The 56321-nt window shown below is 63.6% G+C and carries 53 protein-coding genes and 1 tRNA gene (1 of these 54 running past the window's edge); 19 read left to right on the plus strand and 35 right to left on the minus strand.

Going from position 1 to position 56321, the window contains the following annotated elements; genetic code table 11:
- From gltA to ABWO90_RS04150, 7 genes are all read right to left on the minus strand, one after another.
- Positions 1 to 1048 (minus strand): citrate synthase (gene gltA / locus ABWO90_RS04120; protein WP_353189940.1); only part of this gene is annotated, 1048 nt, incomplete at its 3' end.
- A gap of 30 nt (positions 1049 to 1078) precedes the next feature.
- Complete coding sequence (locus ABWO90_RS04125) at positions 1079 to 1351, minus strand: FAD assembly factor SdhE (RefSeq protein ID WP_039368507.1); 273 nt, start codon at positions 1349 to 1351, stop codon at positions 1079 to 1081.
- 10 nt (positions 1352 to 1361) lie between these two features.
- Complete coding sequence (locus tag ABWO90_RS04130; protein WP_023873897.1) at positions 1362 to 2066, minus strand: succinate dehydrogenase iron-sulfur subunit; 705 nt, start codon at positions 2064 to 2066, stop codon at positions 1362 to 1364.
- A 12-nt stretch (positions 2067 to 2078) separates the two neighbouring features.
- Positions 2079 to 3854 carry a succinate dehydrogenase flavoprotein subunit gene (sdhA, locus tag ABWO90_RS04135; RefSeq protein ID WP_353189941.1) on the minus strand — a complete coding sequence of 592 codons (1776 nt, stop codon included), beginning with the start codon at positions 3852 to 3854 and terminating at the stop codon, positions 2079 to 2081.
- A gap of 3 nt (positions 3855 to 3857) precedes the next feature.
- On the minus strand, positions 3858 to 4223 hold the full coding sequence (gene sdhD / locus ABWO90_RS04140; RefSeq protein ID WP_039368519.1) for a succinate dehydrogenase, hydrophobic membrane anchor protein: 366 nt from the start codon (positions 4221 to 4223) through the stop codon (positions 3858 to 3860).
- A gap of 1 nt (position 4224) precedes the next feature.
- The gene (gene sdhC / locus ABWO90_RS04145) at positions 4225 to 4638 is read right to left on the minus strand and encodes a succinate dehydrogenase, cytochrome b556 subunit (protein ID WP_353189942.1); all 414 of its coding nucleotides are present in this window, start codon (positions 4636 to 4638) and stop codon (positions 4225 to 4227) included.
- 193 nt (positions 4639 to 4831) lie between these two features.
- Entirely contained in the window at positions 4832 to 5674 is an 843-nt protein-coding gene (locus ABWO90_RS04150) for a GntR family transcriptional regulator (protein WP_353189943.1), read from the minus strand.
- A gap of 341 nt (positions 5675 to 6015) precedes the next feature.
- On the opposite strand from ABWO90_RS04150, the gene ABWO90_RS04155 reads away from it, so the two are divergent.
- The 6 genes from ABWO90_RS04155 (at position 6016) to ABWO90_RS04180 (ending at position 14695) form a co-directional block, all read left to right on the plus strand.
- Complete coding sequence (locus tag ABWO90_RS04155; protein WP_353189944.1) at positions 6016 to 6999, plus strand: malate dehydrogenase; 984 nt, start codon at positions 6016 to 6018, stop codon at positions 6997 to 6999.
- A gap of 600 nt (positions 7000 to 7599) precedes the next feature.
- On the plus strand, positions 7600 to 8085 hold the full coding sequence (locus ABWO90_RS04160) for a hypothetical protein (RefSeq protein ID WP_353189945.1): 486 nt from the start codon (positions 7600 to 7602) through the stop codon (positions 8083 to 8085).
- A 215-nt stretch (positions 8086 to 8300) separates the two neighbouring features.
- Positions 8301 to 11009: an aconitate hydratase AcnA gene (acnA, locus tag ABWO90_RS04165; protein ID WP_353189946.1), complete on the plus strand. Its 2709-nt coding sequence runs from the start codon at positions 8301 to 8303 to the stop codon at positions 11007 to 11009.
- A 346-nt stretch (positions 11010 to 11355) separates the two neighbouring features.
- Positions 11356 to 12843 carry an AlkA N-terminal domain-containing protein gene (locus tag ABWO90_RS04170; RefSeq protein ID WP_353189947.1) on the plus strand — a complete coding sequence of 496 codons (1488 nt, stop codon included), beginning with the start codon at positions 11356 to 11358 and terminating at the stop codon, positions 12841 to 12843.
- Positions 12840 to 13403 (plus strand): methylated-DNA--[protein]-cysteine S-methyltransferase, encoded by a 564-nt coding sequence (locus ABWO90_RS04175; RefSeq protein ID WP_353189948.1) that lies wholly within the window; start codon positions 12840 to 12842, stop codon positions 13401 to 13403. The genes ABWO90_RS04170 and ABWO90_RS04175 overlap by 4 nt, the downstream gene beginning before the upstream one ends.
- 113 nt (positions 13404 to 13516) lie before the next feature.
- Complete coding sequence (locus tag ABWO90_RS04180; protein ID WP_353189949.1) at positions 13517 to 14695, plus strand: DUF2863 family protein; 1179 nt, start codon at positions 13517 to 13519, stop codon at positions 14693 to 14695.
- A gap of 146 nt (positions 14696 to 14841) precedes the next feature.
- On the opposite strand, the gene trmB is transcribed toward ABWO90_RS04180, so the two are convergent.
- Complete coding sequence (gene trmB, locus ABWO90_RS04185) at positions 14842 to 15531, minus strand: tRNA (guanine(46)-N(7))-methyltransferase TrmB (protein WP_353189950.1); 690 nt, start codon at positions 15529 to 15531, stop codon at positions 14842 to 14844.
- A 355-nt stretch (positions 15532 to 15886) separates the two neighbouring features.
- Between trmB and ABWO90_RS04190 the strand changes: the two genes are divergently transcribed.
- Positions 15887 to 16501, plus strand: coding sequence for a BspC domain-containing protein (locus ABWO90_RS04190; protein ID WP_353189951.1), 615 nt, complete (start codon positions 15887 to 15889; stop codon positions 16499 to 16501).
- A 117-nt stretch (positions 16502 to 16618) separates the two neighbouring features.
- Here ABWO90_RS04190 and ABWO90_RS04195 read toward each other — a convergent pair whose 3' ends face one another.
- Together ABWO90_RS04195 and yaaA are read right to left on the minus strand one after the other, a co-directional pair.
- Positions 16619 to 17767: a M14 family metallopeptidase gene (locus tag ABWO90_RS04195; protein WP_353189952.1), complete on the minus strand. Its 1149-nt coding sequence runs from the start codon at positions 17765 to 17767 to the stop codon at positions 16619 to 16621.
- A 67-nt stretch (positions 17768 to 17834) separates the two neighbouring features.
- Positions 17835 to 18614 (minus strand): peroxide stress protein YaaA, encoded by a 780-nt coding sequence (yaaA, locus tag ABWO90_RS04200; protein ID WP_353189953.1) that lies wholly within the window; start codon positions 18612 to 18614, stop codon positions 17835 to 17837.
- Positions 18615 to 18661: 47 nt separating this feature from the next.
- Here yaaA and ABWO90_RS04205 point away from each other — a divergent pair, with 47 nt between their 5' ends.
- Entirely contained in the window at positions 18662 to 19168 is a 507-nt protein-coding gene (locus tag ABWO90_RS04205; protein WP_353189954.1) for a putative toxin-antitoxin system toxin component, PIN family, read from the plus strand.
- Between the two features lie 70 nt (positions 19169 to 19238).
- On the plus strand, positions 19239 to 20438 hold the full coding sequence (locus ABWO90_RS04210; RefSeq protein WP_353189955.1) for a pyridoxal phosphate-dependent aminotransferase: 1200 nt from the start codon (positions 19239 to 19241) through the stop codon (positions 20436 to 20438).
- Positions 20439 to 20568: 130 nt separating this feature from the next.
- Here ABWO90_RS04210 and ABWO90_RS04215 read toward each other — a convergent pair whose 3' ends face one another.
- Positions 20569 to 21225 (minus strand): glutathione S-transferase family protein, encoded by a 657-nt coding sequence (locus ABWO90_RS04215; RefSeq protein WP_353189956.1) that lies wholly within the window; start codon positions 21223 to 21225, stop codon positions 20569 to 20571.
- A 539-nt stretch (positions 21226 to 21764) separates the two neighbouring features.
- Here ABWO90_RS04215 and ABWO90_RS04220 point away from each other — a divergent pair.
- From ABWO90_RS04220 to ABWO90_RS04250, 7 genes are all read left to right on the plus strand, one after another.
- Positions 21765 to 23303 carry a 3-hydroxyacyl-CoA dehydrogenase gene (locus ABWO90_RS04220; RefSeq protein ID WP_353189957.1) on the plus strand — a complete coding sequence of 513 codons (1539 nt, stop codon included), beginning with the start codon at positions 21765 to 21767 and terminating at the stop codon, positions 23301 to 23303.
- A gap of 16 nt (positions 23304 to 23319) precedes the next feature.
- On the plus strand, positions 23320 to 24099 hold the full coding sequence (locus tag ABWO90_RS04225) for an oxepin-CoA hydrolase, alternative type (RefSeq protein WP_353189958.1): 780 nt from the start codon (positions 23320 to 23322) through the stop codon (positions 24097 to 24099).
- A 143-nt stretch (positions 24100 to 24242) separates the two neighbouring features.
- Entirely contained in the window at positions 24243 to 24998 is a 756-nt protein-coding gene (locus tag ABWO90_RS04230) for a histidine phosphatase family protein (protein ID WP_502922538.1), read from the plus strand.
- 108 nt (positions 24999 to 25106) lie between these two features.
- Entirely contained in the window at positions 25107 to 26204 is a 1098-nt protein-coding gene (locus tag ABWO90_RS04235; RefSeq protein WP_353189959.1) for a phosphotransferase, read from the plus strand.
- 77 nt (positions 26205 to 26281) lie between these two features.
- A complete protein-coding gene (locus ABWO90_RS04240) occupies positions 26282 to 27523 on the plus strand; it encodes an acyl-CoA dehydrogenase family protein (RefSeq protein ID WP_353189960.1) in 1242 nt (413 codons plus the stop codon).
- Positions 27524 to 27749: 226 nt separating this feature from the next.
- A complete protein-coding gene (locus ABWO90_RS04245) occupies positions 27750 to 28442 on the plus strand; it encodes a glutathione binding-like protein (protein ID WP_353189961.1) in 693 nt (230 codons plus the stop codon).
- A gap of 316 nt (positions 28443 to 28758) precedes the next feature.
- On the plus strand, positions 28759 to 29094 hold the full coding sequence (locus ABWO90_RS04250) for a YegP family protein (RefSeq protein ID WP_353189962.1): 336 nt from the start codon (positions 28759 to 28761) through the stop codon (positions 29092 to 29094).
- Positions 29095 to 29149: 55 nt separating this feature from the next.
- Here the strand turns inward: ABWO90_RS04250 and ABWO90_RS04255 are convergent, their stop codons facing one another.
- The 22 genes from ABWO90_RS04255 to ABWO90_RS04360 form a co-directional block, all read right to left on the minus strand.
- Entirely contained in the window at positions 29150 to 29605 is a 456-nt protein-coding gene (locus tag ABWO90_RS04255; protein ID WP_353189963.1) for a MaoC family dehydratase, read from the minus strand.
- A gap of 33 nt (positions 29606 to 29638) precedes the next feature.
- Positions 29639 to 30112 carry a DUF1178 family protein gene (locus tag ABWO90_RS04260; RefSeq protein WP_353189964.1) on the minus strand — a complete coding sequence of 158 codons (474 nt, stop codon included), beginning with the start codon at positions 30110 to 30112 and terminating at the stop codon, positions 29639 to 29641.
- A 39-nt stretch (positions 30113 to 30151) separates the two neighbouring features.
- Entirely contained in the window at positions 30152 to 30745 is a 594-nt protein-coding gene (locus ABWO90_RS04265) for an NUDIX domain-containing protein (protein WP_353189965.1), read from the minus strand.
- A gap of 95 nt (positions 30746 to 30840) precedes the next feature.
- Entirely contained in the window at positions 30841 to 31158 is a 318-nt protein-coding gene (locus ABWO90_RS04270) for a DUF2818 family protein (protein ID WP_502922539.1), read from the minus strand.
- A gap of 87 nt (positions 31159 to 31245) precedes the next feature.
- Complete coding sequence (gene nuoN, locus ABWO90_RS04275) at positions 31246 to 32715, minus strand: NADH-quinone oxidoreductase subunit NuoN (RefSeq protein ID WP_353189966.1); 1470 nt, start codon at positions 32713 to 32715, stop codon at positions 31246 to 31248.
- Between the two features lie 20 nt (positions 32716 to 32735).
- Complete coding sequence (locus tag ABWO90_RS04280) at positions 32736 to 34217, minus strand: NADH-quinone oxidoreductase subunit M (protein WP_353189967.1); 1482 nt, start codon at positions 34215 to 34217, stop codon at positions 32736 to 32738.
- An 18-nt stretch (positions 34218 to 34235) separates the two neighbouring features.
- Entirely contained in the window at positions 34236 to 36287 is a 2052-nt protein-coding gene (gene nuoL / locus ABWO90_RS04285) for an NADH-quinone oxidoreductase subunit L (protein ID WP_353189968.1), read from the minus strand.
- A 17-nt stretch (positions 36288 to 36304) separates the two neighbouring features.
- A complete protein-coding gene (gene nuoK / locus ABWO90_RS04290) occupies positions 36305 to 36616 on the minus strand; it encodes an NADH-quinone oxidoreductase subunit NuoK (protein WP_023596640.1) in 312 nt (103 codons plus the stop codon).
- Between the two features lie 9 nt (positions 36617 to 36625).
- Positions 36626 to 37261: an NADH-quinone oxidoreductase subunit J gene (locus tag ABWO90_RS04295; protein WP_353189969.1), complete on the minus strand. Its 636-nt coding sequence runs from the start codon at positions 37259 to 37261 to the stop codon at positions 36626 to 36628.
- An 80-nt stretch (positions 37262 to 37341) separates the two neighbouring features.
- Positions 37342 to 37833 (minus strand): NADH-quinone oxidoreductase subunit NuoI, encoded by a 492-nt coding sequence (nuoI, locus tag ABWO90_RS04300; protein ID WP_353189970.1) that lies wholly within the window; start codon positions 37831 to 37833, stop codon positions 37342 to 37344.
- Between the two features lie 23 nt (positions 37834 to 37856).
- On the minus strand, positions 37857 to 38921 hold the full coding sequence (gene nuoH / locus ABWO90_RS04305) for an NADH-quinone oxidoreductase subunit NuoH (protein WP_353189971.1): 1065 nt from the start codon (positions 38919 to 38921) through the stop codon (positions 37857 to 37859).
- Complete coding sequence (nuoG, locus tag ABWO90_RS04310) at positions 38922 to 41234, minus strand: NADH-quinone oxidoreductase subunit NuoG (RefSeq protein ID WP_353189972.1); 2313 nt, start codon at positions 41232 to 41234, stop codon at positions 38922 to 38924.
- A gap of 29 nt (positions 41235 to 41263) precedes the next feature.
- The gene (gene nuoF, locus ABWO90_RS04315; RefSeq protein WP_353189973.1) at positions 41264 to 42556 is read right to left on the minus strand and encodes an NADH-quinone oxidoreductase subunit NuoF; all 1293 of its coding nucleotides are present in this window, start codon (positions 42554 to 42556) and stop codon (positions 41264 to 41266) included.
- Positions 42553 to 43053, minus strand: coding sequence for an NADH-quinone oxidoreductase subunit NuoE (gene nuoE / locus ABWO90_RS04320; RefSeq protein WP_023596646.1), 501 nt, complete (start codon positions 43051 to 43053; stop codon positions 42553 to 42555). The genes nuoF and nuoE overlap by 4 nt, the downstream gene beginning before the upstream one ends.
- A gap of 170 nt (positions 43054 to 43223) precedes the next feature.
- On the minus strand, positions 43224 to 44477 hold the full coding sequence (locus tag ABWO90_RS04325) for an NADH-quinone oxidoreductase subunit D (RefSeq protein WP_353189974.1): 1254 nt from the start codon (positions 44475 to 44477) through the stop codon (positions 43224 to 43226).
- Positions 44478 to 44486: 9 nt separating this feature from the next.
- Positions 44487 to 45086: an NADH-quinone oxidoreductase subunit C gene (locus ABWO90_RS04330; RefSeq protein ID WP_353189975.1), complete on the minus strand. Its 600-nt coding sequence runs from the start codon at positions 45084 to 45086 to the stop codon at positions 44487 to 44489.
- A 12-nt stretch (positions 45087 to 45098) separates the two neighbouring features.
- Entirely contained in the window at positions 45099 to 45578 is a 480-nt protein-coding gene (locus ABWO90_RS04335) for a NuoB/complex I 20 kDa subunit family protein (protein ID WP_010807413.1), read from the minus strand.
- Positions 45579 to 45626: 48 nt separating this feature from the next.
- Positions 45627 to 45986 (minus strand): NADH-quinone oxidoreductase subunit A, encoded by a 360-nt coding sequence (locus ABWO90_RS04340; RefSeq protein ID WP_010807414.1) that lies wholly within the window; start codon positions 45984 to 45986, stop codon positions 45627 to 45629.
- A gap of 130 nt (positions 45987 to 46116) precedes the next feature.
- Positions 46117 to 46201 (minus strand) — tRNA-Leu (locus tag ABWO90_RS04345).
- Between the two features lie 142 nt (positions 46202 to 46343).
- Positions 46344 to 46712: a preprotein translocase subunit SecG gene (secG, locus tag ABWO90_RS04350; RefSeq protein ID WP_353190235.1), complete on the minus strand. Its 369-nt coding sequence runs from the start codon at positions 46710 to 46712 to the stop codon at positions 46344 to 46346.
- Positions 46713 to 46805: 93 nt separating this feature from the next.
- On the minus strand, positions 46806 to 47573 hold the full coding sequence (tpiA, locus tag ABWO90_RS04355) for a triose-phosphate isomerase (RefSeq protein ID WP_353190236.1): 768 nt from the start codon (positions 47571 to 47573) through the stop codon (positions 46806 to 46808).
- Positions 47574 to 47754: 181 nt separating this feature from the next.
- Positions 47755 to 48759: an NAD(P)H-quinone oxidoreductase gene (locus ABWO90_RS04360; RefSeq protein ID WP_353189976.1), complete on the minus strand. Its 1005-nt coding sequence runs from the start codon at positions 48757 to 48759 to the stop codon at positions 47755 to 47757.
- Between the two features lie 27 nt (positions 48760 to 48786).
- Between ABWO90_RS04360 and ABWO90_RS04365 the strand changes: the two genes are divergently transcribed.
- Complete coding sequence (locus tag ABWO90_RS04365; RefSeq protein ID WP_353189977.1) at positions 48787 to 49047, plus strand: hypothetical protein; 261 nt, start codon at positions 48787 to 48789, stop codon at positions 49045 to 49047.
- 65 nt (positions 49048 to 49112) lie between these two features.
- Here the strand turns inward: ABWO90_RS04365 and ABWO90_RS04370 are convergent, their stop codons facing one another.
- Positions 49113 to 49484 carry a response regulator transcription factor gene (locus tag ABWO90_RS04370; RefSeq protein ID WP_353189978.1) on the minus strand — a complete coding sequence of 124 codons (372 nt, stop codon included), beginning with the start codon at positions 49482 to 49484 and terminating at the stop codon, positions 49113 to 49115.
- A 502-nt stretch (positions 49485 to 49986) separates the two neighbouring features.
- A complete protein-coding gene (locus tag ABWO90_RS04375; RefSeq protein WP_353189979.1) occupies positions 49987 to 51960 on the minus strand; it encodes a sensor domain-containing diguanylate cyclase in 1974 nt (657 codons plus the stop codon).
- Between the two features lie 323 nt (positions 51961 to 52283).
- On the opposite strand from ABWO90_RS04375, the gene mutS reads away from it, so the two are divergent.
- Positions 52284 to 55001, plus strand: coding sequence for a DNA mismatch repair protein MutS (mutS, locus tag ABWO90_RS04380; RefSeq protein WP_502922540.1), 2718 nt, complete (start codon positions 52284 to 52286; stop codon positions 54999 to 55001).
- A gap of 7 nt (positions 55002 to 55008) precedes the next feature.
- Positions 55009 to 56321, plus strand: partial view of a hypothetical protein gene (locus ABWO90_RS04385; protein WP_353189981.1) — the 5' portion only. It continues 49 nt past the right edge of the window; the window shows 1313 of its 1362 coding nt (coding positions 1–1313); its start codon is at positions 55009 to 55011; the stop codon falls past the right edge of the window.

Genomic DNA, 56321 nt, shown 5'->3' on the forward strand with positions numbered 1-56321 from the left:
TCTCGAGCTGCATGGCCAGCTTGAACAGCGGGTCGTCGTGCAGGCCCAGTTCGTTGAGCACTTCGTAGCACGTCTCGCGCATCAGCTTGGCACGCGGGTCGTAGTTCTTGTACACGCGGTGACCGAAGCCCATGAGCTTCACGCCCGAATTCTTGTCCTTCACTTGCTTGATGAATTCGGGAATGTTGTCCGGCGAACCGATCTGCTCGAGCATGTTCAGCGCGGCTTCGTTCGCACCGCCGTGCGCCGGGCCCCACAGACAGGCGATACCGGCAGCGATACACGCGAACGGGTTCGCACCCGACGAACCGGCCAGACGGACCGTCGACGTCGAAGCGTTCTGCTCGTGATCGGCGTGCAGGATCAGAATACGGTCGAGCGCGCGCACCAGCACGTCGTTGACCTTGTACTCTTCGCACGGGTTGGCGAACATCATGCGCATGAAGTTCGCGCTGTACGACAGGTCGTTGCGCGGGTACACGAACGGCTGGCCGATGCTGTACTTGTACGCCATGGCGACCAGCGTCGGCAGCTTGGCGATCAGGCGGATTGCCGAGACTTCGCGGTGCGTCGGGTTATTGATGTCGAGCGAGTCGTGATAGAACGCCGACAGTGCACCGACCGAACCGGTCAGCACGGCCATCGGGTGTGCGTCACGACGGAAACCGCGGAAGAAGAAGTTCATTTGCTCGTGAACCATCGTGTGATTGGTCACGGTATTGACGAACTTTTCCTTCTGCTCGGCGTTCGGCAGTTCGCCCTTGAGCAGCAGATACGAGGTCTCGAGGAAGTCGCAGTTAGTAGCCAACTGCTCGATCGGGTAGCCGCGATACAGCAGCTCGCCCTTGTCGCCATCGATGTAGGTGATGGCCGAATTGCACGACGCCGTCGACATGAAGCCGGGGTCATACGTGAACTTGCCGGTCTGGCCGTACAGCTTGCGGATGTCGATCACATCCGGGCCCATCGTTCCCTTATAGATCGGCAGCTCTACGCTGGGCGAATCGTCGGAGAAAGATAGGGTGGCTTTAACATCAGACGGAGTCATATCGCTTCCTCAAAAAAATACTTTAAACCCCTACACGGCGCGCAGAAGCGCCAGCAGGCGCTGCACGTCCGGCCCGTCCAGATCCGCCTCGGGCTCTTTACGCGCTAGCAGCAGATCCATCAAATCGTTGTCGCTCAAATCGAGCAGTTTTGTGAGGGCGCCTACATCCTCGTCGGTCATCGACGCTTCGTACTTTGCGAAGAACCGTTCGAGAATGAGGTCGTTTTCCAGCAAACCGCGGCGTGCCCGCCAGCGCAGGCGGGCACGTTTGACCGGATCGGACTGGTGATTGGTATCCGGCATGATCTTTGGGTCAGACGGCGCGACGCACCATCAGCTCCTTGATCTTACCGATGGCCTTCGTCGGGTTCAGACCCTTCGGGCACACGTCCACACAGTTCATGATCGTGTGGCAGCGGAACAGGCGATACGGATCTTCCAGGTTATCCAGACGCTCGCTGGTCGCCGTGTCACGGCTGTCCGCGATGAAGCGGTAAGCCTGGAGCAGACCGGCCGGGCCAACGAACTTGTCCGGGTTCCACCAGAAGCTCGGGCACGACGTCGAGCACGATGCGCACAGAATACACTCGTACAGGCCATCGAGCTCATCACGCTGTTCGGGCGACTGCAGACGCTCCTTCTCCGGTGCCGGCTCGGGGTTGATCAGGTACGGCTTGATCGAGTGGTACTGGTTGAAGAAGTGCGTCATGTCGACGATCAGATCGCGAATGACAGGCAGACCCGGCAACGGCTTGAGCACGATCTTGTTCGGCAGATCGTTCATGTTGGTCAGGCAGGCCAGACCGTTCTTGCCGTTGATGTTCATCGCGTCCGAGCCGCACACGCCTTCACGGCACGAGCGACGGAATGCGATGCCTTCGTCGAGCTTCTTGAGCTTGACCAGGGCGTCGAGCAGCATGCGCTCATGACCGTCGAGTTCGACCTCGTAGGTCTGCATGTACGGTGCGGCGTCCTTGTCCGGATCGTAGCGGTAGACTTCAAAAATGCGTTTCATGATCTTGCGAATCCCTTAGAACGTCCGCGCCTTGGGCGGAACCGAGTCGACGGTCAGCGGCTTCAACTGCACCGGCTTGTAATCCAGACGGTTGCCTTCGCTGAAGAACAGCGAATGGCGCATCCAGTTGGCGTCGTCGCGCTCCGGATAATCGCTGTGTGCGTGGGCGCCGCGGCTTTCCTTGCGGGCTTCGGCTGCAATCATCGTGGCCTTGGCCACTTCGATCAGGTTGTCGACTTCCAGCGCTTCCATACGCGCCGTGTTGAACACCTTCGACTTGTCCTTCAGGTGGACGTGCGACACGCGCTCGGCCACTTGCTTGATCTCGTCCACGCCTTCCTTGAGCAGGTCCGACGTACGGAACACGCCAGCGTGCTTCTGCATCGTCGCGCGAATGTCGTTGGCGATGTCCTGGGCGTATTCACCCGAGCTCGAGGCTTCCAGACGACCCAGACGCGCCAGTGCGTTCTCGCCGGCATCGGCGGGCAGCGGCTTGTGGTCACCGTGGTTCTTGACGAAGTCGACGATGTGGTTACCGGCGGCACGGCCGAACACCACGAGGTCGAGCAGCGAGTTCGTACCCAGGCGGTTGGCACCGTGGACCGACACGCACGAGCACTCGCCCACGGCGTAGAAGCCGTTGACAGGCACCGACGAGCCGTCCTTCTGCAAGACGACTTGACCGTTGTAGTTCGTCGGAATGCCACCCATCTGGTAGTGGATGGTCGGCACGACCGGGATCGGTTCCTTGATCGCGTCGACGTTGGCGAACTTCAGCGCGATTTCACGAATCGACGGCAGGCGCTTCATGATCGTCTCGGCACCGATGTGCGAGAGGTCGAGCAGCACGTAGTCGCCGTTCGGGCCGCAACCACGGCCTTCCTTGATTTCCTGGTCCATCGAACGCGACACGAAGTCACGCGGCGCCAGATCCTTCAGCGTCGGGGCATAACGCTCCATGAAGCGTTCGCCGTTCGAGTTGCGCAGAATACCGCCCTCGCCGCGCACACCTTCGGTGATCAGCACGCCCGCGCCGGCCACGCCGGTCGGGTGGAATTGCCAGAATTCCATGTCTTCGAGCGGAATGCCTGCACGTGCAGCCATGCCCAGACCGTCACCGGTGTTGATGAACGCGTTGGTCGAAGCGGCGTACACACGGCCGGCACCGCCGGTCGCGAACAACGTGCACTTGCCTTCGAGCAGGTAGACTTCGCCGGTTTCGAGTTCCAGCGCCGACACGCCGAGGACATCGCCCTCTTCGTTGCGGATCAGGTCGAGCGCCATCCACTCCACGAAGAAGTGGGTCTTGGCTGCCACGTTTTGCTGGTACAGCGTGTGCAGCAGCGCGTGACCGGTACGGTCGGCAGCCGCGCAGGCGCGCTGAACCGGCTTCTCGCCGTAATTGGCCGTGTGACCGCCGAACGGACGCTGGTAAATCGTGCCGTCCGGGTTACGGTCGAACGGCATGCCGAAGTGTTCCAGCTCGTAGACGGCGTTCGGTGCCTGACGGCACATGAACTCGATCGCATCCTGGTCGCCGAGCCAGTCGGAGCCCTTGATGGTGTCGTAGAAGTGGTAATGCCAGTTGTCTTCGCTCATGTTGCCGAGCGAAGCGCCGATGCCGCCCTGGGCAGCAACGGTATGCGAACGGGTGGGGAACACCTTGGACAGCACGGCCACCGACAAACCGGCCTTGGCCAGTTGCAGCGAAGCGCGCATGCCCGAACCACCTGCGCCCACGATGACTACGTCAAAGCGGCGGCGCGGCAGCGAATTTTTAATTGCAGCCATTCTTTACACTCTCCACAGAATCTGTGCGGCATAGCCGGCACAAGCCAGCAGCCAGACGATCGTCAGCGCGTACAGCGCCAGTCGCACACCGACGGGCTTGACGTAGTCCATCCAGATGTCGCGAATCCCCACCCACGCGTGATAGAACAGCGCGAGCAGCGTAACGAACGTGGCCAACTTCATCCATTGATGCGCGAAGATGCCAGCCCAGCCCTCGTAGGAGAAATCCTTGGCGGTGAAGAACCACACCAGCAGGATCACGGTGTACACGGCCATGATGACCGCGGTCATGCGCTGAGCGATCCAGTCGCGCAGGCCGTAATGGGCACCGACGACGAGACGCTTCGAACCGATATTGTTCTGTGCCATCTTAGAACGCTCCGAACAGCTTGAGGGCGACGGCCAGCGTCAGCACCAGCGACACGGCCAGGACGACCACTGCCGAATTCTTACCGCCTTCCTTGCTCACGGCGTCGTGATTGAAGTCCATGCGCAGGTGGCGCAGGCCAGCGCAGAAGTGGTGCAGGAAGCCCCACGACAGTGCAAGGATGACGAGCTTGACAAACCAGTTGGAGGCGATGCTTCGCAGAACGTCGAAGCTGAGTTCCGACGTCAGGCTCTGTTCGAACAAGAAAAGTGCGAACGGCAACAGAAGGAACAAGATCACACCGCTAATACGGTGCAGAATGGAAACGATACCAGCCGGCGGGAGACGGTACGAGACAATCTGTCCGATACCGATATTCCTGTAGACTGGCCGCTCTTTTTTTACCACTTCAGCCATGCTAGACCCCATGTAGTTACATCAGCCCCGGATTTTAGCGCCGATTCTAGTGCGTTGCACCATACCGGTTCCAAAGCTTCCGGAAATTCCTGCCAACGGCGCACGACACGCCGCCCCTCATGCCTCGACTTTCAGGCACGCACCGGCCACGACGCCGGCTCGCCCCTGGATTGCCGCCCTACCTCTCAACTATTCAACTCAGTTCGTTCTGGTAATGGTGTTCCGTGGTGACATACCAGCCCCGGCGAACTTCCACCGGTTTATCCCCGTAAGTGTAGGAAACGCGCTCCACACTCAACAGGGGAAATCCCTTCGGCACCTTCAGCAGATCCGCGGTCATGTCGTCTGCGGCCACGGCGCGGACTTTTTCCACGGCGCGGATCATGCGCGTACCGAATTCGTCTTCGAACAGGCCGTACATCGGCCCCTTGTATTCATTGAGCTTTTCCGCCGTCAGGCCGCGAAACAGCGCGCCCGGCAACCAGATTTCGTCGAGCACCGTGGGACGGTCCGAGAAATCCATCATCCGACGAATCAGAATCACGCCATCGCCCGCGCGCAGCTCCAGCTGACGTGCGATTTCCGCCGGTGCGCGCATGCGGCGGCACTCGATCAGGCGGCTGGGCGGGTGATGGGGTTCGCCCGAATCGGGCGCAAGACGCAGGAACCGGAACTGCACCCGGTCCTCGTGGTGGGTGGCCACGAACGTGCCGCGCCCCTGACGGCGCACGAGCAGGTTCTCGGCGGCCAGCTCATCGATGGCTTTACGCACCGTGCCCTGGCTCACCTTGTAACGGGCGGCCAGATCGACTTCACTGGGAATGATTTCGCCGGGCTTCCATTCGCCGGCTTGCAGGCTCTGTGTGATGAGCCCCTTGATCTGCTGGTACAGCGGGCTGAACGTTGGCGACGCTCCGGCACCAGCCGTGCCCTGAGGGGCTGCGGGGGCCGGTGCGGCGTCGCGCGCGCTGTCCGGTCGCTGCTGGGCGTCGACAGGCGGCGTGGTGTTGGATGTGTCGCGAACGTTCGCATTCATGGCGGGGATTTGACCACAAATCAAGGCCCTCGTCCATCGAATAACAGCAATAATCCTATGTCTTATATAAGACATAAGATACAGTTGACATTCGTTGTGACGACTCCTACACTGACGCGGGCTAACAGGGGCCTGCAGCCGCAGCACCGCTATCTTATAAGAGAGTCCGGTGCTTCGCACAAGTCGACGGCAGCACGCCCCGCAGCCCGCAAGCTTCCGTAGGTCAAGGAATTTTAGAAGCTTCATATGACGCGGCGCTGTCAGCCTGGCAAAAATTGCCACCCGGACGGCGAGCCTCTTCTGAGCTTCGCAGGAATTTGTACACGTCTGGAGAGATTCTCATGGCAAAACCCGCAATGCGTGTCGCCGTCACCGGCGCCGCTGGCCAAATCGGCTACTCCCTGCTGTTCCGCATCGCCAATGGCGACATGCTCGGCAAGGATCAGCCCGTCATCCTGCAACTGCTCGACCTCCCGCAAGCTCAAGCCGCCGTCAAGGGCGTCGTGATGGAGCTCGAAGACTGCGCGTTCCCGCTGCTCGCCGGCGTGGTCGTGACCGACGACCCGAAGGTCGCCTTCAAGGATGCCGACGTCGCCCTGCTGGTTGGCGCCCGTCCGCGTTCGAAGGGCATGGAGCGTAAGGACCTGCTCGAAGCCAACGGCGCAATCTTCACGGTGCAGGGCAAGGCCCTGGACGAAGTCGCCAGCCGCAACGTCAAGGTGCTCGTGGTCGGCAACCCGGCCAACACCAACGCCTACATCGCCATGAAGTCGGCCCCGAACCTGCCGAAGGAAAACTTCACCGCGATGCTGCGCCTGGACCACAACCGTGCCCTGTCGCAACTGGCCGCCAAGACCGGCAAGCCGGTCGCCAGCATCGAAAAGCTGGCCGTGTGGGGTAACCACTCGCCGACGATGTACGCCGACTACCGCTTCGCCACGATCGATGGCAAGAGCGTGAAGGAAATGATCAACGACGACGTGTGGAACAACGACGTGTTCCTGCCGACGGTTGGCAAGCGCGGCGCCGCGATCATCGAAGCCCGTGGCCTGTCGTCGGCCGCTTCGGCTGCCAACGCCGCCATCGACCACATCCATGACTGGGTGCTCGGCTCGAACGGCAAGTGGGTCACGATGGGTATCCCGTCGGACGGCTCGTACGGCATTCCGCAAGACGTGATCTACGGCGTGCCGGTGATCTGCGAAAACGGCAAGTACAAGCGTGTGGAAGGCCTCGAGATCGACGCCTACTCGCGCGAAAAGATGGACTTCACGCTGAAAGAGCTCGAAGAAGAGCGCGCCGGCGTGGCACATCTGCTGGGCTAATCCCCCGGAAGACTCGGCCTCACGCGGCGCCAAAAGCGTCGCACGAGGCCGAAAAATGCGCCGGCGGCTACCCCCAGAGCCGGCGCAACTCCCTCGATTTCAGGGAGTCGCAACGCAGTACCCGATGTCCCTCGAAACCCCAGTGTCACGCCATCGCGCCCGTCATCGCGCTATGCTCGTATCACTGCCCAATGCATCATCGAGTGATTTCTTGGCCAAGCGAATGCAACGCCTGATTGCCGACATCTGCGCACCACGCCGGAACACCGGCGCCGGTGCAATGACTGCGGCGTATGTGCGCCCCCCCTTGCGGCGCGCCCTTCAGCGTTCGTTTCGCCAAGCATCCCGCCAGCCGCTTTGCGCGCACCTCACGCTCCGCCCCTGTACCGCCACCCGGCGGATCGCGCTTGAGCCCACCGCCTCCCGGAGTCCTTCCGGGTTCCGCACCGCAACACACGACTTCGCGACGCCGGTATCCACCGCCGCCGCCCGTTTCGCGTGGCTGAAAGGAATTGAAAAAATTTGTGTGATGACGTCGAACGACGCGGACTTCGTACGATAATCTGCGCTTTTGTCAGTCCTCACCTTTGGAGACTCATCATGAAGAAGCTTTGCCTGACTGCGCTGGTAGCCCTGTGTTCCACGGCGCTCGTGCCGGCCGCGTTTGCCGCTGACACGACGACCAAGACGACGAAGAAGGCTGCGCCGAAGAAGAAGGCTCCGGCCAAGAAGGCCGCCGCCGTCGCCGCGCCCCCCGCACAGCCGGACGAAGGTTCGGAACTGTGGAGCTGCAAGGAAAACGAAAAGCTGTACCTGAAGGGCGACATGAAGCGCGATCAGATCCTGACGCTGTTCTGGGCAGGCCGCAATTACAAGCTGCCGCGCCAGCAGACGACGACCGGCGCCGATCGCTTCTATGACGCCGCGAGCGGCCTGGATCTGGTCGTGATTCCGGCCAAGGCCATGCTGTTCACGCACCGCGATGGCGGCGCCCGTCTGGCGGACGAATGCATGACGCAAGCCATGTCGGAACAGAACAAGGCCGCCCCGACGCAATCGAACGAGTTGATCAAGGTGACCAACTGAGCGTAGCCGGGTCGACACCGACATCGAACGCATGACGCACCAGCCGCTTTCCTGCCGCTGCATCTGCAACACCCGCAACAACTGCAATTCCCGGCACGCCGATTGTCCGGCGCACCGGGTCCGCGGCGGGCACACACGCCAGTGCCCGCGCGAAGCCGGCCCCCATTAATCGAATTACCACCGCTTCGTTTTTCTGTATCACTCAAGGAAAGATCATGGCCCACAACCTCCACAAAACGCTGAAAGAGTTCAAACTCGGCGGCAGCAAGAAAGGCAAGTTCTACTCGCTGCCCGACCTGGGTAAAGCCCTGGGTGTGAAAGTCGAACGCCTGCCCGTGTCGATCCGCATCGTGCTCGAGTCCGTGCTGCGCAACTGCGACGGCCAGAAGGTGACCGAAGAGCACGTCAAGCAACTGGCCAACTGGAAACCGAATGCCGAGCGCGTCGACGAAATTCCGTTCGTCGTGGCGCGTGTCGTGCTGCAGGATTTCACCGGCGTGCCGCTGCTCGCCGACCTGGCCGCCATGCGCAACGTCGCCGAGCGTCAGGGCAAGAACCCGAAGCGCATCGAGCCGCTCGTGCCGGTGGATCTGGTGGTCGACCACTCGGTCCAGATCGATCACTTCCGCGAGAAGAAGGCGCTCGACCTGAACATGAAGCTGGAATTCCAGCGCAACAACGAGCGCTATCAGTTCATGAAGTGGGGGATGCAGGCGTTCGACACGTTCGGCGTCGTGCAACCGGGCTACGGCATCGTGCACCAGGTGAACCTCGAATATCTGGCACGCGGCGTGCACAAGAAGGACAACGTGTACTACCCGGACACCCTGGTGGGTACGGATAGTCACACCACCATGATCAACGGTATCGGCGTGGTGGGCTGGGGCGTGGGCGGCATCGAAGCCGAAGCCGGCATGCTGGGTCAGCCGGTGTACTTCCTGACGCCGGACGTCGTCGGTGTGGAACTGACGGGCCGTCTGCGCGAAGGCGTGACCGCCACCGACCTGGTGCTGACGATCACGGAAATGCTGCGCAAGGAGAAGGTCGTCGGCAAGTTCGTCGAGTTCTTCGGCGAAGGCACGACGAGCCTGGCGCTGCCGGACCGTGCGACGATCGCGAACATGGCCCCGGAATACGGCGCCACGATGGGCTTCTTCCCGGTCGACGAGAAGACGATCGACTACTTCAAGGGCACGGGCCGCACGAAGGCCGAAATCGACGCATTCGAGTCGTATTTCAAGGCCCAGAAGATGTTCGGCGTTCCGAAGACGAACGACATCGACTACACGAAGACGCTCAAGCTGGACCTCGGCACGGTCGCCCCGTCGCTGGCCGGTCCGAAGCGTCCGCAGGACCGCATCGAAATCGGCAACGTGAAGTCGACGTTCAACGACCTCTTCACGAAGCCGGTCGCCGAGAACGGTTTCAACAAGACGCAGGAACAGCTCGACACGACCTACAAGACCGACAGCGGCATCGACGTGCACAACGGCGACGTGCTGATCGCGGCCATCACGTCGTGCACGAACACGTCGAACCCGAGCGTGCTGCTCGCCGCCGGCCTGCTGGCCAAGAAGGCCGTGGAAGCCGGTCTGAAGGTGGCGCCGCACATCAAGACGTCGCTCGCCCCGGGAAGCCGCGTGGTGACCGAGTACCTCGAAGCCACGGGCCTGCTGCCGTACCTCGAGAAGCTGGGCTTCGGCGTGACGGCGTACGGCTGCACGACCTGTATCGGTAACGCCGGGGATCTGACGGCCGAGCTCAACGACACGATCGTGAAGAACGATATGGTCGCGGCCGCCGTGCTTTCGGGCAACCGTAACTTCGAAGCGCGCATTCACCCGAACATTCGCGCCAACTTCCTCGCCTCGCCCCCGCTGGTCGTGGCCTACGCGATCGCCGGCAACGTCACGCGCGACCTGATGACCGAGCCGGTCGGCAAGGGCAAGGGCGGCCGCGAGATCTTCCTCGGCGACATCTGGCCGACGAGCGACGAAGTGCACAAGCTGATGAAGTTCGCCATGAACGCGAAGGTGTTCAAGACGAACTACGACTCGGTGAAGGATCCGAGCCCGCTGTGGGCCAAGATCAAGGGCTCGAAGGGCCAGGTCTACGATTGGCCGGGTTCGACGTACATCGCCGAGCCGCCGTTCTTCGACGGCTTCACGATGGAGCCGAACGCCGACATCGAGCCGATCCATGGTGCACGTGCCCTGGGCGTGTTCGGTGACTCGGTCACGACCGATCACATCAGCCCGGCCGGTTCGATCAAGGAAACGTCGCCGGCCGGCAAGTGGCTGCTCGAAAACGGCGTGCTGAAGGCCGATTTCAACAGCTACGGCTCGCGTCGCGGCAACCACGAGGTGATGATGCGCGGCACGTTCGCGAACGTGCGCATCAAGAACCTGATGATCCCGCCGAAGGACGACGGTTCGCGCGTGGAAGGCGGTCTGACGATCCACCAGCCGAGCGGCGAACAGCTCTCGATTTACGATGCCGCGATGAAGTACGTCGCCGAGAAGACGCCGACGATGGTCTTCGGTGGCGAAGAGTACGGCACGGGTTCGTCGCGCGACTGGGCCGCCAAGGGCACGCAACTGCTCGGCGTGAAGGCCGTGATCGCCCGCTCGTTCGAGCGTATCCACCGCTCGAATCTGGTCGGCATGGGCGTGCTGCCCCTGCAGTTCAAGGGCTCGGACAGCGCCCAATCGCTCGGCATCACGGGCGAGGAAACGTACGACATCGAAGGTCTGACGGCCGACATCAAGCCGCAACAGGATGTCACGCTGGTGATCCATCGCAAGAACGGCGAAACGCAGAAGGTGCAAGTCCTGCTGCGTATCGATACGCCGATCGAAGTGGATTACTACAAGCACGGCGGCATTCTGCCGTTCGTGCTGCGTCAACTGCTCGCCGCTGCCTGATTGGCGGTCCAAGCAAACTGACCAGTGCCGCCGGGTGACGGGGTTTCCTCGTCATTCTGCAGCAAGCGAAACCCGGCCTCGTGCCGGGTTTTGTCGTTTTCGGGGGGCATTTCACCGTTGCCTGCACCCCCGCGACTCCCGCACCTCCGCCCTCCCCAACCGCAGTGGGACAGACCCAAGGGGGCGCTCCCTGGCACGCCAACTTGAAGTCGCACCGGTGAACGCCCCCTTGGATCTGCCTGTATCGCCCAGGGCTTTCCCCCGTCCTTGTCATGTCCGAAAATGACTAGCACGTGCCCTGTCCCGCGCGTAGAGTGACGTCCATACCCCCACCGGATCTCTTCGCATGACGCTCGATCCCGAAGTCTGCTACAAAGCCGTGTCCGCCCGCGACCGCCGCTTCGACGGCTGGTTTTTCGTCGGCGTCTCGTCGACCGGCATTTACTGCCGTCCCGTCTGCAACGTGCGCACGCCCCGCTTCGAGAACTGCTCGTTCTACGGCAGCGCCGCCGCCGCCGAAAAAGCCGGGTTTCGCCCCTGCCTCAAGTGCCGCCCGGAGCTTGCCCCCGGTAGCGCCCGCTTCGACGCCTCCCGTGAGCTCGCCGACGCCGCCGCCGCCATGATCGACGAAGGCTTCCTCAATCGCGCCGACCTGCCCGCACTCGCCGCACGTATCGGCATCACCGAGCGCCATCTGCGCCGCATCTTCGCCGATGAATTCGGCGTATCCCCCGTGGAATACGCACAGACGCAGCGACTGCTGCTCGCCAAGCGCCTTTTGACCGACACCGCCCTCCCGGTCACGGAAGTCGCGCTGGCCGCCGGGTTCGGCAGCGTGCGACGCTTCAACGGCCTGTTCAAGTCGCGCTATGGGTTCGCCCCCGGACGCCTGCGCCAGAACGCCCGACACGCCGCCCTGCCCGACGGCGACCTCGTCTTCCAGCTCGCCTATCGCCCACCCTTTGCCTGGCACGCCCTGCTCGATTTCCTCGGCGATCGCGCCATCGAAGGGGTCGAGCTTCGCGAAGGCGATGTCTACACGCGCACGCTGAACATCGAGCGGCAAGACGGGCAGAGCGTTGCCGGCTGGTGCCGTATCTCGCCGCTGCCGGACCGGCATGCATTGCAGGTCACGTTGCCGCCCGTGCTCGCCGGAAGCGTGCCCCAGGTGCTGGGCAAACTGCGTCACCTGTTCGATCTGGGCGCGCGCCCGGATGTGATCGACGCGCACCTCGGTACGCTGGCCACGGCCACGCCCGGCTTGCGGGTTCCGGGCGCAGTGGACGGCTTCGAGATCGCCGTGCGGGCGATCGTCGGCCAGCAGATCACGGTCAAGGGCGCACGACGCCTGCTCGGCCGCCTCGCACAGCGCTTCGGCACGCCGCTGCCCTCGCCCGTGCACGGACTGACGCACACGTTCCCCACGGCCGCCCAGATGCTCGCGGTTCCCGTCGACGCCCTCGGCGAAGCCGGTATCATTCGAAGTCGAATTGCCGCGATTCACGGGGTCGCGCTGGCCATCGTGGAGGGCCGCCTGCGGCTCGATCCGCTCGCGCCGCTGGAGGCGACGCTGGCGGCCCTGCTCGCGATCAAAGGCATCGGCCCCTGGACGGCGCAGTACATCGCGATGCGCGCGCTCGGCTCGCCCGACGCCATGCCGGTGGATGACCTGGTGCTGCGACAGGCGTTGGGCGTGGCCGACGGACGCGCAGTCGCCGCCCGGGCTGCCCAATGGGCGCCGTGGCGGGCGTATGCCGCCCTGCATGTGTGGCGCGCGGCGGCACAAGGACCGGCAGGCCAGCCGGTCGAGACTTTGCTGGAGGTATGTGCATGACCCGCTACGAAACGCTTTACGAGAGCCCGCTGGGCGAGATGCTGCTCGTCGCCAACGGCGACGCGCTCACCGGCGTGTACTTCTCGCATCAGAAGTACTTTCCGGAGAACGGCGATGTGCGCCGCGATGGCGGCGACCTTGCCGTACTGAGTGCCGCGAAGCAGCAGCTCGACGAGTATTTCCACGACGGCCGGCGTCTGTTCGAACTGTCGCTCGCGCCCGAAGGCACGCCGTTTCAGCGGCAGGTCTGGGCGGAGTTGCAACGCATCCCGTTCGGCGAGACGCGCAGCTACGGCGATCTGGCCCACGCGCTGGGCGACGCCAACAAATCGCGCGCGGTCGGTGCCGCAAACGGGCGGAATCCGATATCCGTGATCGTGCCGTGTCATCGCGTCATCGGGGCCGACGGCACGCTCACGGGCTACGCCGGCGGTCTGGAACGCAAGCTTTCGCTGCTCTCGCTCGAAGGGGCCGCACTCGCGCCGGTAGAGGGCGCCCGCGCGGCCACGACACGCCGCACACGCCTCTCGGCACCGGCAAATCTCGCGTTCGATTTCTGACGGCATGTGACGCCCCGCAGACCTGGGACGACGCGATTGGGGAATGTGTACCATCAATCGCGTTCACGCATGCCGTACAATCGTGAGTTCATGTGTTTCTGCTTTGCACGACTATGCGCTCACGCACCGCCAAACGACTGACTCCCGACGCCGAAAAGCTCGTCGGCCACGCGCTCGCGCTGGCCGCCTCGGGAAGCCGCATCGAGGACCGCTTCTGGGAAGCCCAGCTCGACACGCTCCTCACCCGCGTCCTGCGCACCGGCAACCAGCCGGCCATCGACGCCGCGCTCGATCATCTTCAGGCCAACCACAGCGAAGCCTATGGCGCGCTGGCCGACCTGATCGAATCGCAAAGCGAATCGGCCGAGCCGGAAGCCGAAGGCCAGGTCTGGGACGGCCTGCTCGTCGCCATCCCGATCCTCGCCTGGACGCGTTACGCGATCCCTTCGGGCCCGGTGAAGTCCGACGCCCTGATGCCCATTCGCGCGCATCTGCATGCGCACGTGCTCGCCGACAGCGCGCGCGTGGCCATCTCGCCGTATCTCTACAGCATCGATCAACTGCCGCGCACGCACTGCGAATCGTGGAAGGTCACACAGCAGCTCGTGCGTGCGGCCGTCGATAACGCCGAAGTGAAGCACCCCGGCAACGATCTGCCGGAAACGGCGCCGATTCTCGCCGACCCGCGTTTCCTGCTGGCCGCCGTCACGGTGCCCAAGGGCGCCCCGATGTTCCGCTGGCAGGAAGACGGCGCACGCCACGCCGAACGCGGCCAATGCCAGGAGGCATGGTCCGCGCAGGGCGGCCCGAATCTGAACGCGTTGCTGCCGGGCTGCGAGATAGAGTGCCTGCTGCCCGACGCGTACTACGCGAGTTGCCGCGAGGCAGACGAACGCATTCGTCCGCACACGATCCGCACGGCCCTGCGCTACCTTGAAGACGTGCTCACGCTCACGCCGCCGGAGTTGCGCGCGGTGGTGGCCGGCTTCGGTGAGCAGAATATCGACGAGTACCGTATCGGCTTCACGCAGCGCGGCAGCAATGACGTGATCTACGGTGTCGTGTGGCCGCTGTACGGTCGCGAGAATGGCGAAATCGAAGGCGGCGCCCTCGACGAGGTGACCGATCTGCTCAAGGTCTGTGGCGTCACCGAGATTCGCAAGCATCCGGGCCGCTTCGACCCCGAGTATTGCGACGATTGCGGCGTGCCGCTTTATCCGGACCCCGTCGGCGAAGTCGTCCATGCGGAAATGCCGGAAGACGCCGAGCCGAGCCGCCCGCACTTCCACTGATCGCGAGCCTGGCCGCGGCGCCATGACGCCACGGCGGGCAAGCAAAAAGGCCATGCGCAATACACGCATGGCCTTTTTCGTTGCTGACGGCGCTCGCGTCGCGTGAGCGGCGCACTAGCGCTTGGCGGTGCGCAATGGTGCGTTCGTCACGATCGCGGCGGCAACGTCACCACGCATCGATACAACCCGTGCCCCGACGCCAGATACTTGCGCTCGAACGGCGTCATGGGCGCCGCGCTCGCCTCCGGCGTCCACGCCTGCACATCCGGGCGCACGCCACTGAGCCGCTCGACGGCCATCGCAAATTCCTCGACGTAGATGTCCCAGTTGCTGCGGCACTCCAGCACGCCGCCCAGCCCGACCACGGTCGGAAACACGGCATGCGCATGCCAGCGGCGCGCGAGCTGACCGATCTTCGGCCACGGATTCGGATACAGGAGGTAATGGCGTGCCGGTCGAATGCCCGCGTCGGCCAGTTGCCGCCAGAAGTCCACGAGATCGGCGCGCACCCACACGAAGTTCTCGGGCCATACGCCGTCCCACCAATCCTTGCCACGCACGATGCGACTCTCGGATTGGTCGATGCCGATGACGAAGTGATCGGGGAACTGCGTCGCCAGTCGCAGCGTGCTCTCGCCGACACCGCATCCGGCGTCGATGATGAGCGGTGCGGCACCGGCGTTGCGCCACGCGGCAATCGCGGCATCGAACGCCGCTGCGCTGTAGGCGGCAAGCGGCTTGCGAAAGGCAGCGTCGCGATGACGATCGACGAGTTCCGCCAGCTTGTCGTGCGGACCGGTTTGAGCACTGGCAACAGTGCGTGAATTTGCAAACATGCGAAAAAATGAGGCGCAAAACGCGCGGAAAAACCGCAGATCGGCACGACATTCGGGTGCCGGCCAGGCACGCATTGTAGCCTGCCGTAACTTTCCGGCCCCGCACTGTTACGTCTGCGGGCTTACCCGGCGGGCGTCGGCGGCTTTTTTTCGGTTAAGATGAGAGCCGCTTTGCCGTTGTATTTCAATATGCGGCCAAGCCTCTTCGCGAGCGGCGCATGCAAACGACTCCTACGATGGGTCACCGCATGCCCGCATTGCTCTGCAATGCTTCGGGTCTGTCGAGGCCCGTCCGCCCCCGAGAATACGTCAAGTAATGTCGAATCGATTTTTTCAACGCGCCGTCGGCGTCGTCATGCGAGCCGTGCGCCAGGTCGCCGCGACCGCATCGATCGCCGTCGCCGCGCCGCTTTGCCTGTCGGCCTTCACGGCCCCTGCACAGGCCTTCACGCTTGAGCAGCATCGTGCGCTGGTCGAGCAGTTCATCAACACGCGCCACGCCGATCCGCTGGTCGCCGATTGTGCTGCGCATGCGAGTTTCGTGGTGGCAACACTGCCCGGCTACGAGAGCGTCGAGTACGGCGAGAACGCCCTCGATGCCGAGCACGCCAAGGTCGCGCCGTGGTCGGGGCCGTTCGACGATCGCAAGCAGCGCGTCGACGTCACGCAGATGGTCGAGCTCGATGGTGTCGGCAAACGCACCAGCGGCCAGACGGACAATATCCACATTCGTTGTGGCTATGCCGAGGGCCGCATGATGGGCTTCGACTACACGTCGCCGCTGCCCCAGGTCGAACAACCGGTGAAGCGCTCTGCACGCGGCAATACGCGCGGCAAGGCGTCGCACGCCACCGGGAAGTCGACCAAGCGCAGCACGGCGAAATCGTCGGGTACGTCGGGATCTTCGGGTGCCAAGTCGACGGCGAAGTCGGGCACCACCAAGAAGAGCACGGCCAAGAAGAAGAACTGATCGCCCGCCTGCGTCACGCAAGCAAGCGAAGGGACAAGCACGACGCATTGCGCGTCGTGCCTTGTATCGTCCGTTGCCAGACCGCTGTCAGGCGGCGTGGCAACGTCACGCCAGCGCTCAGGCCTGATCGGCCTGCATTTGCGACCAGATGGCCGCAAGCATCGACGCGCCCAGCGCCGCGCTGCGTGCCCCGTTCCAGCCGACAAGCGTGTCCGGGCGATTGGCGTTGTCCTTGAACGGCATCTCCAGCGTGAGCGCCAGGCAGCCAAAGCGATGGGCGATCCACTTCGACGCCAGCTTGAGCGACTCCGGGCCGTGCTTGCCCGGCGGATAGCCGAACTTGTCCTGGAAGTCGAGACTCGCCGCCTTCAGACGCTCACCGAACGCCTTCTCGCGTGCCAGCAGCGCGTCCGTCGCCCATTCCACGCCTTCGTTGCCCGCGAGGAAGACGTAAGGCAGCGCTTCGTCGCCGTGAATGTCGAAGAACATGTCGCAGCCGATCGTCTCGATGGCTTCCCGAACGAGATACACCTCGGGACTGCGCAACGGATCGGGTTCGAGCCACTCGCGGTTGAGGTTCGCGCCCGCAGCATTGGTTCGCAGGTTGCCACGCGCCGAGCCGTCCGGATTCATGTTCGGCACGATGTGAAGCACCGCTTCGTCGAGCACGGCCCTGGCCAGCGGATCGCCGGCCCAGTCGCCCGCGCCCAGCAAGCGGCGCAGCAGCCCCTCCACGAACCACTCGGCCATCGTCTCACCGGGGTGCTGACGCGCAATCACCCAGAGATTTCGCTTGCCGGCACGCGGCTCGCCCACGGTGAGCAGCGTCATGTCGCGACCGTCGACGGTGCGCCCCAGCGAGCGCGTACGCACGAGCGGCGAGTTCTGCGCCGTGCCGACCAGCGCCAGATGGCGTTCGTCCGAATACGGCTCGAAGTAGGCGAAATAGACGCTGTCGTGCGCGGGGGTAAACGCCACGGTCATGACCGTGCCGTCATACGAGGTCGGCACGCGAAACCAGTTCACGCGATCGTAAGACGCCACCGCCCGGTAGTTCTCCCAGCCGCGCGGGTACGACGTCTGCCCGGCGTTATCGAACACGATCCGACACGGCGTGTCGGCCACGCCCTGCACGCGGAAGTGGAACCATTGCGCGAATTCGGCGGCGCCGTCCTGCGCGATACGCACGTGAATGTCGTCGGCCCGCTCGGCGCTCACCACCTGGATGGCGCCGCTATCGAACGTGCTGCTGATGTGAACGGTCATGACTTGTCTCGCTGGCGGAAATGAAAAAGCCCCGGGACATTGCCCCGGGGCCGGTCGTTGGCTGGCGTCAGGCCACGCGGCGGCGGAAGACCCAGAGGGAATCGTTCGACACACTGTCGTCGAACGCATAGCCCTCGCTGTCGAACGCCTTGAGTTGCTGTACGTCGGTCACGCCGCGCTCGATCGCATAGCGTGCCATGAGGCCGCGCGCGCGCTTGGCGTAGAAACTGATGATCTTGTACTTGCCGCTCTTCCAGTCTTCGAACACCGGCGTAATCACGGGAGCTTCGACCAGGCGACGCTTGATGACCTTGAAATACTCTTCCGAGGCCAGATTCACCAGCACGCGGCGCGTTTGCGTGTGCTCGGCGAGCGACGCGTTGATCGTCTGCGTCACCCGCTCGCCCCAGAACGCGTAGAGGTCACGCCCGCGCTTGTTGGCAAAGCGCGTGCCCATCTCCAGACGGTACGGTTGCAGCAGATCGAGCGGACGCAGCACGCCGTAAAGACCCGACAGGATACGCAGGTGCTTCTGCGCGAAGTCGAGCTGCCTGGCATCGAGCGTGCGGGCGGCGAGGCCTTCGTAGACATCGCCGTTGAAGGCGAGCACGGCCTGCTTGGCGTTGGTGGTGTCGAAACGCGGCGTCCAGTCGGCGTAGCGGTTGGCGTTGAGCGCGGCGAGTTGATCCGAAATGCTCATGAGCGAGCCGACCTGTGCCGGGCTCAGTTCGCGCAGGCCTTCGATCAGTTCGGCCGCGTCGTCGACGAACTGTGGCACGGTGTGCGTGCTCACGTGCGGCGGCGTTTCGTAGTCGAGCGATTTGGCCGGCGAGAGAACAATTATCATATGGGGTGCAGCGTTCCTGCGAAAACGAGAAACCGTCATTCTATCCAATGCTTCAAAACGCTGTTGCCACGCCCGCCGAACGGGCCTTCGCCGAGCATCTCGACTCCCTCGCCACGCCGCCGCGCGTGGTGCTCGACACCAACGTCTGGATCGACCTGCTGGTCTTCGACGACCCGGTCGCCCGCCCCGTGCGCGATGCCCTCGTGGCGCGCCGCCTCACCGCGCTCATGGCCCCGCGCTGCCGGGACGAACTGGCCGTCGTGCTCACCTATCCGCAATTCGCAGCGCGCGAGATCGACAATGCGCAAGCGCTCGCCTGGGTCGACACGCACACGCACCGCATTGTCCTGCCGGAAGATGCGGCGCCGCCTGCCCAGTTGCCGCTGTGCCGCGACCGCGACGATCAGAAATTCCTCGAAGCGGCGCGCGACGGGCATGCCCACTGGCTCGTCAGCAAAGACAAGGCCGTACTGAAGCTGCGCAGCCGCGTGGCGCGCCAATTCGGCTTCCGCATCGTGACGGCGAGTGCCTTCACATCATTGCTCGTGATCTGAGGCGCTGCCGCAGGCTTGGCACAGCGGCGGTAGAATGGCGGACTGCTCACTGCTTCGTCCCATTGCACAAATGACCGCGCCCCTTCACGCATCGACTTCGGCTTCGCCCTCGCCAGCCTTGGTTTCGCCGCCGCTCACGTCGCGTCTGCCGAACGTCGGCACCACCATCTTCACCGTGATGTCGGCGCTCGCCGCCGAAAAGCAGGCCGTGAACCTCGGCCAGGGCTTCCCCGACTTCTCGTGCGATCCGAAGATCGTCGACGCCGTCTCGCGCGCCATGCGCGAAGACCACAACCAGTACCCGCCGATGGCCGGCGTGCCCGCGCTGCGTCAGGCGATTGCGGACAAGATCGGCAAGCTGTACGGCCAGCAGTACGACTGGAACACGGAAATCACCGTGACGGCCGGGGCCACGCAAGCGCTGCTCACGGCGATTCTCGCGACCGTCCACCCCGGCGACGAGGTGATTGTTTTCGAGCCGACCTACGACAGTTACGTCCCGTCGATCGAACTGGCCGGTGGCAAGCCGGTGTTCATCACGCTCGAAGCGCCCGAGTTCCGCATCCCCTTCGACAAGCTCGCCGCCGCCATCACGCCGCGCACGCGCCTGATCCTGTTCAACACGCCGCACAATCCGAGCGGCACCGTGTGGCATGAACGCGATCTCGCGACGCTCTCCGAGATCGTGGCCGGCACCGATATCCTGCTGATCTCGGACGAGGTCTACGAGCACATGGTGTACGACGGCAAGCGCCACGAGAGCGTGGCGCGGCATCCGGAACTCGCACGACGCAGCTTCATCGTGTCGAGCTTCGGCAAGACGTATCACGTGACGGGCTGGAAGGTCGGTTTCGTCGCGGCGCCGGCAGCCCTCTCGGCCGAATTCCGCAAGGTGCACCAGTTCAATGTGTTCACCGTGAATACGCCGATGCAGGTGGGTCTGGCGGACTACATGCGCGACCCGGCGCCCTATCTGGAACTCTCCGGTTTCTATCAGAAGAAGCGCGACCTGTTCCGTGAAGGGCTCGCCGGCACGCGTTTCAAACTGCTGCCGTGCGAAGGCACGTACTTCCAGTGCGTGGATTACAGCGCGATCAGCGACATGAGCGAGGCCGACTTCGCGTTGTGGCTCACCGGCGAGATCGGTGTGGCGGCCATTCCGGTGTCGGCGTTCTATCACGAACCGCACGAATCGGGCGTGGTGCGCTTCTGTTTCGCCAAACAGGACGCCACGCTTCGCGAAGCCCTCGCACGTCTCGCGAAGATCTGAGCGACGAGGGTTGCCAAAGGACACCGTCCGGCAACCGTTCACGCAGCAAAAAGGGCCGCATTGCGGCCCTTTTTGTTAGCGGCGAACCCGTGCAGCCAGCACCGGTTCCTGACGCCCCCAGGCGCCCCCCTTACTTCGCTGCCTTGTCCTTCTGGGCCTGCTGATACGCCTTTTGCTCGGCGCGCATGCGCTGGAACGATTCGCGCTCGGCCAGCAGCTTGCCGTAGGCCTTCCAGTCGATGCCCGCGCTTTGCAGGAAGTCTTCGCCGTAGACCGCTTGCGTGGCCATGCCGAGAATCGGCAGATGGATACCTGCGGCCACGTCGACCATCGTGAACGTCTCGCCCGCCACGTAAGGCGCAAACTTCGCCAGACGCTTGAACGCCGTGATATTCCGGCGCAGCAACGTTTCCGTGCGGGTGCGCGTACCTTCCGACACCGTGCCACCGAAGAATGCCTGCTTGTACACCTCTCGCACCACCAGCTCGAGATGCAACTCGATCATCGTGAGCAGTTCGCGCTCCTTGGCCTGGCGCCACGGGTCGCTAGAGAACAGCGCGGGCGACGGGTGCGTCACTTCGAGGTAGTCGCAGATGACCTGCGATTCGGCCAGAAAACCGTTTTCCGTCTCCAGATACGGCACCTTGCCGAGCGGCGAGCACTGCAACACCGGCTCGTCCTGACTCGGGATGGACTCCGTCTCTTCGAAGGGCACGCCCTTCTCGTACAGCACAACCTTGACCTTGTTGTAATAGTTGCTGATGGGAAAACCGTGCAGCTTCAACATGATGTCTCCGATGCGTCATCGGCGGCATGGTGGCGCGCCACGACAGGTGTCTGGCGATCCGGTGCCACGGCCGGTGCGCAATGTTCATGATGCGTCTCTGGTGTGCTGCCGCCTGCGCGGCGGCCGCTCGTTGGCGGCCAGTGACATCGCAATGAGAACGGCCACTGGCAGCACCCCGCAGTGTACCGGCAACCCGCGGCCATTCGTGAATCGCCCGTATGGCCACGCGTCTCGAAATCCGGGGGCGGCGCGGCCCCGCTGCCCGGTGGACGCTCCCGGACACTGACCGCGCAGCGGAACAAGCGCTGGCAGCCGAGGCGAGATCGGCGACAATAGCGACAGCGTGGCATGGGCACCGGTTTGCATCGTTCTGTCTTTCGGCAGGAAATTCATTTCCCGACCGACCGGTCGGACGATAGAATGGCGAGTCGCGTCCGCCCGACGCACGACGCACCCAGGCCCCGCGGCCTTGGCGCGCCGACAAACCGGTAAAACGACTTCGATCGACGACAATCGACACCCACTTCGAGACACTCCGAATGACTGCATCCTCCTCCCCCGGCAAGACCATCGACGTTCTGGGCATTGTCGGCGCCGGCGCCATGGGCCGTGGCATCGCGCAGATCGCCGCGCAGGCCGGCCTGCGTGTGAAGCTCTACGACACCAACGCGAAGGCCGTACAGGCCGCGCTGGACGCCTTGCGTGACACGCTCGACAAGCTCGCGGCCAAGGGCAAGATCGAGGCCGCGAGCGTCGACGCCACGATGGGTCGTTTGCAGGCATGCGGCGCGCTCGAAGATCTTGCCGACTGCCAGCTCGTGGTGGAAGCCATCATCGAGAAGCTCGAGATCAAGCGCGACCTGTTCCGTTCGCTCGAAGCTATCGTGGCACCCGACGCCATCCTCGCGTCGAACACCTCGTCGCTGTCGATTACGGCGATTGCCGCAGCGTGCGAGCGTCCGGAGCGCGTGGCCGGATACCACTTCTTCAATCCGGTGCCGCTCATGAAGGTGGTCGAGGTCATCGACGGCCTGCGCACCGCGCCCGAGGTCGGCGACGCCCTGCTCGCGCTCGGCCAGCGCATGGGCCACACGGCTGTGCGCTGCAAGGACATGCCGGGTTTCATCGTCAATCACGCCGGTCGCGGCATGAATACCGAAGGCCTGCGTGTGGCCAGCGAAGGCATCGCGAGCTTCGCCGACATCGATCGCACCCTGCGCGAACAGGCAGGCTTCCGTCTGGGCACGTTCGAATTGCTCGACCTGACCGCGCTCGACGTGTCGCACCCGGTGATGGAGTCGATCTACCACCAGTTCTACGAGGAAGCCCGCTTCCGTCCGTCGCCGATCACCGCCGTGCGTTTTGCAGGCGGTCTGCTCGGACGCAAGGTCGGCGAAGGCTTCTACCGTTACGTCGATGGCAAACAGCAGGTGCCGCCCGAGGCCCCGGCGCCCGACACGCTGCCCGCCAGCGTGTGGGTCAGCCGTGCGGACACGCGCGGCTTCGCCGCCGTGGCCGAACTGCTGGGCGCGACGGGCGTGAGCATCGAAAGCGGCGACAAGCCGTCCGAGACTGCGCTGATCGTCGTCACGCCGCTCGGCCTCGACGCCACGTCCTGCGCTGTCGAGCAAGGACTGGACGCCACGCGCACCGTCGCCGTCGACACCCTGCTACCGCTCGCGGGCGCCAAGCGTCATACGTTGATGACCACGCCGGTCACCACCGCCGAGGCACGCAGCGCCGCCCACGCGCTGTTCGCGCATGGCGGCACGCCGGTGACGGTGATCCGCGACTCGGCGGGCTTCGTGGCCCAGCGCGTGATCGCCACCATCGTCAACATCGGTGCGGATATCGCACAGCAACGCATTGCCACGCCCGGCGACATCGACCGCGCCGTCACGCTCGGCCTGGGCTACGCCAAGGGACCGCTCGCCCTGGGCGACGCCGTCGGCGCGCGCCAGTTGCTCACCGTGCTGCGCAATCTGCAATCGTTCTACGGCGACCCGCGCTATCGTCCGTCGCCGTGGCTTACGCGCCGTGCCCAGCTCGGCGTCTCGCTGCTCACCGAAGAACAGTGACCCGGAGACTCGACTCATGGCTGCCGAACTGCTTGCCGAACGCATCGACCAGACACTGGTCCTGACGCTGTCCAACCCCGGTGCGCGCAATGCGCTGCATCCGGACATGTACGCCGCCGGTGTCGAGGCCCTCGCCACCGCCGAGCGCGACGCGTCGATCCGCGCCGTGGTCATCACCGGTGCCGACAACTTCTTCTGCGCGGGCGGCAACCTCAACCGCCTGCTGGAAAACCGCCAGAAGGACCCGTCGGTGCAAGCCGCGAGCATCGACGCGCTCGCCGAATGGATCGAGGCCCTGCGCGCCTGCCCGAAGCCGATCATCGCGGCGGTCGAAGGCGCGGCGGCCGGTGCGGGCTTCTCGCTCGCCCTCGCCTGCGACCTGATGGTGGCCGCCGAGAACGCCAAGTTCGTGATGGCGTACGTGAAGGTCGGCCTCACGCCCGACGGCGGCGGCTCGTGGTTCCTGTCGCAAGCATTGCCCCGCCCGCTCGCCACCGAAATCCTCATCGAAGGCAAGCCGGTCGCGGCGTCGCGTCTGGCCGCAGCGGGTCTCGTCAATCGCGTGGTCGCGCCGGGTCAGGCACGTGCCGAGGCGTTGAACTGGGCCACCGATCTCGCGCAGCTCTCGCCGAATGCCGTCGGCCGTATCAAGTCGCTCATCGAGAGCGGCGCGAGCGAAACGCTCACCTCGCAACTGGGCGCCGAGCGCGACAACTTCGTCGCGTCGCTGCACCATGCCGACGGTCTGGAAGGCATCAGCGCCTTCCTCGAAAAACGTCCGGCAAAATACGCCTGATCGTGTGACGTGAAGCGGCGCATGCGAACCTCTGGCATGCGCCGCCAGTCAACACCTTGCCGCCTGTCCCGGAGGGTGTGCCCGGTGTGCCCGGCGCATCGCTCGCGACGTGATTGCGGATCATCGTTCAGGAGAGTCACCGCATGAGCTCACTCGGCCATCTCGGCCCCGCCGCAGGTCCCTTGACGTTCAACCCACCGCAGCGCCGTCGCATCTATCTGATGCGACACGGCGACGTCACCTATTTCGACGACAGCGGCAAGCCCATCGACGCCGACACCGTCCCGCTGAACCCGCTTGGTCGCTCGCAGGCCAGCGCCGCCGGACGTGCATTCGCTGCCGAGAACATCCGCTTCGATCGCGTGATCGTGAGCGGCCTGCCACGCACGCGCGAGACTGCCGAACGCGTGCTCGCCGAGACAGGCCAGCAGGTCGAGATCGAGACGTGGACGTGCTGGCAGGAAATCCGTGCAGGTCGCATCTCCGATTTGCCACCCGCCGAACTGGCGCAGGCGTTCCTCAGCGCGTTCGATGGCCTCGTGCCGGAAGACACGCGCTTCATGAACGGCGAATCGGTGCGCGAGTTGCTCGATCGCGTGGTGCCGCCGCTCGCAGAACTGCGTGACGACAAATCGTGGGACACCGTGCTGCTGGTCTTGCATGGTGGGGTGAATCGCGCGATTCTCTCGCATGCCATGCATCCGCTCGGACGCCTCTTCCTCGGCCAGCTCGCGCAGACGCCCGCGTGCATCAACGCCCTCGACGTGGGCGAAAAGCCGGAGGACTGGGTCGTGCGCCTGATGAACTTCGCGCCGCCGCAGCCGCTGCATCGCGACAACCGGCTCACCGTCATGGAGAAGATCTTCGCGTCGTTCCTGAGCACGCGAAAGCGCGGCTGATCCGGCGAGCCGGACCGTCGTCGACACCGTCAGGACCACGGAAGTCATCGTTGCAGGCGCTGTAGAAACCGCCTCGATCAACGCAGCACCGGAAATGCAGGAGACAGCATGGCCGAGCAGCTTTCGCAGGACTTTTCCGCATTCGCAGGCGAGCGCGCGCTCAACGGGCGCGCGCCCTTTGATACCGCAGCGCTCGAGCGCTGGCTCGCAGCCAACGTCGCCGGCTTTGCCGGGCCGCTTGCCATTACGCAATTCAACGGCGGCCAATCCAATCCGACCTACCGTCTGACGACACCGGGCGCCGCCTACGTGTTGCGCACCAAGCCCGCCCCGGCGGCGAAGCTGCTGCCGTCGGCCCATGCGATCGAGCGCGAGTATCGCGTGATGGACGCGCTCGCGAACACCGACGTCCCCGTCGCCCGCATGCGCGGGTTGTGCGAAGACGAAGGCGTGATCGGACTGGCGTTCTACGTCATGGACTTCGTGCAGGGACGCGTGCTGTGGGACCCGGCCCTGCCCGGCATGTCCCCTGACGAGCGCAGCGCGATCTACGACGAGATGAATCGCGTCATCGCCGCCTTGCACCGAGTGGACTACCGCGCCATCGGCCTTGAATCGTATGGCAAGCCCGGCGATTACATCGCGCGTCAGATCGCGCGCTGGAGCAAGCAATATCGCGCCTCGGAAACCGAGAGCATCGACGCCATGAACCGGCTTATCGAATGGCTGCCGGCCCATCTGCCGACCGACGCGCCGGAGCGCACGACCATCGTGCACGGCGACTTCCGCCTCGACAATCTGATCTTTCATCCGAGCGAGCCGCGCGTGCTCGCCGTGCTCGATTGGGAATTGTCGACGCTGGGCGATCCACTCGCCGACTTCAGCTATCACTGCATGGCGTGGCATGTGAGCCCCGGCGTGTTTCGCGGCATCGCCGGTCTCGACTGGCAAGCGCTCGGCATTCCCGACGAATCCGATTATGTCGCCCGCTACAGCGAGCGCACCGGTACGGCGCGCCCCGCGCAGTGGGACTTTTATCTCGCATACAACATGTTCCGTATCGCAGCGATTCTGCAAGGCATCATGAAGCGTGTGAGCGACGGCACCGCCGCCAGCCAGCAAGCGCTCGATGCGGGCAAGCGTGCGCGTCCGATGGCGGAGCTGGCATGGCATTACGCGCAGCGCAGCGAATCCCCGGGGGCATAGCGCGATGCCGCGTGCCCGCGTCGAATGAGAAAGCCCCAACGATCCAACCCCGCAGTCGGCCACTGACCGGAGACGTCATGGATTTCAGCTACAGCCCCAAAGTCGACGCGCTGCGTGCGCGCCTGTCCGCCTTCTTCGACGAACACATCTTCCCGAACGAGCAGCGCTATCTCGAAGAGATCGAGATCGCCCGCCGTCAGGGCGACGCGTGGCAGCCGTCGCAGGTCATCGAACGCCTCAAGCCGCTCGCGCAGAAGGCGGGACTGTGGAACCTGTTCCTGCCCGACTCGGGCCGCGGTGCGGGCCTCACCAACGTAGAGTACGCGCCGCTGTGCGAGATCATGGGGCAAGTGCCGTGGGCGCCGGAAGTCTTCAACTGCAACGCGCCCGACACCGGCAACATGGAAACGCTCGAGCGCTACGCGACCGATGACCAGAAGGCGCAATGGCTCGAGCCGCTGTTGCGCGGGGAAATCCGCTCGGCATTCCTGATGACGGAGCCCGACGTCGCCTCGTCGGACGCCACCAACGTGCAATGCCGCATTCACCGCGATGGCGACGAGTACGTCATCAATGGCCGCAAATGGTGGTCGACAGGCGCCGGCGATCCGCGTTGCGCGCTCTACATCGTGATGGGCAAGACCGATCCAGATGCACCCAAGCATACGCAGCAATCGATGATTCTCGTGCCGTCCGACGCGAAGGGCATTTCGCGCGCGCGCCCGCTCACCGTGTTCGGCTACGACGACGCCCCGCACGGTCACATGGAGATCGTGCTCGACGACGTCCGCGTGCCTGCGAGCAGCATGCTGCTCGGCGAGGGGCGAGGTTTCGAGATCGCACAGGGGCGGCTCGGGCCGGGACGCATTCACCACTGCATGCGCCTCATCGGACTCGCCGAGCGCGCGCTGTCGCTCATGTGCCAGCGCACGCTCTCGCGCGTGGCGTTCGGCAAGCCGATCGCGGCGCAGGGCGTCACGCGCGAGCGCATTGCCGAAGCGCGCTGCCAGATCGAGCAGGCACGCCTGCTGACGCTCAAGGCCGCGTACATGATGGACACGGTCGGCAACAAGGCCGCGCGTGCCGAGATCGCCATGATCAAGGTCGTGGCGCCGAACATGGCGTGTCAGGTCATCGATTGGGCCATGCAGGCCCATGGGGCGGCGGGCCTGTCCGGCGACTTCCCGCTGGCGTACGCCTATGCAAGTGCGCGCACGCTGCGCTTCGCCGACGGCCCTGACGAGGTGCATCGGAACGCCATCGCCAAGCTGGAACTGGCCCGGTATCTGCATGCCGATGGCGAGGGTGGCGTGACCTGACCGGGTGGCCTGAGCCGGTTGCCCGACCCTGTCTCCGGCAGGGGAAAACGTTCTGTGGTGTAATTTCCGGGCAGTTTTCCCCCGGGGGCGCCGTCATGAGCGCCCCCGCCCTGTTTCGTCATACGTGTCGCCGCCGTGCCGCGCGCCTGCCCCGATCGTCGTGGCGCCGGACGGGGGACAGACAGGCGTCGATCCCCGCGACCGGCGCCCCAACGAGGAGCCGCAATTGATTCAGGTCTATTCCTGGGCCACGCCCAACGGCCACAAAGTCCACATCATGCTCGAGGAGTGCGGGTTGCCCTACCATGCACACGCCGTCGATATCGGCGCGGGCGACCAGTTCAAGGACGCATTTCTCGCCATCTCTCCGAATAACAAGATCCCGGCCATCGTCGACGAGGAAGGCCCCGACGGCAAGCCGATCTCGTTGTTCGAGTCGGGCGCGATCCTGCTGTACCTCGCGGGCAAGACCGGCCGCTTCCTGCCCGAAGACGTGCGCGGCAAGTACGAAACGCTCGAATGGCTGATGTTCCAGATGGGCGGCGTGGGCCCGATGCTCGGTCAGGCGCACCACTTCCGGATCTACGCGCCCGAAAAGATCGACTACGCCATCAAGCGCTACACCAACGAAGCGCGTCGTCTGTATGGCGTGCTGGACAAGCGTCTGGGCGACCATCCCTATGTGGCGGGCGACATGTACACCATCGCCGACATTGCGATCTGGCCGTGGCTGCGCTCGTGGAAGAATCAGGGCGTGGAACTCTCGGACTTCCCGAACGTGCAGAAGTGGTTCGAGGCGATCGAGTCGCGCCCGGCCGTGCAGCGCGGCATCAAGGTGCTCGCCGACGCCCGCAAGCCGTTGCAGGACGACAAGGCGCGCGAAATGCTGTTCGGGGCGACGCAGTACGCCCGCCGCTGAAATGGCGCACCGACGAACGCCGCGCGGCGTTCGTCCCAAGTGGGTCGACATGCCGTCGGGCCCACATTGCACCGCCGCCCAGCCCCGTCCTGCCGAAGGCGACGCGGTACGGCGGTGAGGTGCGCCAAGTAGTTTACACTTCGAAACAAAGTGCGGTTTCGCCCGGACGCTGGCGGTGCTAATCTAAGCACGGTCCGTGAAGTACGTACACTCTCCGGACATGCCGTTTCCAGGTTTCTCCGGCGCGGCACCCTGCCGCCCCATGCCGTTCGCAGTTCCTCGCCGCTGGCTTTTGGAAGATCCGGGAGATCCACATATGTCAGGCAAGTTCGAACTCAAGCGCAGCCCCAACGGTGAATTCCACTTTCACCTGCTGGCCGACAGCGGGCACATCATTCTCTCGTCCGAGACCTACAAGGCGCGTGCCTCTGCGCAGAACGGCATCGAGTCCGTGCGCAAGAATTCCGGCGAGGATCACCGGTTCGAGCGCAAGACGTCGACATCCGGCCGACCGTACTTCGTCCTGAAGGCGCGCAACGGCGAGATCATCGGGCAAAGCCAGATGTTCTCGACCGCCGAACAGATGGAAGACGGCATTTCACAGGTCAAGCGCGATGCGCCTGCCGCTTCGGTGAGTGATTTGTCGCACTGAAGGTGCGGCAGATGGGCGGGGCAGACGCCGCGGTCTGCCGCCGTGACGCGGGGCCTCAGTGGCCCCGCTTCAGATAGAGTCCCGTTCCCCGGAACCGGCACACTTCTTCCCCGTGCTGGTTCGTAGCGGTCCAGAGCTGGCGCACGATGCCCCGATCGGGACGGCTCTTCGACGGGCGCACTTCCAGCGTGCTGCTCGTGACCGAGATCGTGTCGCCGGGACGCACCGGCTTGAGCCACTCGATCTGCTCCACCCCGGGGGAGCCCATGCTCGACGAGCGTGAGAGCAGCTTGTCGACGTTCAGACGCATCATGATCCCGCAGGTGTGCCAGCCGCTGGCCACCAGTCCGCCGAAGTGCGACTGGCGTCCGGCCGCTTCGTCCACATGAAACGGCTGTGGGTCGAACTGCCGTGCGAAATGCACGATTTCCTCGGCGGTGAACGTGTATTCCCCCAGATCGAAGGTATCGCCCACCGAGAAGTCTTCGAAGTAATACTCAAGCGTGGCCATTCCAACCTCCCGTCTCAACGAGTGTTCGCGTGTCTACTGGAGCGTTTCCTTGGCGCTGTCGGGCAACGGCAACGCCATGATCTCGATGCCCTCTTCGGCGAGTGCCTCCGCCTCTTCACGCGACGTAGTCCCGCGAATGTTGCGCTCCGGCGCTTCCTGATAGTGGATCTTGCGCGCCTCTTCCGCAAAGTGCTTGCCGACGTCTTCCGTATTCGCCATCACGTGGCGGACGGCTTTCATCCAGAGCGTCTGCAGCTCGCGCCGTGCTTCGGCCGCTGCCGGGGGCATCGCTGGCTCGGAACGTTCGGCGCTCGGCAGGGCCTTCGTCACGGACGTCGCCCCTGACAGATTCAGTCGCGGGGCCGAAGGCATGCGCACGATTTCCGTGTCGCCGCAGACCGGGCAAGTGACAAGCCCCCGCGCCTGTTGCGAGAGGTAGTCGTCCTCCGAGCCGAACCAGCCCTCGAAGGTGTGCGCATGGGCACAACGCAGATCAAAAACCTTCATGTCGCGATGGAAATGTCGTGTTGCCGGAGGCCTTGTGAATCAACGCAGCGGCGAACGTTCGTTCGGCTGCCAGACGCCAGATAATATCTTTTCCAGCCAGAACGCGCCGATGACCGTTTTCACGTCAGTGATACGCCCGTCGCGCACCCATTGCAGCAGTTCCGTCGCGGGCATCTTGAAAACGTCGAGAAACTCGCCGTCATCGAGGTTCTGCTCGCCGTGCGACAGGTCGCGCGCCAGCCAGATATCGATGAACTCGGTCGAGTACGAAATCACGGGGTGGATCCGCGTCAGATAGTCCCAGCGACCGGCGCGGTAGCCGGTCTCTTCGAGCAACTCGCGTTGACCGCAGGCCAGACCGCCCTCGGCGTCGTCGAGCTTGCCCGCCGGCAGTTCCGTCATCACCCGCTCGAGCGGATAGCGGTACTGACGCTCCATGAGCACCTGGCCGTCCTCGAACAACGGGATCACCATCACGGCACCCGGGTGCGTCGTGTATTCGCGCGTGGCCGTCTTGCCGTCGGGCAGACGCACGGTGTCGCGCTTGATCGTCAGAAACGAGCCCTCGTAGACCGTATTGGTCGCGAGTTGCGTCTCGATCAGATGCTTGTCGTCGGGTTGACGTTGGGTCATGTGCCCTCCACGGATGAAATTGGACGTTGCCAAAACAAAACGCCGCCCCAAGGGGCGGCGAAGTGCGACGAATTGCGGCGAAGTGCGGGCAATCATCAGGCGACAGCTGCCGGTCGATGACGCCACAAATACCGGTAGACGAAGCCCGGAAACGCGAGCACGACGAACAGGCTCGCGGTGACCGCGTAGAACTCCCAGCCCTGCGCGAACACGTTGCCGATGCCCGCCTCGATCAGATAGCCGAGCGCACCCACGATGAAGTACGCCGCCACCATCTCGATCAGACGCAGCCACAACGGCTTGACCGCGCGCTTGAGCGCGATCAGCCCGAACAGGCGCTGGTTCACGAACGGGAGGTTCGCACCCAGCAAGGCCAGCAGAATCACAAGCGTACCACCTGCCGACATGCCCATCGTTGTTGCCTCCGTCCGTTCGTTCTCTGGCGAGGCGGCGGGCGGTCGACCCGCCCTCTTCTGCCTCGCGTTCCCTGTTGACCCGACTTAGCTGGCCAGCGTCAGCTTGATGGTGCGCAGGCACCAGTCCATCAGCGGGCCGGGCATCAGGCCCAGATACAGCAGCACCAGACCGTTGAGCGACAGCACGAAGCGCATCGTGCCGCTGCCCTGCAGCGCGTTGGTGTCTTCCGGCTTGTCGAAATACATCAGCTTGACGACACGCAGGTAGTAAAACGCACCGATCAGCGAGGCCATGACGGCCACGACAGCCAGCCAGACCATACCGGCGTTCACCACGGCTTGGAGCACGGCCAGCTTCGCATAGAAGCCTGCCAGCGGCGGAATGCCGGCCAGCGAGAACATCAGCATCAGCATGACGAAAGCGAACCACGGGCTGCGCTGGTTCAGACCCTTCAGATCCGAGAGGTTCTCGGCTTCAAAGCCCTGACGCGAGAGCAGCAGCACGATACCGAAGGTACCGAGCGTGGTCAGCAGGTAGATCACGCTGTAGAACAGCGACGAACCGTAAGCATCGGCAATACCGTCGATCTTGCCGCCCACCACGCCCGAGAGCATGCCCAGCAGCACGAAGCCCATGTGCGAGATCGTCGAGTAAGCCAGCAGACGCTTGACGTTGGTCTGCACGATGGCGGTCAGGTTACCGATCACCAGCGAGAGCACCGACAGAATGATCAGCATCTGTTGCCAGTCGATGGCCAGCGGCAGCATGCCTTCGACCAGCAAGCGCAGCAGCAGCGCGAAGGCACCCAGCTTCGGTGCGCCGCCGATGAGCAGCGTGACCGGCGTCGGGGCGCCCTGATACACGTCAGGCACCCACATGTGGAACGGTGCAGCGCCGAGCTTGAACGCCAGGCCGGCCACGATGAACACCACGCCGAACACCAGCACGATCTTGTTCACGGCGCCCGAAGCGATCACTTCGAAGACCTTGGCCAGTTCGAGCGAACCCGTCGCGCCGTACATCATCGACATGCCGTACAGCAGGAAGCCCGAAGCCAGCGCGCCCAGCACGTAGTACTTCATGGCCGACTCGGTCGCATTCGTCGAATCGCGCCACACGGCAGCCAGGGCATACAGCGACAGCGACATCAGTTCCAGACCCAGGTACAGGGTCAGGAAGTTGTTGCCCGAGATCATCACCGACAGGCCCAGCAGCGAGAACAGGCTGAGGACATAGAAGTCGCCGCGAGCGAGACCGCGCGCTTCCAGATACTTCTGACCGTAGATGAACGTGACGAACGTTGCCAGACCACCGAAGGCCTTGAGCAGGTTCGACATCGGGTCGGCGATGAACGCATTGCCGAACATGTAGTGCGATGCCGGGTCGCCGGCGTTGCACGCCCACAGCACCGTGACAACCGCGCTGGTGATGAGCGCCAGCACGTAGTTCAGCTTGCGCGTCTGGCCGAGGAACGCGTCGCACATCATGATCACGAGGATCATGAGCAGCAGGATGGCCTCTGGCAACGCAGGCAGCAGATTAATGTTTTGCATGATCTAGATATCCTCCCCGATTACGGCAGCTTGGTCTGCGCCACGTGGGCGAGGAGGTTAACCACTGAGGTGTGCATCAGGTCGGTAAAGGGCTTCGGATAGATACCCATGAACAGCGTGAGCGCAGCCAGCACGGCCAGCATGAAGAACTCGCGCTTGTTGATATCGACCAGCTCGCGCACGTGATCGTTGGCGATCGCGCCGAAAATCACGCGCTTGTACATCCACAGCGAGTACGCAGCACCGGTGATCAGCGAGGTTGCAGCCAGCAGGCCCACCCAGAAGTTCAGCTTCACGGCGCCCAGGATCACCAGGAATTCACCCACGAAGCCCGACGTTGCCGGCAGACCGCTGTTGGCCATCGCGAACAGCATGAGGAAGGCGGCGAACTTCGGCATCGTGTTCACGACACCGCCGTAGTCGGCGATGTTGCGCGAGTGCATGCGGTCATACAGCACACCGATACACAGGAACATGGCGCCCGAGACGAAACCGTGCGAGATCATCTGGACCATCGCGCCTTGCATGCCGATTTCGCTGAACATGAAGAAGCCGAGGATCGCGAAGCCCATGTGAGCGATCGACGAGTACGCCACCAGTTTCTTCATGTCCGTCTGCACCAGGGCCACGAGGCCGATGTAGACGATGGCAATCAGCGCGAGCGCGACCATGAAGCCCGACAGGTAGTGGCTGGCGTCCGGTGCGATCGGCAGCGAGAAGCGCAGGAAACCGTAGGCACCGAGCTTCAGCATGATGGCAGCCAGCACCACCGAGCCGCCCGTCGGGGCTTCCACGTGGGCGTCCGGCAACCAGGTATGCACCGGCCACATCGGCACCTTCACCGCGAACGCCATGAAGAAGGCCACGAACAGCAGTATCTGCGTGTTCATCGGCAGCTTCGCAGCGTACCAGTCGGTCAGCGTGAACGAACCCGTCACGTTGTACAGATAGATCAGCGCGACAAGCATCAGCAGCGAGCCGAGCAGCGTGTACAGGAAGAACTTGAACGCTGCGTACACACGGTTCGGGCCGCCCCACACACCGATGATCAGGTACATCGGGATCAGCGTGGCTTCGAAGAACACGTAGAACAGCAGGCCGTCCTGCGCCGAGAACACACCGATCATCAGACCCGAGAGGATCAGGAACGCGGCCATGTACTGCGCGACACGTTCCGTGATCACTTCCCAGCCGGCGATCACCACGATCACCGTGATGAGTGCGGTCAGCACGACGAGCCACAGCGAGATGCCGTCGATGCCGAGGAAGTAGTTGATGTGGAAGCGCTCGATCCAGCTCGATTTCTCGACGAACTGGAACGCGGCCGTATTGGCGTCGAAGTTCGAGATCAGCGGCAGCGTGACCAGGAAGCTCACCAGCGAACCGATGAGCGACAGCACACGTGCGCCCCCCGGGTTGCGGTCGTTACCCACCGCGAGGACAAGAATCCCCGAAACGATGGGCAGCCAGATGGCCAGACTAAGAAGCGGTAGCGATTGCATTGTTATTGGCTCCCCCTATTACTTGCCGTTCAACGTCACAAACAGCGTCAGGAGCCCGAGCATGCCGATGATCATGGCGAACGCGTAGTGGTAGATGTAACCGGATTGAACGAAGCGGATGACACCGGCGAACCAGCCCACCAGACGCGCGCTGCCATTGACCACGGCGCCGTCGATGAGACCCTGATCGCCCGCCTTCCACAGGCCGCGACCAATCTTGAGCGCGCCCTTGGCGAAGACCACTTCGTTGATCTTGTCCATGTAGTACTTGTTATCGAGCAGGTTGTAGATGCCCGAGAACCGGTTCTTCAGCGCTTCCGGAATGTCCGGACGCTTCAGGTAGAAGAACGCTGCGAGGATGATGCCCAGTGCCGACAGTCCGATCGGCAGCGTGCCGAACGAGTGCAGCGCCATGGCCATCCAGCCGTGGAACTCGTGGCCGAGTTCTTCCATCGCCGGGTGATTCTCGCCGATGAAGATCACGTTTTCGAACACCACACCGTGCTTGAAGAAGTCGCCGAAGAGCATCGGTGCGATCGCGATGGCGCCGATGATGACCGACGGGATCGCCAGCAGAATCAGCGGAATCGTGACGACGGCCGGCGACTCGTGCGGCTTCTGGCCCGGGGCCAGACCGTGGTGGTGGTCGTGCGTCTCCTCTTCTTCCTCGTGGTGCGCATCATGGTCGTGGTGCGCATGCGCCTGACCGAAACGCTCCTTGCCGTGGAAGACCAGGAAGTACATACGGAACGAGTAGAACGCCGTGACGAACACGCTGGCGACCACGGCGAAGTAAGCGAAGCCCGAGCCCGGCAGATGCGAGGCGGCCACCGCTTCGATGATCGAGTCCTTCGAGTAGAAGCCCGAGAAGAACGGCGTACCGATCAGCGCGAGCGAGCCCAGCAGCGACGTGAACCAGGTGATCGGCATGTACTTCCACAGGCCGCCCATATTGCGCATGTCCTGATCGTGGTGCATGCCGATAATGACCGAGCCGGCACCGAGGAACAGCAGCGCCTTGAAGAACGCGTGCGTCATCAGGTGGAAGATGGCGACCGGGTAGGCCGACACGCCGAGCGCGACCGTCATGTAACCGAGCTGCGACAGCGTCGAGTAGGCCACGACACGCTTGATGTCGTTCTGGATCATGCCCAGGAAGCCCATGAACAACGCCGTGATCGCGCCGATGATCGTGATGAACGACAGTGCGGTGTCCGACAGTTCGAACAGCGGCGACATGCGGCTCACCATGAAGATACCGGCGGTCACCATCGTGGCCGCGTGGATCAGTGCCGAGATCGGGGTCGGGCCTTCCATCGAGTCCGGCAGCCAGACGTGCAGCGGGAACTGCGCCGACTTGCCCATCGCGCCGATGAACAGGCAGATACAGGCCACGGTGATCAGGCGCCAGTCGGTGCCCGGGAACGACAAGGCGGCAACATCGTTGGCCTTGGCGAACACTTCGCCGTAGTTCAGCGTGCCGGTGAAGGCCAGCAGCAGGCCGATACCGAGCAGGAAGCCGAAGTCACCGACACGGTTGACCAGGAACGCCTTCATGTTGGCGTAGATCGCGGTCGGACGCGTGTACCAGAAACCGATCAGCAGGTACGAGACCAGACCCACCGCTTCCCAGCCGAAGAACAGTTGCAGGAAGTTGTTGCTCATCACGAGCATCAACATCGAGAACGTGAACAGCGAGATGTACGAGAAGAAGCGTTGGTAGCCCGGGTCTTCCGACATGTAGCCGATGGTGTAGATGTGCACCATCAGCGAGACGGAGGTCACCACGCACATCATGGTGACGGTGAGCGTGTCGACGAGGAAGCCGATCTCGAGCTTGAGATCGCCGATGCGGGCCCATTCGTAGACCGTGGCGTTGAAGCTCGCCCCGTTCATGACGTCGATGAACGTCATGACCGACAGGACAAATGCGACCAGCACGCCGAGGATCGTGACCGTGTGGGCGCCCGCGCGTCCGACTTGCTTGCCGAACAGGCCGGCGATCATGGAGCCGACGAGCGGCGCCAGCGGAATCGCGAGCAGCAGGTTGGGATTCAATGTGGATGCCATAACAGCGTTCGCTTTTGTTAACCCTTGAGGCGGTCGAGATCTTCGACGTTGACCGTTTCGAGCTTACGGAACAGCGTGACCAGAATGGCCAGACCGATCGCGGCTTCCGCGGCGGCCACCGTAAGAATGAAGAACACGAATACCTGGCCGGCAATGTCGCCCAGGTAGTGCGAGAACGCGACGAAGTTCAGATTGACCGCGAGCAACATCAGCTCGATGGCCATCAGCAGCACAATCACATTTCTGCGGTTGAGGAAAATACCGGTAATGCTGATCGCGAACAGAATCGCGCCCAACACCAGGTAATGCGCTAGCGACAACGACATCATGCTGTCTCCTTATTCCGCCGCCGGCGTGTCGGCGCCGGTGGACTGCTGCCGGGCTTCGGCGGGCATCGACACCAGACGCACGCGGTCGCGCGCCTTCACGCGTACCTGCTGGCTCGGGTCGGTCTGTTTGTGGTCCTTACGGGTACGCATCGTGAGCGCAACGGCTGCCACGACGGCCACCAGCAGGATCAGACCTGCCACTTCGAAGGCAAAGATATAGTCGGTGTAGAGCGCGATACCGAGCGCCTTGGTGTTCGGCACGTCCGGGGCCGACACGGCCTTCACCGGCGCACGCGTGGCACCGTAGCCGCGCATGAGCACCAGCGCCGCTTCGACGATCATGATCGCGCCGACGGCACTCGCCAGCGGAATGAACTTGCCGAAACCGCGTCGCAGTTCGTCGAGGTTGATGTCGATCATCATGACCACGAACAGGAACAGCACCATCACCGCGCCGACGTACACGAGCACCAGCATGATCGCGAGGAACTCGGCCTCGAGCAGCATCCAGATCGCCGCGGCGTTGAAGAAGGCCAGCACCAGGAAGAGTGCCGACTGTACGGGGTTGCGCGAGGTCACGACCTTCAGGCCGGAGATCACGAGGATCAGCGCAAACACGTAGAAAAGAAAGGTTGTGAATTCCATAATCACCGGGTGTCGCGAAAATTAGCCAACGTCAATTTGCCGTACCGGGCGCGTCATCGGAATGCCGCGCCCTGCCCTGCTTAACGGTACGGCGCATCGGCCGCCTTGGCCGCCGCGATTTCGTTCTCGTAACGATCGCCCACCGCGAGCAACATATCCTTGGTGAAGTACAGATCGCCGCGCTTCTCGCCGTGATACTCGAGAATGTGCGTCTCGACGATCGAGTCCACCGGGCAGCTTTCTTCGCAGAAGCCGCAGAAAATGCATTTCGTCAGATCGATGTCATAACGCGTGGTACGACGGGTGCCGTCGTCGCGCACATCCGATTCGATCGTGATGGCCATTGCCGGGCACACCGCTTCGCACAGCTTGCAGGCGATGCAGCGTTCTTCACCGTTCGGATAGCGACGCAGCGCGTGCAGACCGCGAAAACGCGGCGACATCGGCGTCTTCTCTTCCGGGAACTGCACCGTCACCTTGCGTGCGAACGTGTAGCGCCCCGTGAGCGCCATGCCCTTGAGCAGTTCCAACAACAGGAAACTGCCGAAAAAGTCCTTCATTGCCCTTACCATGGGATTCCTCTACTCCGTTCGCCTCAGCCCCAGATGTTCCAGGGAGATATGATCCAGACACCCACCACAATCACCCAAACGATCGTGATCGGCAGGAACACCTTCCAGCCCAGACGCATGATCTGGTCGTAGCGGTAGCGCGGGAACGTCGCACGCACCCAGATGAACACCGACAGCAGCAGGAACACCTTGAACGCCAGCCAGAACACGCCCGGGATGAACGACAGGAAGCCAAACGGCGCACTCCAGCCACCCAGGAACAACACCGAAGCCAGCGCCGAGATGATGATCATGTTGATGTACTCGGCCAGGAAGAAGAGCGCGAAGCCCATGCCCGAGTATTCGATCATGTGACCGGCCACGATTTCCGATTCGCCTTCCACCACGTCGAACGGGTGGCGGTTCGTTTCCGCAATGCCCGACACGAAGTAGATGACGAACATCGGCAGCAGCGGCAGCCAGTTCCACGACAGCAGGTTCACGCCCATGCTGGCGAACATGCCGGTCTCTTGCGAGCGCACGATGTCCGACAGGTTGAGCGAGCCGGCCGTCATCAGCACCGTGACCAGCGCGAAGCCCATGGCGATTTCATACGAAATCATCTGGGCCGACGCGCGCATGGCGCCAAGGAATGCGTACTTCGAGTTCGATGCCCAACCGGCGAGAATCACGCCGTACACACCGATCGACGAAATGGCGATGGCGTACAGCAGACCGGCATTCACGTCGGCCAGCACGGCACCCGGCTGGAACGGGATCACCGCCCAGATCGCGAAGGCCGGCAGCACCGCCATGATCGGCGCAATGGCGTAAATGCCCTTGCTGACCTGCGTCGGCGTAATGACTTCCTTCAGGAGCAGCTTCAGCACGTCGGCGATCGGCTGGAGCAAACCACCCGGGCCCACGCGGTTCGGACCGAGACGCACGTGCATCCAGCCGATGAGCTTGCGCTCCCACAGAATCAGGTACGCCACGCACAGCAGCAGGATCACGGCCACGACGAGGATGCGGACCAGCGCCCACACCGTCGGCCAGGCCACGCCCAGCAGTTGCGTGCCGTATTGATTGATGACTTCGTTCAGGCTCATTTACGCCTTCTCCACCGAAATTTCACCGAACATCGCGCCAAGCGCGGCAGACGCCGGCGTGGCTGCCGGTACGCGCACCACATTGGCAGGCAACGTTTCCGAGCGAGCGGCCGGCAGCGTAACCACGGCGTCGCCCTGACGCACGCGCACGGCATCGCCGGCGGCGAGGCCCAGGCTGTCGAACAGTGCGGCCGGCAGCGTGACACGCAGTGCCGCCTTGGCATCGTTGGTCAGTTGCAGCGACGGCGCACGACGCACCAGCGCGTCGGCCGAGTAGATCGGCACATCGGCCAGACGCTCCAGGCCCTGACCCGCAGCCTTCGGTGCGGCCAGCGCAGCCTTGGCGCGATTGTCGAGCGACGCTGCCGAGAACCCGGCCAGCGCTTCGTCGCGCACCTGCTCGGCGGTGTCCTGCTCGAAGCCTTGCAGCTTGAGCAGGTTGCCCAGCACGCGCAGCACCTTCCAGCCCGGACGCGTTTCGCCCAGCGCGCGCACCACACCGTTGAAGTGTTGCGGCAGGCCTTCGGCGTTGACGAACGTACCGGCCGTTTCCGTGAACGGTGCGATCGGCAGCAGCACGTCGGCGTACTCGAGGCCGTGCTTGAACGGCGAGAGCGAGACAACCATCTTCGCGGCGTTCAACGCCGTGAGTGCTTGCTTCGCGTCGGCCGAGTCGAACTCCGGCTCGGCGTTGAGCAGCAGGTAAGCCTGACGCGGTTGTGCGAACAGTGCCGCAGCGCCCTTCGCGTTCGTGGCCTTCACCGCGTAGCCGCCCACCGTGTTGGCGCCTTCGGTCAGGAAGCCCAGCGAAGCGCCGGTAATGTCAGCGATCACTTGCGCGATGGCATGCAGTTGCGCGAATTGCGGATGCTGCACGACGGCGTTACCCAGCAGGATCGCGCGACGCTCGCCCGCCACCAGCGAGGCGGCAATGGCCTTGGCTGCGTCGCTTGCGCTCACGCCTGCCAGTTCGGCCGGTGCGGCCACGCCCTTGGCAGCGGCAGCCGCGACAGCGATACCGGCCAGTTCGCTCACCCACGCGCTCGGCGCGGCGATGATCTTGTTGGCGAGCTTCACGAGCAGGTCGTCATCCGAGCCGTGCAGCACGTTCAGCTGACCGCCGGCCTTGACGGCCGAGCGCAGACGCGACGCGAACAGCGGATGATCCTTGCGCAGGAACGAGCCCACGACGAGCGCGCTTTGCAGCTTGTCGAGTTCGGCGATCGGCAGGCCGAGCCACGGCGTGCCTTGCGAGCCGCCCGACACGTCCGTCTGGCGCAGACGGAAGTCGACGTTGTCGCTGCCCAGGGCGCGCACGAACTTCTGCAGCAGGTGCAGTTCTTCGAGGGTCGCGTGCGGCGAGGCGAGTGCGGCAACGGCGTCAGCGCCGTGATCGCGGATGATGTCCGTCAGACCATGACCAACGTACTCGAGGGCCGTCTGCCAGTCGACTTCGTGCCACTCGCCGCCTTGCTTGAGCATCGGCTTGGTGAGACGGTCGTCGCTGTTCAGACCTTCGTACGAGAAGCGATCCTTGTCCGAGATCCAGCATTCGTTGACCGCTTCGTTCTCGAGCGGCACAACGCGCATGACCTTGTTGTTCTTCACTTGCACCACGAGGTTCGCGCCCACGCCATCGTGAGGGCTCACCGACTTGCGGCGCGACAGTTCCCACGTACGGGCGCTGTAACGGAACGGCTTCGACGTCAGTGCGCCGACCGGGCACAGGTCGATCATGTTGCCCGACAGCTCGGAGTCGACCGTCTTACCGACGAACGACGTGATTTCCGAGTGCTCGCCGCGACCCAGCATGCCGAACTCCATGACGCCGGCCACTTCCTGGCCGAAACGCACGCAGCGGGTGCAGTGAATGCAGCGCGACATCTCTTCCATCGAGATGAGCGGGCCCACGTTCTTGTGGAACACCACGCGCTTCTCTTCCTGATAGCGCGATGCCGACTTGCCGTAACCGACGGCCAAGTCCTGCAGTTGGCACTCACCGCCCTGATCGCAGATCGGGCAGTCGAGCGGGTGGTTGATCAGCAGGAACTCCATCACCGACTGCTGTGCCTTCACAGCCTTCTCGGAGTTCGTACGCACGATCATGCCGTTGGCCACCGGCGTGGCGCAGGCCGGCACGGCCTTCGGGGCCTTCTCGACCTCGACCAGGCACATGCGGCAGTTGGCCGCGATGGACAGCTTCTTGTGGTAACAGAAGTGGGGAATGTAGGTGCCGTTCTTCTTGGCAGCCTGGATCACCATGCTGCCTTCGGGCACCTCGACCTTTTGGCCGTCAATTTCGATTTCAACCATAGCGGTTCAATGCCAAGCGTCAAAAGGGATTAGTGAGTGCCGACCAAGCAATGCTTGTGCTCGACGTGGTAGGCAAACTCGTCCCAGAAGTGTTTGAGCATGCCGCGCACCGGCATCGCCGCGGCGTCGCCCAGCGCGCAGATGGTACGGCCCATGATGTTCTCGGCCACCGAGTTGAGCAGGTCGAGGTCTTCCTTGCGGCCTTCGCCGTGCTCGATACGATTGACCACGCGCCACAGCCAGCCGGTACCTTCACGGCACGGCGTGCACTGGCCGCACGATTCTTCGTAGTAGAAGTACGACAGACGCAGCAGCGAGTTCACCATGCAGCGCGTTTCGTCCATGACGATCACGGCGCCCGAACCCAGCATCGAGCCCGCCTTGGCGATGCTGTCGTAGTCCATCGTGGTTTCCATCATCAGTCCGGCCGGCACGACCGGTGCCGACGAACCGCCGGGAATCACGGCCTTGAGCTTCTTGCCGCCGCGCATGCCGCCGGCGAGTTCCAGCAGCTCGGGGAACGGCGTGCCGAGCGGCACTTCATAGTTGCCCGGCAGTTCGACGTCGCCCGACACCGAGAAGATCTTGGTGCCGCCGTTGTTCGGCTTGCCCATTTCCAGATACTGCTGCGGGCCGGTGGCCAGCAGGAACGGAACGGCAGCGAACGTTTCGGTGTTGTTGATGGTCGTCGGCTTGCCGTACAGACCGAAGCTCGCCGGGAAAGGCGGCTTGAAACGCGGCTGACCCTTCTTGCCTTCGAGCGACTCGAGCAGTGCGGTTTCTTCGCCGCAGATGTACGCACCATAACCATGGTGCCCATGCAGCTGGAACGAGAAGTCCGTACCGAGAATGTTGTCACCCAGGTAACCGGCAGCGCGCGCTTCCTCGAGCGCCTCTTCGAAGCGTTCGTACACTTCGTAGATTTCGCCGTGGATGTAGTTGTAGCCGACGGTGATGCCCATTGCGTAACCGCCAATGGCCATCCCTTCGATCAACGCGTGCGGGTTGTAGCGAAGAATGTCGCGATCCTTGAACGTACCCGGTTCGCCTTCGTCCGAGTTGCAGACGAGGTACTTCTGACCCGGGAACGCGCGCGGCATGAAGCTCCACTTCAGACCGGTCGGGAAGCCTGCGCCCCCACGACCACGCAGGCCCGACGCCTTGACGTCGGCAATGACCTGCTCCGGCGTGATGCCTTCCTTCAGAATACGTGCGAGCTGCTGGTAACCACCGCGCTTGACGTAATCTTCGAGGTGCCAGTTATCGCCATTGAGGTCGGCGAGAATCAGCGGCTTGATGTGACGGTTGTGCAGCGACGTCATGCTTTCTCTCCGGCTGCGGCCTTGGCCTTGAGTTCGTCGAGGAGCGCGTCGACCTTTTCTTCGTTCATGAAGCCGCACATGCGATGGTTGTTCACCAGCATGACGGGGGCATCGCCGCAAGCGCCCATGCACTCACCTTCCTTGACCGTGAAGAGACCGTCGGGCGTGATGTCGTTGTAGTCGACACCCAGCTTCTCCTTCAGATAGTCGGCCATCTCCTTGCCACGCGTGAGCTGGCAAGGCAGGTTCGTGCACACGGTCAACTTGAACTTGCCCACCGGGCTCGTGTTGAACATGGTGTAGAAGGTTGCCACCTCTTGCACCGCGACTGCGGGCATTTCGAGGTAGTCCGCCACGAATTGCATGACTTCGGGCGACAACCAGCCTTTCTCGACCTGCGCTACGGCAAGAGCGTGCATCACCGCCGACTGCTTTTGGTCGGCAGGGTATTTGGCAACGGCACGGTCGATTTTCTTCAGGGCTTCGGGAGAAAGCATTTCCGATCCGACTGTTTTCTAAAACGTTATCCCCGCTCGTGCCAGCGCAGGCAAGTCGATGTCTCGACTGCCCGCAACCCACAGGCACGGCAACTGGAACGGCAATGGTATCGACCTGCGAAACCCTGCCGAATTAAAACCTGCGGGCGCCCGGGGCGCCCGCTGCGCGTTTAGCGATCAATCTCGCCGAACACGATGTCCTGGGTACCGATGATCGCTACCGCATCTGCAATCATGTGACCGTTCGCCATCTCATTGAGCGCTGAAAGGTGGGCAAAGCCCGGCGCACGAATCTTCAGGCGGTACGGCTTGTTGGCACCGTCCGACACCAGGTAGATGCCGAACTCGCCCTTCGGGTGCTCGATAGCGGCATACGTCTCGCCAGGGGGCACGTGGAAGCCTTCGGTGAAGAGCTTGAAGTGGTGAATCAGCTCTTCCATGTTCGACTTCATTTCCACGCGCGACGGCGGCGCCACCTTGTGGTTGTCGGTGATCACCGGACCCGGATTCGCGCGCAGCCACTTCACGCACTGGCGGATCAGGCTGGCCGACTGACGCATTTCCTCGACACGCACCAGATAGCGGTCGTAGCAGTCGCCTTCCTTACCCACCGGGATATCGAACTCGAGGCGGTCGTACACTTCGTACGGCTGCTTCTTGCGCAGATCCCAGGCAATGCCCGAACCGCGCAGCATCGCGCCCGAGAAACCGAGCTGCATGGCACGCTCGGGCGATACCACGCCAATGCCCACCAGACGCTGCTTCCAGATGCGGTTGTCGGTGAGCAGCGTTTCGTACTCGTCGACACACTTCGGGAAACGCGTGGCGAAATCTTCGATGAAGTCGAGCAGCGAACCTTCGCGTGCTTCGTTCATCTTCTTGATCGCGCGCTCGTTGTGCATCTTCGAGGCACGATATTTCGGCATCGTGTCCGGCAGATCGCGATACACGCCACCCGGACGGTAGTAAGCCGCGTGCATACGGGCACCCGAGACGGCTTCGTACACGTCGAACAGATCTTCGCGCTCACGGAAGGCGTACAGGAACACGGCCATCGCGCCCACGTCCAGCGCGTGCGAGCCGATCCACATCAGGTGATTCAGCACGCGCGTGATTTCGTCGAACATCACGCGGATGTATTGTGCGCGAATCGGCACGTCTACGCCGAGCAGCTTTTCGATCGCCATGACGTAAGCGTGCTCGTTGCACATCATCGACACATAATCGAGACGATCCATGTACGGCACGGACTGCAGGAACGTCTTCGATTCGGCGAGCTTTTCAGTCGCGCGGTGCAACAGGCCGATGTGCGGATCGGCGCGCTGGATCACTTCGCCGTCCAGCTCGAGCACCAGGCGCAGCACGCCGTGCGCTGCCGGGTGCTGCGGACCGAAGTTCAGGGTGTAATTCTTGATGTCTGCCACAAGGCCACCTTAATGTTTCAGACCGGCGTAATGCTCTTCGCGGATGATGCGCGGCGTAATTTCGCGCGGCTCGATCGTCACCGGCTGGTAGATCACTCGCTTCTGCTCCGGGTCGTAACGCATCTCGACGTAACCGGACGTCGGGAAGTCCTTGCGGAACGGGTGACCGATGAAGCCGTAGTCCGTCAGAATGCGGCGCAGATCCGGGTGACCTTCGAACACGATACCCACGAGATCGAACGCTTCGCGCTCGAACCAGTCGGCCGAGCTCCACACGTCGATGAGCGATGCCACGACCGGCAGATCGTCGTCCTGTGCGAACACACGCACGCGCAGGCGCCAGTTGTGGGTGAGCGAGAGCAGATGCGAGACGGCGGCGTAACGCGGACCGTCATAGGTGCCGTCGCCATAGGCCGAGTAATCCAGGCCGGCAACGTCCATGAGCTGCTCGAACTTGAGCTCGGGGTGATCGCGCAACGTCAGCGCGACTTCGTGATAGTCACTCGCCTTGACGGTCAGCGTGAGCTCGTCGAGGGCTTCCACCAACTGCTCGGCACGGGTGCCAAGCACGTTTTGCAGGGTGGTCTTGAGTTTTTCTAGTTTAGACATGGGCGGTAGCGGTTATTTACGCGCGATCGTCGCAGTCCGCTTGATCTTCGACTGCAACTGGATGATGCCGTAGACCAGCGCCTCAGCCGTCGGCGGACAGCCTGGCACGTAGACGTCGACCGGCACGATGCGATCGCAACCGCGCACCACCGAGTAGGAATAGTGATAGTAGCCGCCGCCGTTCGCGCACGACCCCATCGAGATCACCCAGCGCGGCTCGGCCATCTGGTCGTACACCTTGCGCAGCGCGGGCGCCATCTTGTTGCACAGCGTGCCGGCCACGATCATCACGTCCGACTGACGCGGGCTCGGGCGGAACACCACGCCAAACCGGTCCAGATCGTAACGCGCCGCGCCGGCGTGCATCATTTCAACGGCACAGCACGCCAGACCGAACGTCATCGGCCAAAGCGAACCCGTACGCGTCCAGTTGATGAGTTTGTCAGCCGTGGTGGTGACGAACCCTTCGCGCAAAACCCCTTCGATGCTCATATGCTTACCCTGAATCCTTCTGCAATGCTGCCAGTTACCTTGTCGGCCTTATTCCCAGTCGAGCGCACCGCGCTTCCACAGGAAAACGAAACCGACGAGCAGTTCAAGCAGGAAACCCATCATGGAGATAAAGCCCACCCAGCCGATATCGCGCAGGGCAACGCCCCACGGAAACAGGAATGCCGTTTCAAGATCGAACAGGATGAAAAGGATGGCGACGAGATAGTAGCGCACATCAAACTTCATGCGCGCGTCTTCGAATGCCTCGAAGCCGCACTCGTACGGAGAGAGTTTTTCGCTGTCGGGTTTATTGGGGCCGAGGAATTTACCAACCCCAATCAGTACCGCCCCAAGACCGCCACCTACCAGAAGAAACAGCAGGACGGGATAATAGGTTCCGAGGTTCAACTCTACCCTCTTTCGGTTAGTTCAAAGAACCGCTCTCGTCGATGGCGTGGGGACCAGAAAGCGGATGAACGGTGAGCACAAAATAAAATGCCAGCCAAAGCATAAACGCAAGGCTGGCATCGGAGAACTTTGGTGCCGACGGCGAGACTCGAACTCGCACAGCTTTCGCCACTACCCCCTCAAGATAGCGTGTCTACCAATTTCACCACGTCGGCATTCGAATTCTGCAATCCGCTGTCACTTACGAATCGCTTCAAGACCGCTATATTAGCGCCCTTCCGCATTTTGTTCAATGCACAAATCGGATTTTTTTCAACTTTCTTTACAGCTTATTACGTGTCACAAACGCGCCGGAAATTACTTCGGCACGTCTTGCGCATTCGCCGGAGACGCCGGCGCCGGAGCGCTTGCTGCCGCCGGCGCCGAAGCCGTCGAGGGCGACGTTGCCGCGGGCAAATTACCAAGGACACCGATATTTGCCGCCGGCTTGTACGAACCGAGATACGTCAAACCCAGCGTCGTCACGAAGAACACGGCCGCCAGCACTGCCGTGGTGCGCGAGAGGAAGTTTGCCGAACCCGATGCGCCGAAGAGGCTGCCCGACGAACCGCTACCGAAAGCAGCGCCCATGTCGGCACCCTTGCCATGCTGCAACAACACCAGACCGATGATGCCCAGCGCCGAAAGCACCTGCACCACGATCAACAACGTTTTCAACAACCCCATCTCATCACCCGTATAGAAGAATCCGATTCGCAGCGCATTTTTGATGCACTGCGTCATGACTATTTCCTGCCGTTACACAGAACGGCAGCGGCATCAGCGCGACAGACCCGCCTCGCAAATCGCCAGGAAATCGGCCGCTTTCAATGCCGCACCGCCGATCAGACCACCGTCGACGTCCGCCATCGAGAACAGCTCGGCCGCGTTGTCCGGCTTCACACTGCCGCCGTACAACACCGCCACATCCGTTACCGCCTCACCCTTCGCGCGCAACAGCGAACGAAGATGGGCATGCACTTCCTGCGCCTCGGCCGACGTCGCCGTCTTGCCGGTTCCGATCGCCCAGACCGGCTCGTAGGCCACGACAATCTGCGCCGCCTGTTCCACCGTCAGCGCGGCGAGCACGGCTTCGAGCTGACGCGTCACCACAGCCGTCGTCTGTCCGACTTCGCGCTCGGCCAGCGTCTCACCGACGCAGACGATCGGCGTCATGCCGGCGTCAAGCACACGAACCGTCTTGGCCGCCACGCCCGCATCCGTTTCTGCGTGATACGTACGACGCTCCGAGTGACCGACGATCACGAAACGCGCGCCGAACTCGGCGATCATCGGCGCCGCGACTTCGCCCGTGAACGCACCATTGACCTGCGCGGAGACATCCTGCGCACCAAAGCCCAGCACTTGCCCCGAGAGGCGCGCCTGGCACTGAGCGAGATAAGGGAACGGCACGCACACGGCCGCGGTCACGCCCGGCGCACTCAGCACCGGCGATGCCAGCAGGTCGCCCAACAGCGCCTCGTTGCCGGCCAGGCTGCCATGCAGTTTCCAATTGCCCACGACGAGCTTGCCAGCCTTGCGGCTGATGGTGCGAGCCGAAGCTGCGGTACCAGTTGTCACGCCTTATCCCCCAATGCGTATGGACGAAAAACCTCTCATTCTAGTGCGTCCGGGGCATGGGGGTCAATTTTGACGATTCTCGAACGCGGGATTCCGCACAGAATGGGCCTTCCGTGCGGATTCTCCCCGCCAATCGACGCTGGCGTGCTTACCAGGTCAGGACGATCTTGCCGACGTGCGTGCTCGTTTCCATCAATGCATGGGCTTTGTCCGCCTGCTCGGCCGGGAACGTCTGATAAATCACCGGGCGAATCTTGCCCGCAGCGAACAACGGCCAGACCTTCTCATGCAGATTGGCGGCAATCGCTGCCTTGAAGGCCACCGAGCGCGGGCGCAGCGTCGAGCCGGTTACCGTCAGGCGGCGGCGCAGCAGCGCCCCCATGTCCAGCGTTGCCTTGCTGCCGCCGAGCAGCGCAATGATCGCGATGCGGCCATCGAAGGCGAGCGCCTGCACTTCACGCGGCAAGTAGTCGCCGCCCACCATGTCGAGCACGACGTCCACACCGCGGTCCCGGGTCAGCTCCTTGGTCACCGCGACGAAATCCTCGGTCTTGTAGTTGATGCCACGCTCGGCGCCGAGCGCTTCGCATGCACGCGCCTTGTCGTCGGAACCCGCGGTCGCGAACACGCGATGGCCAAGCGCCACGCCAAGCTGGATCGCCGTCACGCCGATGCCGCTCGTGCCACCCTGCACCAACAGCGTTTCCTTCTCCCCGGCTTCCGTCAGTCCAAGTCGCGCGCGATCGAACACATTGCTCCATACCGTGAAGAACGTCTCGGGCAACGACGCCGCCTCGACATCCGACAATCCCTCCGGCACCGGCAGCACCTGCGCGAGCGGCGCGGTGCAGTACTCGGCGTAGCCACCGCCCTGGACCAGCGCACATACGCGCGAGCCGATCTTCAACCCCCAGCGATTGTCGGCGCCGTCGAGCGCGCCTTCGACGATCTCACCAGCCACTTCGAGCCCCGGCAGATCCGACGCGCCCGGCGGCACCGGATACTGACCGATGCGCTGAAGGACGTCCGGTCGGTTCACGCCCGAGGCGCTGACCTTGATGAGCACCTCGCCCGGTTTGAGTTCGGGGCGGGCTCGCTCGGTGAGCTTGAGCACTTCGGGTGCGCCATACTGGGTGATCTCGATCGCCTTCATCGTGTGTGTCCTCGTTATCTTGTCTGGATGTCACAACGCGAGCCCGTCGCGCACGGCACCGAAGTCGATCCGTGCGTACCATCGCTCGCGTCGTGCGCGAAAATGATGTCGAGCCAGCACCTTATCACCGACTGCAACATCGCGTCGGCCGTCGACGCGCGCCCGACGGGCATTCGAGAACATTCGGGAAAATTCGAGACGGGCACCTCGGACGATTCCGAGGCCGCAGGGGCGTTTGACTGGCGCGCCGCGAAGATCCGGACGATCTCGCGCAGCGCGCCGGGTTGACCCCGAATGGAGGCGAGCCTGACACGGCGCCGCAACCGGACATGCCGATCGCGCGCCCGGCAAGCTCAGGCGACGCCTTCGACCCCCTCGTCGACCAGACCATGCCGGATGGCATAGCCGATCAGGTCCGCACTGTCGTCGAGCGCGAGCTTGTGCAGGATATGTGACACGTGTGATGTGATCGCCCGCTCACTCGAATGCAATGCGTGCGCGACCTCGTTGACGGCCAGGCCGTCGACCAGCATATGAAACACTTCGCTTTCCCGCGCCGACAAGCTTTCATGTCTCGGCCTGCCTTCACGTGCATCGGTGCCAGGCCGCTCCCGCGGTCCCCGATGCGATGCTCGCGGTGGATTACGGCGCGCCCCCGGTTCGCGCCACCCTGCGTCGGAAGCCGTCCGCGTGGTTCCCCGGCTCCGTCCGCCTTCAAGTTTCATGCTGCCTCCCGTATGAAGTCTGCGTTACGTGTGCTGCGACTCAACGCGCGCCCTCGCTTGCGACGCGAGATGCATCACGCATGCGCCGCACACTGGCAGCGTACGGCACGACGCATTTCGCGACGCATGCGAGACGTCGCTCATTGTGCGCCCGGGAATTCACGCTCGTAACTTCGGGGAAGCTGATCGCAAGGCGGCGTCCGATTGGCTGCGCCTAATGGGCGGCGACAACACGCCACGCGCACACGAGAACATCGGACTGCCCCGGTGAGTGCCCGCTTACGCGACGTAGCTCCAAACGTGCTGGACGCCCCGAACGCCCTGAACACACCGAACACACCGAATGCACCGAACACACCGAATGCACCGAATGCACCGAATGCACCGAATGCACCGAATGCACCGGATGCACCGGATGCACCAGATGCACCGGATGCACCGGATGCACCGAGTGGCGCACCGTCGTGCCGAGTCGTGCCAGGTTATTGCGGGCTATGTCGCGTCATGCCGAGCGAGCGCTCGCGCCTTCTCCGAAAACGAAGAGACCACGCCCGCCATGCTTCGCGTCGTACAGCGCGCGGTCGGCAGCTTCGAACAGCATGTCCGGGGTCTTGTCTTCCCCGCTTGCGACCATCGCCACTCCCACGCAGGCCCCGACGGTAACCTCGCCGACGGAGAGCGTCATCGGCCGCGAAGCGGCATCGAGAATCGCCATTGCCTCGCGTTCGACTTCGATCAGATCCGGCACGTCGCGCATGATCACGGCGAACTCGTCGCCACCGAAGCGAGCGATCGCATCGCCCTCACGCACGCTTGCCATCAGCCGCTTTGCCAGACGCCGCAGCAATTCGTCGCCAAGCGCGTGACCCCAGGTATCGTTCACGACCTTGAAGCGATCCAGATCGACGAACAGCAACGCCTGCGCCCCGGCACCTTCGCGCGCCCGGCGCACCGCCGTCGCGAGCGCCTGATCGAAACCCTTGCGGTTGAGCAGTCCGGTCAGGTGATCGGTATGCGACTCACGCCGCCAGCGCCGCTCGTTCGAGCGCTCGACCGTGATGTCGCGCACGAAGAGGTGAACGCCCGCGAGCACATTCTGCGTCGCCCATTCCGGCTGATAGCTCACCTCGAAGCAGCGGTACGCATTGTCCTCGCCGAAGTCCCAGACAAACGTGGCCGCCTCTCCCGAGAACGCTCGCGCGAGATGCGGCGCGAACTCGCGATACAACGATGGCCCGAGCAACTCGCTCGCCGTGGCGCCAAGGATCTGGTGACGTGGGCGGCGCAAGCGCATTTCACACGCCCGGTTCACGAACGCGAACCGCTCGTCGCCGTCGAGATAGGCCACGAGATACGGCACGCGATCCGCAATTTCCTGCATACGACGCACGCTCGCCCGCGCCGCCTCGCGCGACGCTTCGAGCGCCTCGGTCCGGTCGCCGAGCTGCTCCATCATGTCGCGAAACGCGTTGGCCAATGCACCGATCTCGTCGGCGCGCTGCACCGGCAGCGACTGCACGGCGCGCATGTCGCCCGCACTTCGCTGGACGAGATCGCGCAATGTGTCGAGCGGACGCAGCATGCGACGCGCCACCCACCACATCACGAACGCCGTAACCGCGATGGCCGCAATCGCCAGCAGGATCACGCGGCGCCGCACGCGCGCGAGCGGATCGAACGCTTCGGCGCCGGGCAGCACTGCCGCCACCGTCCATCCCGTCGTCGTCATCGGCGCACGCGCCACGAGCGGATGCATGTGTACGAGATCGCCCGACGCCCCGTCGCGCACGCCGCACAGCGTCCGGTCCGGCCCGACGGGCGTGAGAATCTTGGTCACATCCGCCTGAATCACATATCGCGGCGGGTTGTCGTTGGAAATGAGGCAGTAGCGGCCCGTCTCGCCCACAGCATTGCTGGCGAGATCGACAATGAAGTTCTGGCGCAGCAGGTTGACCGCACCGCCGACCACGGCGATCAGCTTGCCCTGCTCGTTCTTGATCGGCACGGCGAGCACGATGCCGGGCGAGCTCGTGATCTTGCCCGCAATCACGCTCGACGCCGCTTGCGGCGCGCCGGCGAGCAACTGCCGGAAGTAGTCGCGGTCGGCAATGTTGATGGCAGTCGTTGAGAACGTGGAGTCGTAGAGCATGTGCCCGTCGAGGGCTGCCACGAAGATCGTGTTGAAGGTCTCCGGCGTCGACACCGACACCTTGCTGAACGCCTCGAACTGGGCGGGCGTCATGGTACGGGGGTCACCGATATTGTGCGCCATGCGATGCAGGGCAAGAAACTTTCCGCGCATCTTGTCGTCGAGCTGATCGGCGACGAGCTTGACCTGCGTGTCGAGCTGCGCCTGCAGCGAGTTTCGCAACTCCCCGTACACGAAAAACTCGATACCGACGGCAACGCCGACGATCAGAATCATGGAGACGAGCGCGGTTGTGGCGGCAACCCGTCCCTTCAACGACTTCACCATACTGGCCCGTACGAGAGTAGCTTGTGCTGCTTTTGGTTATTTTTGCGAGAGCTTACCACCCGAAACGGCACATTTCGGGGAAACTTGAGCAAAATTCGACGCCTTCGGGTACCCCTTCCGGCGACACCCGGAGGCGACATCGCCGGCTCAGAGATAACGGTGCACGCCGAACCCGTCGTAAAATTGCGCATCCAACGCGCCACGAGGGCGCGCCCCGGCCTGCCGGCGGGCGTCAAACCCGCTCGCCGCAAGACCTGCGAATGCCGCGCAAGCCGCGAGCATCGCACCGCCGAACGCCCTCGCGACCCGACTCGCCCGACCCGATGGAATTCATGACGAGCAATCAAGCCCAAGCGACCTCCGACGCCACCGAAACGATGAAGCCCACGCCCCCGATGACGCCGATGATGCAGCAGTACACGCGCATCAAGGCCGAGCATCCGAACATGCTGGTCTTCTATCGCATGGGCGACTTCTACGAGCTCTTCCACGACGACGCCGCCAAGGCGGCGCGCCTGCTCGACCTGACGCTGACCGCGCGCGGCCAGTCCGGCGGACAGCCGATCCGCATGGCGGGCGTGCCGCACCACGCCGTGGAGCAATACCTCGGCAAGCTGGTAAAGCTCGGCGAATCGGTCGCCATCTGTGAACAGATCGGCGATCCGGCCACGTCCAAGGGGCCGGTGGAGCGCAAGGTCGTGCGCATTGTCACGCCCGGCACGCTGACCGACGCCGCCCTGCTCAGCGACAAGGTCGACCAGTACCTGCTCGCCATCCAGATTCATCCCGCACGTCGCGCGAGCGAACGTGTGGCCGGCCTTGCCTGGCTGTCGCTCGCCAGTGGCGAGCTGCGCCTGATGGAAGTGGCCGCCGACAAGCTGCCACGCGAACTGGAACGCATTCGCCCGGCCGAGACACTGGTGCCGGACAGCGCCCTCGAAGCGTTCGAAGGTTTTTCACTGGGGACCACCACTCGCGTGCCCGACTGGCATTTCGACACGGCGGCCGGCACGCAACGCCTGCGCGATCAACTCGGCGTGGCAAGCCTGACGGCGTTCGGTTGCGATGGACTGAATCCCGCGCTCGGCGCCGCCGGCGCGCTGTTGCAGTACGCAGCCGCAACGCAGGGCCAATCGCTGCGCCATGTGCAAAGTCTGAACGTGGAACGGGAGGCTGCCTATATTGGTCTTGACGCCGCGACCCGGCGCAATCTCGAGCTGACCGAGACGCTGCGCGGCACGGAATCGCCGACGCTGCTCTCGCTGCTCGACACCTGCGGCACCACGATGGGCAGCCGCCTCATGCGCCATTGGCTGCACCACCCGATGCGCGATCAGCAGGTGCCGCAATCGCGTCAACTGGCCATTGCAACGCTGCTCGAAGGGCCGGCCGTATGGCGCGCACTCCACGGCGAGCTGCGCCATGTGGCCGACGTCGAGCGCATTACGGCACGCCTGGCGCTGCTCACGGCGCGTCCGCGCGACCTGTCGAGTCTGCGCGACGCCTTGCGTCGCCTGCCGGAACTGCACACCACCCTGCGCGCGGTCGAGGCGCGCTCGCCGCTGCTGGCCATGCTGCACGAAGACCTCGCGATTCCCGATGCCGCGCTCGCGCTGCTCACGAGCGCCATCGCCGAGGAACCGGGGGCCATGCTGCGCGACGGCGGCGTCATCGCCCGGGGGCACGATGCCGATCTCGACGAACTGCGCGACATCTCGGAGAACTGCGGGCAGTTCCTCGTCGATCTGGAAACGCGTGAGCGTGCGCGAACCGGCATCAACAATCTGCGCGTCGAATTCAACAAGGTGCACGGCTTCTATATCGAGGTCACACGCGGCCAGACCGACAAGGTGCCCGACGACTATCGCCGCCGCCAGACGCTCAAGAATGCCGAGCGCTACATCACCCCGGAACTGAAGACGTTCGAAGACAAGGCACTGTCCGCACAGGAGCGCTCGCTCGCTCGCGAGAAGATGCTGTACGACGCGCTGCTGCAAGCCCTGCTGCCGCACATCACCGAGTTCAAGCGCATTGCGCAGGCACTCGCGCAACTCGACGTGCTCGCTTCACTGTCCGAGCGCGCCGAGACCCTGGGGTGGGTGAAGCCGGAGCTGGTTGAAGACCGCGTGGTCGACATCCGTCAAGGACGTCACCCGGTGGTGGAGCAGCAGGTCGAGCGATTCATTGCCAACGACTGTTCGCTGGGCGACGCACGCCGGTTGTTGCTGATTACCGGCCCGAACATGGGCGGTAAGTCGACGTTCATGCGCCAGACGGCGCTCATCGCCCTGCTCGCCTACGTCGGCTGCTATGTGCCTGCCGAGGCCGTGCGACTGGGCCCGCTCGACGCGATCTTCACGCGCATCGGCGCATCGGACGATCTCGCGGGCGGACGCTCGACCTTCATGGTCGAGATGACCGAATCGGCGGCGATCCTGCACACGGCCACGGAACAAAGCCTCGTGCTGATGGACGAAATCGGGCGCGGCACGTCGACCTTCGACGGCCTCGCACTTGCCTGGGCGATCGCGCGCCATCTGCTCAGCCACAATCGTTGCTACACCCTGTTCGCCACGCACTACTTCGAACTGACGCAACTGCCCGACGAATTCCCGCAGTGCGCAAACGTTCACCTGTCGGCGGTGGAGCATGGAGAGGGCATCGTGTTCCTTCATGCCGTTCAGGACGGCCCCGCAAGCCAGAGCTACGGCCTGCAGGTCGCGCAACTCGCAGGCGTGCCGATGCCGGTCATTCGCGCCGCACGCAAGCATCTCGCGTTGCTTGAACAGCAGGCGCTCGATCCGGCCGCCCCGCAACTCGATCTGTTCGCGCCCCGCGCCCCGGTTGACGGCGTCGACGACGGTGACACCGACCTCACGGCCACGCGCGATGGCCTCGATATGGCCTTGGCGCCGGACCCCGCGGCCCAGGCCGCGCTGGCGCGCCTCGCGCAGATCGACCCGGACGACCTGCGGCCGCGCGAAGCCCTCGACCTGCTGTACGAACTGCGGGGCCTGATGGACGGCCGCGCGATCGGCTGACACTGCCATGCCGAGCCCGCTTCGCTTGCGCGCCGTCCGTCACCCCCGCATCGGCCATGGGGTCGTGTGCCTGGTGGCGATCGCGCTCGCGATCGGGACGATGTCGCCGGGCGCTTCGGCGGCGAACGCAAAGGCAGCAGCAAAAGCGACAGCGAAGACATCTGCCAAGGGCCCACCCAAGCCGCCTCCGTTTGAATTCGCCGTGCTCGGCAACACGCCCTTCAGCAATACCGAAGTGCCGGTGTTGCGCAGCGTGCTGGCGAGCATTGGCGATACTCAGGCCGCGTTCGTCGTACACGCAGGCAATCTCAAAAGCGTGACGGAGTCATGTCGCGACGAACTCATCACCCAACGACTCAACCTGCTCGCCAGCTCCCCGAGACCACTGATCTTTGTGCCGGGCGCGAACGACTGGGCCGATTGCCAGAAGGCCACCGAAAGCAGCTACAACCCCGTGGAGCGGCTCGACTTTCTGCGAGATCATGCGTTCGACGACGACGCGCTGCTCGGCCCTGGCCCCGTGGGATACGCGCAGTTCGAACTCACGCGCCAAAGCGACATGGCGCGCTTTCGCCAGTATCACGAGAACGTGCGGTGGCTGTATCGCGGCGTGGTCTTCGTCGGCCTGAACCTGCCCGGCAACAACAACAATTACCGCTCGGCAGGCGGACGCAACGGTGAATTCGAGGACCGGGTCGTTGCCACGCGCGTCTGGCTGCAACACGCCCTGGTGTACGCCCAGCAGAAGGATGCCGTCGGCATGGTCGTCATCGCGCAAGCGGATCCGGAGTTCGAGCCGGCACGCGGCGAGGGACTGGGCGGGATTTTCTCGGATCGCGCGAAACGGCGCGGTGTGGACGGCTTCAAGGATTTCCGCGTGCAACTGCAGCGTCTGGCCGCTCGCTTCAAGGGGCCGATCCTGCTCATCAACAGCGGGAAGACGATGCATCACGGGCAACCGCTACGCGATGCGCACGGCGCTCCGGTGAAGTCGTTCACCCAACTGAGCACTTATGGCTCGCCGAACGCCAATCGATGGGTTCGCGTACGCGTCGATCCGCGTTCGCCACAACTGTTTCGCATCGACAGTGTCGTGCTGCCGCCAAACAGCAATGCAGCGCCTGTCGGTCAGCGCAGTGGCAGTGGCAGTGGCAATGGCAGCGCCCCCACCCCGGGCATCACGCAGAACCCGGAGCCTGTGCGATCGCCGTCGGGTGCCACGACACCTGCGCCGTATTCGGCCATCTATCCGTCTTCAGGCGTGGCTGCGGCCAGTGGCGCCAATTCGGACCCGAATCAGGGCGTCATGCCCATCGGACC

This window comes from Pandoraea pnomenusa (assembly GCF_040391475.1).
Lineage (GTDB): Bacteria > Pseudomonadota > Gammaproteobacteria > Burkholderiales > Burkholderiaceae > Pandoraea > Pandoraea pnomenusa_C.

What these genes read in the sequence shown, in the direction of transcription:
- ABWO90_RS04125 (WP_039368507.1), bottom strand. Translation starts at nt 1,351, where the DNA reads ATGCCGGATACCAATCACCAGTCCGATCCGGTCAAACGTGCCCGCCTG.
- sdhA (WP_353189941.1), bottom strand. Translation starts at nt 3,854, where the DNA reads ATGGCTGCAATTAAAAATTCGCTGCCGCGCCGCCGCTTTGACGTAGTC.
- sdhD (WP_039368519.1), bottom strand. Translation starts at nt 4,223, where the DNA reads ATGGCACAGAACAATATCGGTTCGAAGCGTCTCGTCGTCGGTGCCCAT.
- sdhC (WP_353189942.1), bottom strand. Translation starts at nt 4,638, where the DNA reads ATGGCTGAAGTGGTAAAAAAAGAGCGGCCAGTCTACAGGAATATCGGT.
- ABWO90_RS04150 (WP_353189943.1), bottom strand. Translation starts at nt 5,674, where the DNA reads ATGAATGCGAACGTTCGCGACACATCCAACACCACGCCGCCTGTCGAC.
- ABWO90_RS04155 (WP_353189944.1), top strand. Translation starts at nt 6,016, where the DNA reads ATGGCAAAACCCGCAATGCGTGTCGCCGTCACCGGCGCCGCTGGCCAA.
- ABWO90_RS04160 (WP_353189945.1), top strand. Translation starts at nt 7,600, where the DNA reads ATGAAGAAGCTTTGCCTGACTGCGCTGGTAGCCCTGTGTTCCACGGCG.
- acnA (WP_353189946.1), top strand. Translation starts at nt 8,301, where the DNA reads ATGGCCCACAACCTCCACAAAACGCTGAAAGAGTTCAAACTCGGCGGC.
- ABWO90_RS04170 (WP_353189947.1), top strand. Translation starts at nt 11,356, where the DNA reads ATGACGCTCGATCCCGAAGTCTGCTACAAAGCCGTGTCCGCCCGCGAC.
- ABWO90_RS04175 (WP_353189948.1), top strand. Translation starts at nt 12,840, where the DNA reads ATGACCCGCTACGAAACGCTTTACGAGAGCCCGCTGGGCGAGATGCTG.
- ABWO90_RS04180 (WP_353189949.1), top strand. Translation starts at nt 13,517, where the DNA reads ATGCGCTCACGCACCGCCAAACGACTGACTCCCGACGCCGAAAAGCTC.
- trmB (WP_353189950.1), bottom strand. Translation starts at nt 15,531, where the DNA reads ATGTTTGCAAATTCACGCACTGTTGCCAGTGCTCAAACCGGTCCGCAC.
- ABWO90_RS04190 (WP_353189951.1), top strand. Translation starts at nt 15,887, where the DNA reads ATGCGAGCCGTGCGCCAGGTCGCCGCGACCGCATCGATCGCCGTCGCC.
- ABWO90_RS04195 (WP_353189952.1), bottom strand. Translation starts at nt 17,767, where the DNA reads ATGACCGTTCACATCAGCAGCACGTTCGATAGCGGCGCCATCCAGGTG.
- yaaA (WP_353189953.1), bottom strand. Translation starts at nt 18,614, where the DNA reads ATGATAATTGTTCTCTCGCCGGCCAAATCGCTCGACTACGAAACGCCG.
- ABWO90_RS04205 (WP_353189954.1), top strand. Translation starts at nt 18,662, where the DNA reads ATGCTTCAAAACGCTGTTGCCACGCCCGCCGAACGGGCCTTCGCCGAG.
- ABWO90_RS04210 (WP_353189955.1), top strand. Translation starts at nt 19,239, where the DNA reads ATGACCGCGCCCCTTCACGCATCGACTTCGGCTTCGCCCTCGCCAGCC.
- ABWO90_RS04215 (WP_353189956.1), bottom strand. Translation starts at nt 21,225, where the DNA reads ATGTTGAAGCTGCACGGTTTTCCCATCAGCAACTATTACAACAAGGTC.
- ABWO90_RS04220 (WP_353189957.1), top strand. Translation starts at nt 21,765, where the DNA reads ATGACTGCATCCTCCTCCCCCGGCAAGACCATCGACGTTCTGGGCATT.
- ABWO90_RS04225 (WP_353189958.1), top strand. Translation starts at nt 23,320, where the DNA reads ATGGCTGCCGAACTGCTTGCCGAACGCATCGACCAGACACTGGTCCTG.
- ABWO90_RS04230 (WP_502922538.1), top strand. Translation starts at nt 24,243, where the DNA reads ATGAGCTCACTCGGCCATCTCGGCCCCGCCGCAGGTCCCTTGACGTTC.
- ABWO90_RS04235 (WP_353189959.1), top strand. Translation starts at nt 25,107, where the DNA reads ATGGCCGAGCAGCTTTCGCAGGACTTTTCCGCATTCGCAGGCGAGCGC.
- ABWO90_RS04240 (WP_353189960.1), top strand. Translation starts at nt 26,282, where the DNA reads ATGGATTTCAGCTACAGCCCCAAAGTCGACGCGCTGCGTGCGCGCCTG.
- ABWO90_RS04250 (WP_353189962.1), top strand. Translation starts at nt 28,759, where the DNA reads ATGTCAGGCAAGTTCGAACTCAAGCGCAGCCCCAACGGTGAATTCCAC.
- ABWO90_RS04255 (WP_353189963.1), bottom strand. Translation starts at nt 29,605, where the DNA reads ATGGCCACGCTTGAGTATTACTTCGAAGACTTCTCGGTGGGCGATACC.
- ABWO90_RS04260 (WP_353189964.1), bottom strand. Translation starts at nt 30,112, where the DNA reads ATGAAGGTTTTTGATCTGCGTTGTGCCCATGCGCACACCTTCGAGGGC.
- ABWO90_RS04265 (WP_353189965.1), bottom strand. Translation starts at nt 30,745, where the DNA reads ATGACCCAACGTCAACCCGACGACAAGCATCTGATCGAGACGCAACTC.
- ABWO90_RS04270 (WP_502922539.1), bottom strand. Translation starts at nt 31,158, where the DNA reads ATGGGCATGTCGGCAGGTGGTACGCTTGTGATTCTGCTGGCCTTGCTG.
- nuoN (WP_353189966.1), bottom strand. Translation starts at nt 32,715, where the DNA reads ATGCAAAACATTAATCTGCTGCCTGCGTTGCCAGAGGCCATCCTGCTG.
- ABWO90_RS04280 (WP_353189967.1), bottom strand. Translation starts at nt 34,217, where the DNA reads ATGCAATCGCTACCGCTTCTTAGTCTGGCCATCTGGCTGCCCATCGTT.
- nuoL (WP_353189968.1), bottom strand. Translation starts at nt 36,287, where the DNA reads ATGGCATCCACATTGAATCCCAACCTGCTGCTCGCGATTCCGCTGGCG.
- nuoK (WP_023596640.1), bottom strand. Translation starts at nt 36,616, where the DNA reads ATGATGTCGTTGTCGCTAGCGCATTACCTGGTGTTGGGCGCGATTCTG.
- ABWO90_RS04295 (WP_353189969.1), bottom strand. Translation starts at nt 37,261, where the DNA reads ATGGAATTCACAACCTTTCTTTTCTACGTGTTTGCGCTGATCCTCGTG.
- nuoI (WP_353189970.1), bottom strand. Translation starts at nt 37,833, where the DNA reads ATGGTAAGGGCAATGAAGGACTTTTTCGGCAGTTTCCTGTTGTTGGAA.
- nuoH (WP_353189971.1), bottom strand. Translation starts at nt 38,921, where the DNA reads ATGAGCCTGAACGAAGTCATCAATCAATACGGCACGCAACTGCTGGGC.
- nuoG (WP_353189972.1), bottom strand. Translation starts at nt 41,234, where the DNA reads ATGGTTGAAATCGAAATTGACGGCCAAAAGGTCGAGGTGCCCGAAGGC.
- nuoF (WP_353189973.1), bottom strand. Translation starts at nt 42,556, where the DNA reads ATGACGTCGCTGCACAACCGTCACATCAAGCCGCTGATTCTCGCCGAC.
- nuoE (WP_023596646.1), bottom strand. Translation starts at nt 43,053, where the DNA reads ATGCTTTCTCCCGAAGCCCTGAAGAAAATCGACCGTGCCGTTGCCAAA.
- ABWO90_RS04330 (WP_353189975.1), bottom strand. Translation starts at nt 45,086, where the DNA reads ATGTCTAAACTAGAAAAACTCAAGACCACCCTGCAAAACGTGCTTGGC.
- ABWO90_RS04335 (WP_010807413.1), bottom strand. Translation starts at nt 45,578, where the DNA reads ATGAGCATCGAAGGGGTTTTGCGCGAAGGGTTCGTCACCACCACGGCT.
- secG (WP_353190235.1), bottom strand. Translation starts at nt 46,712, where the DNA reads ATGGGGTTGTTGAAAACGTTGTTGATCGTGGTGCAGGTGCTTTCGGCG.
- ABWO90_RS04360 (WP_353189976.1), bottom strand. Translation starts at nt 48,759, where the DNA reads ATGAAGGCGATCGAGATCACCCAGTATGGCGCACCCGAAGTGCTCAAG.
- ABWO90_RS04365 (WP_353189977.1), top strand. Translation starts at nt 48,787, where the DNA reads ATGTCACAACGCGAGCCCGTCGCGCACGGCACCGAAGTCGATCCGTGC.
- ABWO90_RS04370 (WP_353189978.1), bottom strand. Translation starts at nt 49,484, where the DNA reads ATGAAACTTGAAGGCGGACGGAGCCGGGGAACCACGCGGACGGCTTCC.
- ABWO90_RS04375 (WP_353189979.1), bottom strand. Translation starts at nt 51,960, where the DNA reads ATGGTGAAGTCGTTGAAGGGACGGGTTGCCGCCACAACCGCGCTCGTC.
- mutS (WP_502922540.1), top strand. Translation starts at nt 52,284, where the DNA reads ATGGAATTCATGACGAGCAATCAAGCCCAAGCGACCTCCGACGCCACC.